The following is a 56149-nucleotide window of genomic DNA, read 5'->3' as shown; positions in this document are numbered from 1 at the left end:
TCCAGCTGTTCGCGGGTCTCAACCCGGAGCGGATCATGACGGCCGCGTTCGCGATCGGCATGGGCCGGTACGCGCTGGCGCAGGCCGTGAAGTACGCGAAGGAGCGCCAGGTCTGGAAGGCCCCGATCGGCGCCCACCAGGCGATCGCGCACCCGCTCGCCCAGGCGCACATCGAGCTGGAGCTGGCCCGGCTGATGATGGCGAAGGCCGCGCAGCTCTACGACGCGGGGGACGACATGGGGGCGGGCGAGGCCGCCAACATGGCGAAGTACGCGGCGGCCGAGGCCTGTGTGAAGGCCGTCGACCAGGCCGTCCACACGCTCGGCGGGAACGGCCTGACCAAGGAGTTCGGCCTGGCCCGGCTGGTCACGGCGGCGCGGGTGGCGCGGATCGCGCCGGTCAGCCGGGAGATGATCCTCAACTTCGTCTCGCACCAGACGCTGGGGCTGCCCAAGTCGTACTGACCGGGGCGGCCCGCCGGACGGGCGACGGGCCGCCCGCGTCGTAGCGACAGGGGCGGCCCGCCGGGCGCGCGAGGGGCTGCCCGTCGTACCGACCGGGGCAGCCCGTCGCGACCGCGTCAGCTGACGTGGTCGTACTTCCAGCCCGAGGCGATCTTGACGCGGGAGTGGAACTCGTACGAGTCGACCAGGCCGCTGGACGAGTAGCGGTACACGTCACCGCCCGGGGTGACGGCGACCAGGTCGGCACGGCCGTCGCCGTCCATGTCGCCGGGCGAGGCCAGGTACTTGTACAGGTACCAGCCGTGGCCGACGTAGTTGCGCGGAGCGAACGGAGCGGTGGCGGAGCCGGTGCCCGCGTGCACGTACAGGACCTCGCCGTCCCGGGAGACCAGGTCGGGGCGGCCGTCGCCCGTGACGTCCCCTGCGCCGATCAGCATGTTGCTCGTGCCGATCGAGCCGATCCGCACGGCCGGGCCGAGGTACGCGGGCGAGTGGCTCTTCAGGCCCGGGTGGAGGTAGAGGTCGCCCCGGTGGTCCGCACCGATGAAGTCGGCCTCGCCGTCGCCGTTGACATCGCCGGGCGAGACCTTGAACTGGTAGTTCTGATAGGCGGTGCCGCTACCGACCTGATTGCCGATCGGGGTGCCGCCCTCCTCGCGCCACATCATGAGGCCGCGGTTGTCGGCGGTCAGCAGGTTGGCCCGGTCGACCCCGTCCAGGGCGTACCCGTTGACGGTGGGCCAGTGGTAGGCGAAGTCTCCGGCCCCCGCGTACTGCCGGGGCGCGGTGAGCCTGCCGTCCGCCAGCGCCCCGTGGGTGAAGGCGGTGCCCGCGGCGTTCACGGTGAACAGGTTGTGCTTCCCGTACGCGGGGACGCCGCCCTGGCCGAGGTAGTACGAGAGGGTCTGGCCGCCGCCACCGAAGGCCGTGGGCGCCCCGAACTTCCCGCCGCCGACGGAGAGGTACCGGTAGAAGGCGCCGCTGTACGAGCGGGCCAGCAGGTCGGCCCTGCCGTCGCCGTCGAGGTCGTCGGCGCCGATGATCTGGTTGTACGTGTACCAGCCGCCGCCGATCAGGACGCGGGCCTTGAAGGGTGCGGTGGCCGAGCCGGTGCCCTGGTAGAAGTAGAGGTCGCCGCCCGGCGTCCTGGCGACCATGTCGGCGATCGCGTCGCCGTCGAGGTCGTTGGTGCCGACGAGCTGGTCGTAGACCTGCCAGCCGCCGCCGACCTTGGCGCGGGTCTTGAACGGGCCGCCGTTGTCGATCGTGCCCTTCCCCGCGTACAGGTAGAGCGTGCCGTCCGGCGTGCGGGCCAGCAGATCCTGGTGCCCGTCCGCGGTCAGGTCGCCGGGGGCGAGGACCTTGTTGTAGATCTGCCAGCCGGATCCCGACCAGTCCGCCGAGCCGACGGAGGTGGGGCTGACGCCGCGGCGCAGCACGAGGCTGCCGTCGGCCTGGAGCGTCAGCAGCTCCGGGGTCGAGGTTCCCGTGAGGTCGTCCGCCGGCAGGATCTCCATGCCGGGGAAGCTGAGCGCGAAGGGCGCGCTGGTGCCGGTCTTCGACAGGGATATCCGCAGCTCGCCGGTGGCGGCCGACCGGTAGACCCGGTCGCTCGTGCCGTCGCCGTCCCGGTCGAAGCGGGGCTTCGCGCCGGCCGTCGTGGAGGCCGCCACGGCCGTGGAGGACGCGGGAACGACGGACAGCAGGCCCAGGCCGAACGCGAGGGCCGTGCAGGCCGCGAGCCGGCGGGTGCGACGTCGGTGGAGCGCGTGAAGCAAAGTCCCTCCCGGGACGGAGGCGGAAACGGGGGCCCGAAGGCCTCCGGATCGTAAAGTCCGGGGAAAAAGAAAAGGAAGATCCTCCGCGTACAACCTTTCACCGCCCGCGCGTACGGAGTGGTGCGGGTGCGGGTGCGGGTGCGGGTGCGGGTGCCAGTGCCGGTGCAGTGCCGGTGCCGGTGCCGGTGCCGTGCCAGTGCCGGTGCGGGCCGGCGGCCTTGCGGGCGCCGGCCCGTGGTCGGTTCAGTCCTCGTGGTCGCTCGTCGGGTGGCTGCCGTCGGCGAGGCCCACCTCGTCGATCCAGTGGCGGACGGCCTCGGCGAAGTCCACCCGGCCGACCTCGTGGTGGGCGGCGACGAAGCGGCGGGCCGGCGGCTTGTCCTTCCACCAGCGCTCGCCGAGCTTCGCCTTGCGCAGGAAGATCTCGCAGCCGACCGCGTTGGTGTGGAAGTGGAGTTCGAGCTCCTCGGGGCGGTCCTGCCCGGACTGCTCGTCGACGAGCAGGAACCCCTGCGCCCGGTAGACGTGGTACTCGGTGCGGGGGATGTTCCCGTTGTGGACGCGCGAGGTCCGCAGGGCGTACCCCTCGGCGGCGAAGGCGTCCAGGACGGCCTCGTGCAGCGGCAGCGCGCCGATGTACACGGGGTCGTCGTCCGTCTGCGCCTTGACGCCCTCGGCCTCGACCTCGGTGTGGATGCCCAGGCGGACCCCGAGCTTCTGCCCCTTCACCTCGGTCAGCGGGGTCTCCCACTTGAGCCGGTGGCGGATGGGGAGCCGCTTCTCCTCGCCCTTCTCCAGGGTGAAGTGGCCGCTCACCGACGGGTAGTCGAAGGTGTCGCCGCTGGATCCGTCACCGTCGCCCTTGTGGGCCACCGGCGCGTCGGTCACCAGCCTCAGCCAGATCGACTTCACCTCGATGCGGCGGTCGGGTGCGCGAAGGACCAGTTCGCCGTGCAGGAGGCCGCCCGGGAGGACCGGTTCGGCCGGGATGACGGTGTCGATCTCGAGCGGTACGCCGCCCATGCCCAGAAGACGCTTGAAGACCATACGCGCAGGCTAACCGGCCGATGGCCGTGCGCGGAGCGGAAGTTCGGGCTCCGGAAGGGCCCGGTCCGGGCGTGCCGCGAGCCGGCCGCGGGCCGGTCCCGAGCCGGTCGCGGGCCGGTCCCGGGCCCGTTCCGAACCCGTTCCGATCCCGTCGCGAATTCCGTAGGAAGGGCTACCGGTTGTGAACAAGCTGTGTACGATCCGTGCACCTCGCACCTGCTCACAGCCCCTGGGAGCCGCACGTGTACCCGCCTCCGCCGCCGTTCCAGCACGCTCCCGCCCCGCTGCCCGCCCGGCGCTGGTGGCAGCACCCCGCCGTGGTCGTCTCCCTCCTCGTCCTCTTCCCCCCGGCCGGCATCGCCCTGACCTGGACGAGCCGCTGGAGCCGGAACAAGAAGGTCGTCGCGACGGTCCTCGGCGCTCTGTGGCTCCTGCTGCTGCTCCTCAGCGACCCGCCGGAGGAGGAGAAGGCCGACGCGAAGGGCGCGGCGAAGCCGACGGCGACGGCCACCGCGACCCCGACGCCCACGCCGACCCCGACGCCCACGCCGTCGAAGGCGCCGGAGGCCCTGGCGATGCCCTCGTTCGTCGGCGGGACGTACGCCGACTCCGAGCGGTTCCTCACCGCCAACCTGGGCCGTTCCCACGCCGCCTACAAGGACGTCGAGCTGCCGGCCGACCGCGCCGCCTGGACCGTCTGCTTCCAGCGTCCGGACGCCGGTGCGCCGCTCTCGTCGGCGGTGCCGGTGGTGTACCTGACGGCGCCGGGCGTCCCGTGCCCGAAGTCGCCCGACGAGGTGCTCCGCAAGCCCACCCCGACGCCCGAGCCGAAGCCGACCACCCCGAAGCCGACGCGTACCCAGGAGCCGGTGCCCACCCAGGAGCCGGCGCCCACCGAGGACGCCGCTGACGACACGTCCTCCGGCGGCGACAGCAGCGTCTACTACCGCAACTGCACGGCCGTCCGCGCGGCCGGCGCCGCCCCCATCCACGCGGGCGAGCCCGGCTACGGCAGCCACCTCGACCGCGACGGCGACGGCGTGGCCTGCGAGCGCTGACGCCCGACGGCCCGTCCCCGTTCCCGGGGGCGGGCCGTCGTCCTCCGAAGAATCATGCATGCATGCTTGATTGTTTCCCCGGACTGCTGACAGGGTCTCCCCAAGCCGTACCCCCACACGCGATCCTGGCGACCACCTTCCACCACTCCCACCTCTCCAGGGGGCTTGCATGGTGTTCCACAGCGAGTACGAGGCCGTTCCGACCGTCTCCCTGCCGATCCACGACGCGGTGCTCGGCCGCGCGGCCGAGCGGGGCGACACCCCCGCACTGATCGACGGCGCGGGAGAGCTCACCCTCACGTACGGACAGGTCGACGCCTTCCACCGGCGGGTCGCCGCCGGACTCGCCGAGGCCGGTGTGCGCAAGGGGGACGTGCTCGCGCTGCACAGCCCCAACACCGTGCTGTTCCCCGTCGCGTTCTACGCCGCCACGCGCGCGGGCGCGTCCGTCACCACCGTGCACCCGCTGGCCACCCCCGAGGAGTTCGCCAAGCAGCTCCGCGACTCGGCCGCCCGCTGGATCGTCACCGTCTCCCCGCTGCTGCCCGCGGCCCGCGCCGCGGCCGAACTCGCGGGCGGGGTACGGGATATCTTCGTCTGCGACCAGCCGCCGCAGGGCCCCGAGGGCGAGGGCGTGCGCTCGCTGCAGGCCTTCCTCGGATCCACCGGCCCCGTGCCCGAGACCGACGTCGACCCCGACGAGGACATCGCCGCGCTCCCGTACTCCTCCGGCACCACCGGCGTCCCCAAGGGCGTGATGCTCACCCACGCCTCGATCGCGACGAACCTCGCCCAGCTGGAACCGGTCATCCCGATGGGGCCCGGCGACCGGATCCTGGCGATCCTCCCCTTCTTCCACATCTACGGGCTCACCGCCCTCATGAACGCGCCGCTCCGCCAGGGCGCCACCGTCGTCGTGCTGCCCCGCTTCGAGCTCGACACCTTCCTCGGCGCCATCCAGAAGCACCGCATCAACGGCCTCTACGTCGCCCCGCCGATCGTCCTCGCCCTCGCCAAGCACCCGGCCGTCGCCGACTACGACCTGTCGTCCCTCGAGTACATCGTCAGCGCCGCCGCCCCGCTCGACGCGGCCCTCGCCCAGGCCTGTTCGGCGCGGCTCGGGCTGCCGCCGGTCCTCCAGGCGTACGGCATGACGGAGCTGTCCCCGGGCACCCACGTCGTCCCGCTCACCGCCCAGGACCCGCCGCCCGGCACCGTCGGCAAGCTGCTGCCCTCCACCGAGATGCGGATCCTGTCCCTCGACGACCCCTCGAAGGACGCGGCACCCGGCGAGGAGGGCGAGGTCGCCATCCGGGGGCCGCAGGTCATGAAGGGCTACCTCGGCCGGCCCGACGCCACCGCCGCGATGATCGACGCCGACGGCTGGGTGCACACCGGTGACATCGGCCGGGTCGACGACGACGGCTGGCTGTACGTCGTCGACCGCGTCAAGGAACTCATCAAGTACAAGGGCTTCCAGGTCGCCCCCGCCGAACTGGAGGCGCTGCTCCTCACCCACGAGGGCGTCGCCGACGCCGCCGTCATCGGCGTCACGGACGCGGACGGCACCGAGATCCCCAAGGCGTACGTCGTACGGCAGGCGGCCGCGCCCGGCCTCACCGCCGAGGACGTCATGGCGCACGTCGCCGCCCGGGTCTCCCCGTACAAGAAGGTCCGCGACGTCGAGTTCATCGAGGCGGTGCCCCGGGCAGCGTCCGGGAAGATCCTCCGCAGAGAGCTCCGGGACCGGGACCGGGAGGACCGCGGCCGCCGCGACCGAGAGCTCCAGGACCGAGAGTTGAGGGACCGCACATGACCCTGGTCGTCGTCACCGAGGAGCGGGGGATCACCACCCTCGCCCTCGACTCCCCGGCCACCCGCAACGCGCTCTCCGCGACGCTCGTCGCCGAGCTCGCCGACGCGCTCACCGTCTGCGGCAAGGACCCCGCGGTCCGGGCGGTGGTGCTCACCCACACCGGCAGCACGTTCAGCGCCGGCGCCGACCTCAAGGCGCCGCCGAGCCCGTACGCCTTCGTGGACCTGCTCCGGCAGGTCGTCGCCCTGCCGAAGCCGGTCGTCGCCCACGTCACCGGGGGCAGCCGCACCCGGGCCGGCGGCCTCGGCCTGCTCGGCGCCGCCGACATCGTCGTCGCGGGGGAGGGCGCCGACTTCGCGCTCACGGAGGTACGGATCGGGGTAGCCCCGGCCGTCGTCTCCCTCACCCTGCTCCCGAAGCTCGAACCCCGCGCGGCGGCCCGCCACTACCTGACGGGCGAGCGGTTCGGGGTGCCGGAGGCGATCGCCATGGGGCTCGTGACGGACCGGGAGGACGCGCTGCCCGGCATCCTCGACGCCCTCCGCTCCGCCGCCCCCCAGGGCCTGCGCGAGGCGAAGCGGCTGGTCACCGCTAGAGTCCTGGAGACCTTCGAACGTGACGCGGAGGACCTGGTGCAGAGGTCGGCCACGCTGTTCGCCTCCGCCGAGGCGCGCGAGGGGATGACGGCCTTCCTCGAACGACGGGACCCCGCATGGCGGCTGTGACCGCACCCAAGCAGGACAGGAGCCGCGCCACCCGGCAGCGGCTCCTGGAGGCGGCCGTGTCCTGCCTGGCCGAACACGGCTGGGCGGGCTCCACGGTCGCCGTCGTCGCGGAACGGGCGGGCGTCTCCCGGGGCGCCGCCCAGCACCACTTCCCGACCCGCGAGGACCTGTTCACGGCCGCCGTCGAATACGTCGCGGAGGAGCGCTCCCAGGCGCTGCGGACGCTGCCGTCCCGTGACCGCCACGAGGCCGTCGCCGCGCTCGTCGACCTCTTCACCGGTCCCCTCTTCCGCGCCGCCCTCCACCTGTGGGTCGCGGCCTCCGGCGAGGAGCAGCTCCGCGCGCGCGTGACCGAACTGGAGGCGCGCGTCGGCCGCGAGTCCCACCGCATGGCCGTCGAGGTGCTGGGGGCCGACGAGTCCCGCCCCGGCGTCCGCGAAACCGTCCAGGGCTTCCTGGACATGGCCCGCGGCCTCGGCCTCGCGACCCTCCTCACGGACGACCGCGCCCGCCGGGAACGCGTCGTCGCCCAGTGGGCCCTGCTGCTGGACGAGGCGCTGGCGTAGGAGGGATTCGGGCCCGGCCGAAACACCGGCGTAAAGATTCGGGCCCGCCCGGGGCCCTCACCTGGGTTCTTCCTCCCGAAGTCCGTCAAGGCCGCAAGTCCTCCCGTATGACGTGACCCGCGCCACAGTCCAAGCCTCCCCGCCGCAGTACTCTGGTCGCATGCCTACGCTCGTACGCCGTCGCCACGTGGACTTCCTCCGCGTCACGTCCATGAGCTGTCGCCGCTCCGCATGACCCCCAGGGGCACCACCAGCGCCCCCCACCGGGTCCCTCGTTCAGAGCCCAAGCCGACCGGCACCCGTGGCCCCCGCCCCACCCTCGGCGGCCGCCCCGGGCACCCGTAGACCCCGCGGACGCACCCATGACTCGCAGCTCGTACTCCTCGCAGCTCCCCATCGTCGACCTCTCCGCCGCAGACCGTGACCCCCAGGCCCGGCGCCTGCTCCACGCCCAGCTCCACTCGGCCGCGCACGACGTCGGCTTCTTCCAGCTGATCGGGCACGGGGTGACCGAGGCCGAGACGCGGGCCCTGACCTCCGCGATGCACGCCTTCTTCGCCCTGCCCGAGGCCGACCGGCTCGCCCTCGACAACATCAACTCGCCGCACTTCCGCGGCTACACCCGCATCGGCGACGAGCGCACCGCCGGCGCGCGCGACTGGCGCGACCAGCTCGACATCGGCGCCGAGCGCCCCGCGCGGACCCCCGCGCCCTGGGAAGCCCCGTACTGGTGGCTCGAGGGCCCCAACCAATGGCCCGAGGCGCTCCCCGAGCTGCGGACCGCGGCCCTGCACTGGATCGAGCGGCTCAGCGGGGTCGCCGAGCGGCTGCTGCACGAGCTGCTCACCTCGATCGGCGCGTCCGAGGACTTCTACGACGACATCTTCGGGCCGCGCGCCCACCCGCACCTCAAGCTGGTGCGCTACCCGGGCAGCAGCGGCGAGGGCGACGACCAGGGCGTCGGCGCGCACAAGGACTACGGCTTCCTCACGCTGCTCCTGCAGGACCACGTGGGCGGGCTCCAGGTCCAGCGGGAGGACGGGAACTTCCACGACGTGCCGCCGCTGCCGGGCGCGTTCGTCGTGAACCTCGGCGAGCTCCTCGAAGTGGCCACCGACGGCTACCTGCTCGCCACCAACCACCGGGTCGTCTCGCCGCCCGGGGCGACCGAGCGCTACTCGGTGCCGTTCTTCTACAACCCGCGGCTCGACGCCCGGATCAGCCCGCTGACCTTCCCGTACGCGGAGACCGCGCCCGGCGTCACGGCCGATCCGTCGAACCCGCTGTTCGCCGAGTACGGCCGCAACGAGCTCAAGGGCAAGCTGCGGGCCCACCCGCTGACGACGGCCCGCCACCACGCGGACCTGCTGCTGCACCCGGAGGCGCAGCCGGCCCTGTCGTCCTAGCCGGCCCCCGACCGCGCGGCTCCGCCCGCGCGGCCCCGTCCGCCGCGACGGCCCTGACTGTGCGGGTCGGGCCGTCGCCGTACGGAAGGGACTCGGGCACTCAGCCCGCGATGCCCGCGATATCTGAGTAGCCCTCGATCTCACGCGGGTTCCGCTGTCCCGGCCCCGTGTAGCGGGCCGACGGGCGGACGAGCCGGCCCGTGCGCTTCTGCTCCAGGATGTGCGCCGACCAGCCGGCCGTCCGTGCGCACGTGAACATCGACGTGAACATGTGCGCCGGGACCTCGGCGAAGTCCAGGACGATGGCCGCCCAGAACTCGACGTTCGTCGCCAGGACGCGGTCGGGACGGCGGTTGTGCAGCTCCTCCAGGGCGGCCTTCTCCAGCGCGGCGGCCACCTCGTAGCGCGGGGCGTCCAGCTCCTTGGCCGTCCGGCGCAGCACGCGCGCGCGGGGGTCCTCGGCGCGGTAGACGCGGTGGCCGAAGCCCATCAGGCGCTCGCCCTTGTCGAGGGCCTGCTTCACGTACGCGGTGGCGTCGCCGGTCCGCTCGATCTCCTCGATCATGCCGAGGACGCGGGAGGGCGCGCCGCCGTGCAGCGGGCCCGACATGGCGCCGACGGCGCCGGAGAGCGAGGCGGCCACGTCGGCGCCGGTGGAGGCGATGACGCGGGCGGTGAACGTGGAGGCGTTCATGCCGTGCTCGGCGGCGGAGGTCCAGTAGGCGTCGACGGCCTTGACGTGCTTCGGGTCGGGCTCGCCGCGCCAGCGGATCATGAAGCGCTCGACGACGGACTCGGCCTTGTCGATCTCGCTCTGCGGGACCATGGGCAGACCCTGGCCGCGGGCGGACTGGGCGACGTACGAGAGCGCCATGACGGCGGCGCGGGCGAGGTCGTCGCGGGCCTGCTCGGCGGAGATGTCGAGGAGCGGCTTGAGCCCCCACACGGGCGCGAGCATCGCGAGGGCGGACTGCACGTCGACGCGGATGTCGCCGGAGTGCACGGGGATGGGGAAGGGCTCGGCGGCCGGCAGGCCGGGGTTGAAGGCGCCGTCGACGAGCAGACCCCAGACGTTGCCGAACGAGACGTGGCCGACCAGGTCCTCGATGTCGACGCCGCGGTACCGGAGGGCGCCGCCTTCCTTGTCGGGTTCGGCGATCTCCGTCTCGAACGCGACGACTCCCTCGAGCCCGGGTACGAAGTCGGACATCAGGCGGCTCCTCTATCGATGATCGATCAACCGAATGGTGGTCGATGGTGGGGATTCAACAGTCGTCCAGCCCAAGAGTCTGTACGGTTCCGATGATGCGGGGAAGCGTGACATCCGGCACACTCCGCCGATCCGGCGAGTAAGGATTGGCGGCACGCGGTGCCGGGCAAACTGAGGCGCTGCGGCAGGATGGCCCCGTGACCGATCCTGTGAACGACGCCCTGGATCCCGCGGACATGCGCGAGCAGTACCGCACCACCGAGCTGTCGCCCGCCGACCTCGCGCCCGAACCGATCGCGCAGTTCACCCGCTGGTTCAAGGAGACCGCCGAGAACCCGGCGATCCACGAGCCGAACGCGATGGTCGTCTCCACCGCCACCCCCGACGGGCGCCCGTCCTCGCGCACGGTGCTCCTGAAGCACTACGACCAGGCCGGCTTCGTCTTCTTCACCAACTACGACTCCCGCAAGGGCGCGGAGCTGGCGGCCAACCCGTACGCCTCGCTGCTCTTCCCCTGGCACCCGCTGGCCCGCCAGGTCATCGTCACGGGCCGCGCCGAGCGCATCGGCCGCGACGAGACGGCCGCCTACTTCCGCACCCGCCCGCACGGCTCCCAGCTGGGCGCCTGGGCGAGCCCGCAGTCCTCGGTGATCGCGTCCCGCGCGGAACTCCTCGCCCGGTACGCGGAGCTCGCCGCCCGCTACCCCGCCGACACGCAGGTACCCGTCCCGCCGGAGTGGGGCGGCATCCGCGTCGTGCCGGACGCGGTCGAGTTCTGGCAGGGGCACGAGAACCGGCTCCACGACCGGCTGCGGTACGTCCGCGAGGGCGGCCCGGACGGCGCCGGCACCCCGGACGGCGCACCGGGCCCGGCCAACGCGGGCGGCCCGGCGGGCGAGACGTGGCGGGTGGAGCGCCTGGCGCCCTGACCGGCGCACATGCCGCCGGCCTACCCGCGCGGGAGGCCGCTCCCGCAGCTCCTCCCGCACCCGCGGCGCCCCCGCACCGGAACGCGTTTCCGCGATGCAACGATTTCCGTGAAGGTGATGTGCTCTGCGTCACGTTCCAGTTGAATGGCGGAAGTATGGGGGGTGCCGGGATGAGTGCTTTCACGGGGTCCGCGAGCGCGACCGCTTCCGTTCCCGGGGCAGGGGCCGATCTGCTGGCCGCGCTGCTCGACGGGATGGACGCGGCGCTCTGCGCGTTCGACGCCGACGGGACGGTCACGCACTGGAACCGCGAGGCCGAGCGGATCCTCGGCTGGACCGCCGCCGAGGCGGTCGGGCGGCGCGGGTTCGAGGGCTGGGCGGCGCGCAGCGCCGACGCGGAGGAGACCCTGCGGCGGCTGATGGGGGCCATGAAGGGCCCCGGCCGGCAGGTCCACGAGCTGGCGCTGCTCCGCAAGGACGGCGGCCGGGTGCTCGTACGGAGCCAGGCCGCCGGCGTGCGCGGGGCGGACGGCAGCCCGGCGGGGGTGTACTGCGCGTTCAGCGAGGTCCACGTCCAGCTCGACCTGGAGCGGTCGGTGGCGCTCAGCGAGGCGTTGTTCGAGGACGCGTCCTGGGGCGTCGTCCTCGTCGACGCCGACCTGCGCCCCGCCATGGTCAACGGCCACGCCGCCCGGGCCTTCGGCACCGGGCGCACCGCCCTCCTCGGCCGCCCGCTGGGCGATGTCGTCGTGCACGGCGCGGAGGAGCTGGAGGCCGCCCTCCAGCACGTCCTGGCGGAGGGCACGCCGCAGGCGCCCGCCGAGGTGTGGGTGACGCTGCGGACCTCCGCCGGGGAGCGGCGCCGGTGCTGGCGCAGCGGCTTCCTGCTGCTGTCCTCGCCGATGGCGGAGGAGCCGGTGCCGCTGGGTGTGGCCTGGCTCTTCCAGGACGTGACGGAGGAGCGGCTCGCGGCGCGCGAGGCGGACCGGCTGCGGTTCCGGTGGAGCCAGCTGCACCGGGCGGGCGCGGCGGCGGCGGAGTGCGAGGACCCGGCGGAGGCGGCGGCGGTGCTGCTCGACTTCGCGCTCGCCGGGTTCGCGGACCACGGCCTGGTCGACCGGGTCGCGGGCGAACGGCGGCTGACCAGGGCCCTGGCGACCCCGGCGGGCGCGCCCGGCCCGGCGTCGCCGGTGGTGGGCGGCGGCATCCCGCTGCGGTACGGCCCGAGGCATCCGGCGCTGCAGGCCTGGGACCGGGTGGGCACGGTCCGCGCGAGCGCGGGGCGCACGGCCGAGGTGTGGGCGGAGGCCCACCAGTGGCCCGCCGACGCGGCCCACGCGGTCTGTGTGACGCTGCGCTCCCGGGGCCGGACGCTGGGCGTGGTGACGTTCCTGCGGGCCGCGTGCCGGCAGCCGTTCGAGAGGGAGGACGTGGTCTTCGCGGAGGCGGTGGCGTCGAGGGTGGCGGCGGCCCTGGACCTGGGTGACCGGGCGGACCCGGCCTAGGACCTGGGGGACCGGGCGGGCCGGGCCTGGGGCCTGGGTGACCGGGCGGGCCGGGCCTGGGGCCTCGGGCCGGGCCCGCCCGGGCTCGGTGGCGGTGGGTCCGGCCGCCGGTGGGGTCTCAGTGCCGGTAGAAGATCCGGTCGCCGTACTCCGTCATCACGCGGCCGTTCCACTCGTGGCCGCCGTCGACGTTCCCGGAGCGCAGCAGCGGCGGCTCGATGCCGCGGCGGACCAGGTCCTCGGCGGCGGCGGCGAGCGTGGCCTGCATGAGGGCGCTGGTGACGACGGTGGAGGCGGGTGCGAAGGGGGCCTCGATGCCCTCGTGGGTGAGCTCGGCGTCGCCGATGGCGATGCGGGAGTCGAGGACGATGTCGCAGTGGTCCTTGAGGTACGTCCCCGAGACGTGCCGGGACTTGGTCTCCGTCGCGTACGCCACCGAGGTCACGCCGATGACGGTGAGGCCGAGCGCGCGGGCGTTCATGGCCATCTCGACGGGCAGGGCGTTGCGCCCGGAGAGGGAGATGATGATCAGGACGTCCCCCGCGGTGGCGGGGGAGGAGTCCAGGACCGCCCCGGCGAGGCCGTCGACGCGTTCGAGGGCGGAGCCGAGCGTGGCCGGCATGACGTCGACGCCGACGACGCCGGGGACGACGAGCAGGTTCATGAGGGCGAGTCCGCCGGCCCGGTAGACGACGTCCTGGGCGGCGAGCGAGGAGTGGCCCGCGCCGAAGGCGAAGAGCCGGTTGCCGTTGGCGACCGCCTCGGCGATCGCGGCGCCGGCCGCGGCGATCTCGGCCGAGTCGCCGTCGCGCACCTGCTGGAGCAGGCCGATCGCGGCGTCGAAGAACTGTCCGGCCAGCTTGCTCTCGCCCGCGCTGTCGCCCATTCCAGAAGCTCCTTCTCGTCGCTGTCGCGTCGTCGCGTCATGTCGTGGTCGTGCCCTGGTCCTGCCCCGGTCGCCGATCACGGTGCGGTCTGGACCATTGCTCTGTCAATACCGCCTTGGGCCGGTGAGGCCCGGTTGTCGGCGCGATGCGTCAGAATTGGTGCAGGGCCAGCGCACGACTCATCGAGGGGCACGTATGTCCGGACTGATCGACACAACGGAGATGTATCTCCGCACCATCCTCGAGCTTGAGGAGGAAGGTGTGGTCCCCATGCGTGCCCGGATCGCCGAGCGGCTCGACCAGAGCGGCCCAACGGTGAGCCAGACGGTGGCCCGGATGGAGCGCGACGGGCTGGTGGCCGTCGCCAGCGACCGGCACCTGGAGCTGACCGACGAGGGCCGCCGCCTCGCCACCCGTGTCATGCGCAAGCACCGTCTCGCGGAGTGCCTGCTCGTCGACGTGATCGGCCTGGAGTGGGAGCAGGTGCACGCCGAGGCCTGTCGCTGGGAGCACGTGATGAGCGAGGCCGTGGAGCGGCGCGTCCTGGAGCTGCTGCGGCACCCGACGGAGTCGCCGTACGGGAACCCGATCCCCGGTCTCGAGGAGCTGGGCGAGAAGGCGGAGGCGGAGGCCTTCCTCGACGACTCGATGGTGTCGCTCGCCGAACTGGACGCGAGCGAGGGCAAGACGGTGGTCGTCCGCCGGATCGGCGAGCCGATCCAGACGGACGCCCAGCTGATGTACACGCTGCGGCGCGCGGGTGTGCAGCCGGGCTCCGTGGTGTCGGTGACGGAGTCCGCGGGCGGCATCCTCGTCGGCAGCAGCGGCGAGGCGGCCGAGCTGGACGCGGACGTCGCGGCCCACGTGTTCGTGGCGAAGCGCTGACGCCGCACCCCGGCCGACAGCGCGTCTCGTAGGAAGGGTGCCCCACCGGTCGTCGCGCGCGACGACCGGTGGGGCACCCTTCGGCGTCTCCGTCCGTGTCCACGGCGTCTCCGTCCCCGTGTCCTCGGTGTCTCGGGCCCGGTGTCCGCTTCCGGGTGCGCCGGGACCGGAAGAGGACACGTTCGAGTGTCGGTTCCGGGTCGACGGCCCTTGTGCGCCCCGGTTTACGCCGGAATGGCTACGCCCGCGCCGTCCTCGTGCCACGCTGGGGCTGAGTGGTGCGCTACGAGGGGTGGAGCGGTGCGGGACGGGCGAGGGGTGGGTGCTGTGCAGCAGGCGGAAGCCGTGCGTCGGACGCCGCCCGCCCGGGCTGCCCGCGTGCCTCGGAGTGCGGCGGGATCGCGCCCGCCGCGCGCGGTGACGGGCTCCTGCCCGGTCCGGACGGCAGAGGGCCCCGGCGCCTCGCGGCGCCGGGGCCTGTCCTCCCCTGTGCTGACCTGGAGCCCCGAGCTCTCAAGGTCAATCCCCTCGGACCGTTTTCCCCGAGCGGTCCGCCTCCCGTTCAAGATCTCCCCTCGGCAGCGGCCGTCAATCCTTGAGGCCTGTCACTCGAACGAGGGGTGTTGCGCGGCAGGAGCGCATTTTCGAATGCGAGTTCGATAGTCTGGCGTGGTTCGACGGCAAGCAGAGGGGGTGCCAGGGATGGCGCGACGACTCGACGTCACCGGGGCCGACGGCGTACGGCTGGCGGCCTGGGACTTCACGCCCGGGACCGCCCCGCAGGCCGGGCCCGGCGTCTTACTCCTCCACGGCCTGATGGGCCACGCGGCCCACTGGTCCCCGGCGATCAGCCGCCTCGCGGAGGCGGCGGTCCACTCCGGCGCGAGCCCGCACCCGCACCACCGCCCCCGTGCCGTCGCCCTCGACCAGCGGGGCCACGGGCACAGCGACAAGCCGCCCGCCGCCTCCTTCACCCGCGAGGCGTACGTGGCCGACGCGGCAGCCGCCGTCGAGCAGCTCGGCCTCGGCCCGGTCACCCTCATCGGGCACTCCATGGGCGCCCTCACCGCCTGGCAGCTGGCCGCCGAGCGCCCCGACCTCGTCCACGCCCTCGTCATCTGCGACATGCGCGCCTCGGCGCTCGGCGCGGCCTCGCAGCGCGAGTGGCGGGACTGGTTCCGCCGCTGGCCGGCCCCGTTCCCCTCGCTCGACGCCGTCCGCCGCTGGTTCGGCGAGGAGGACCCGTGGGTCGAGCGCCCCAACCCCGCCCGGGGCGCCTTCTTCGCCGAGGTGATGACCGAGCACCCGGACGGCTGGCGTCCGGTCTTCGACCCGGAGCAGATGCTGACCTCCCGGGAGACCTGGGTGCACGACGCCCACTGGGAGTCCCTGGCCCAGGTCCGCTGCCCCACGCTGGTGGTCCGCGGCCTGGACGGCGAGCTGGGCAGGGCCGAGGCCCAGGAGATGGTCCGCGTCCTGCCGCACGGCGCGTACGCGGAGATCCCCGACGCCGGACACCTCCTCCACTACGAGCACCCGGACGCCTGGCGCGAGGCGGTCGGCCCCTTCCTGAACGGCGTCCTGACCTCGTAGAAGAGGCCCCCGCCGGTCGCCGGCGGTAAGAGGCCACCCTCCTGAAGGGCGCGCGCGCCGGGCAGGGTACCTTCCCTGTCGCGGCGCGTTCGAGGTCTTCTCCGCGCCGCTTCAGGGAGGAAATGCATGCGCACTTCAATGCTGCGGCGCCTGGCCACGGTGGCCACGGCGCTGGGGCTCAGCTCGGCCGGGCTCCTCGGCGCGGGCGCGGCACCCGCTCAGGCCGCGCTCGGCGACTGCCCGTCGGGCTACTTCTGCGCCTGGAAGACCGACAACGGCTCCGGGACGATGTACAAGACCAACGCGAGCGTGGCGACGCTCGGGGCCTGGGACAACACGTTCCGGTCGGTGATGAACCGCACGAACAAGTTCGCCTGCCTCTACGACGACGCCGGCCACGGCCTCGACGGCGGCATCGGCGTCATGGACCCGAACCCCACGGGCACCGAATGGGGCGGCCCCGGCAGCACCTCCGTCAGCTCGGTGAAGCTCGTCCCCACCGAGCGCGAGTGCGCCATGGACGCCTACCCCGAGTGGTACGCGACCCAGGCTCCCAAGGCGGGCGGCTTCGGCGACCTGAACGGCGACCGGACCTCGGACGTCCTCGCCCGGGACAAGGCCGGCCGTCTCTGGTTCATGGCCGGTGACGGCTCCGGCAAGCTGGTCGGCGCCGGCGGCTGGAACGTCATGAACGCCCTCACCCGGCACGGCGACCTCACCGGCGACGGCCGCGAGGACGTCATCGCCCGCGAGACGGCCAGCGGCAAGCTGTGGCTCTACCCCGGCACCGGCACCGGCGCTCTCGGCGCCCGCAAGCTGATCGGCGCGGGCGGCTGGAACGCCATGAACAGCATCACCGCGTTCGGCGACCTGTCCGGCGACGGCCGCTCGGACGTCCTCGCGGTCGAGAAGTCCACGGGCAAGCTGTGGCTGTACCCGGGCACGACCACGGGCACGCTCGGCGCGCGCAAGCTGATCGGCGCGGGCGGCTGGAACGTCATGAACACCCTGGCGGCGCCGGGCGACCTGACCGGCGACGGCAAGGCCGACCTGCTCGCCCGCGAGGCGTCCACGGGCAAGCTGTGGGCCTACCCGGGCAAGCCGGGCGCCCTCGGCACCCGCACGCTCGTGGGCGGCGGCTGGAACGTCATGGGTTCGTTCCTGGCCGTCGGCGACCACAACGGTGACGGCCGCAACGACCTGTCCGCGATCACCAACAGCAGCTTCGTCTCCGCTGAGCACCGCGGCGACGGCGCGCTGGTCCAGTACGCGGGCACGGGCACGGGCAAGTTCGGAGCCGGCTCCCTGGAGACCGACACCTGGTGGAACCTGACCACGTTCTGATCCACCGCTCCTGACGGTCGAAGGCCCCCGCCCCCGGATCACCCGGGGGCGGGGGCCTTCGCCGTACGCGCCGGCGGGCTCAGGGAACGGTCAGTCCCACTGCTCGTCCGCGAGGGAGGCGACCGGCTGCGGCTTGCCGATGACCGCCAGGGCGATGAAGAAGTTGATCTGGCCGATCGCGATGGTCAGGGTGGCCAGGGCCTTCTCGTCGTAGTGCTTCGCGACCTCGTTGTACAGCTCGTCGGAGACGCGCTCCCGGCCGTGCGGGGCGGGCTGGAGGGTGGCCTCCACCAGGGCGAGGGCGGCGCGCTCGGCGTCGGTGAAGTAAGGGGCGTCCTGCCAGGAGGAGACGGCGGTGATGCGCTCCTCGGACTGGCCGGCCTTGCGGAGGAAACCGGTGTTCAGGATCGTCAGGTAGGTGTTGCCGACGATCTGCCCGGCCCGCAGGTGGACGAGGCTCATCGTGGCGCGCGGCACCGAGCGGTTGCCGGTGGCCCGGAAGAGGGCGGCGCTGATGTCGCTCAGCTCGGGGACGAACTCACCGGGGTTGGGCATCCGGGAGAGGGAGGCCCGGGGGGTGGTGGTCGCGGTGCCGGTGGTGGAGTTCGTGTGCGTCATCGCTGTGCTCCTTCGTCGTGGCCTCGTCGGCGTCTTCACAGCACTGACGGAGCGCCCCGCGAAGGTGTGACAGGACTCGGGAAACTTTTTTCGCCCAGGGGGTGCCCGGCCTGATCGGCAAGGCACCTCCTAGCGCGCGGCCAGCCGTTCCATCAGGGCGGCGCTGCGCGCCAGCACCTCGCGTTCCTCGCCGGTGAGTTCCCGCTCGATCGCCTGGGCCAGCCAGCCCACCCTGCGCCCGCGTTCCGCGTCGAGGGCGTCCCGTCCCGCGGGGGAGAGCTCCACCAGGGACTTGCGGCCGTCCGTGGGGTGCGCCCGGCGGACGACGAGTCCCTGTTCCATGAGCAGCCCGACCGAGCGGGCCATGGACTGGGGCCGTACGCGCTGGTCGGCCGCCAGATCGCTGGTCGTCATGGCGCCGTCGCGGTCCAGGGTGCCGAGCACGGAGACGTGGCCGAGCGGGATCCGGTCCTCGTGCTTCACGCGTCGCGTGAGCTTGCCCATCGCGGTACGCAGTTCGGTGGCGACGGCGGCGGGTTCCGGGGTGGGCATAGGCCACTTTAACCGGTGGTACGGCTCCGCGGCCGACCGCGGAGCCGTACCGGACGCCCGGCCGCGCGAGGCGAAGGGCCGTCAACTCAACAGCCAAACTCGACAGCCAAACTGCACAGCCAAACTGCACAGCATGGCTGTAGAGTCAGTGCTGCCGCGGCACGCGCCAGCGTGGTCGCAGCAGGGCCGCGGCATGCATCCAGACGAAGGACCACCATGGCTTCCACGGCACCCGAGACCACCGTCATCACGTCCGTCACCGCCCGCAGGGTCATCGACAGCCGGGGCAACCCCACCGTCGAGGCCGATGTCCTCCTCGCCGACGGATCCCTCGGCCGCGCCGCCGTCCCCTCCGGCGCCTCCACCGGCGCACGCGAAGCCGTCGAACTGCGCGACGGGGACTCCGCCCGCTGGCACGGCAAGGGCGTCGACCGCGCCGTCGCCCACGTCAACGGCGACATCGCGGCGGCGGTCGTCGGACGCGACGCCGACGACCAGGCCGGCCTCGACGCCGCGCTCGTCGCGCTCGACGGCACCGCCGACAAGTCCCGGCTCGGCGCCAACGCCCTCCTCGGCGTCTCCCTCGCCGTCGCGAAGGCCGCGGCGGCGGCCCACCGCCAGCCGCTCTACCGCTACCTCGGCGGCCCCGACGCCCGACTCCTCCCGCTGCCGATGATGAACATCGTCAACGGCGGCGCACACGCCGACAACCCGCTGGACTTCCAGGAGTTCATGATCGCCCCGATCGGCGCCGAGACCTTCGCGGAAGCCGTCCGCATGGGCTCCGAGGTCTTCCACACCCTCCGCCGCGACCTGCTGGCCGCCGGACACGCCACCGGCGTCGGCGACGAGGGCGGCTTCGCCCCCGCGCTCCGCACCGCGGAGGAGGCCCTCGACTTCGTCATGGCCGCCGTCGAGCGCACCGGTTACCGGCCCGGCACGGACATCGGCCTGGTCATGGACCCGGCCTCCTCGGAGTTCTTCCGGGACGGCGCGTACGTGTACGAGGGCGAAGGCGTCCGCCGTACGCCCACCGAGCACGCCGACTACCTGGCGAAGCTGATCGACGCGTACCCGATCGTCTCCATCGAGGACCCGATGGCCGAGAACGACCTGGACGGCTGGCGGGAGCTCACCGCCCGCGTCGGCGACCGCTGCCAGCTCACCGGCGACGACGTGTTCTGCACCGACGAGAACCTGCTGCGCGAGGGCATCCGCACCGGAGTCGGCAACTCGGTCCTGGTCAAGGTCAACCAGATCGGCACCCTGACCGAGGCCCTCGCCACGGTCGCCACCGCGCACCGCGCCGGCTGGACCGCCGTCATGTCGCACCGCTCCGGCGAGACGGAGGACACCACCATCGCGGACCTGGCGGTGGCGACCGGCTGCGGGCAGATCAAGACCGGCTCGCTGTCCCGGTCCGACCGCACCGCGAAGTACAACCAGCTCATCAGGATCGAGGAGGAGCTCGGCGCCTCCGCGCGGTACGCGGGCGGGGCGGTCCTCGTCCGCTCCTGACCCGGCGACGATCGGCGCGGCGGAACTGGCGTCCCGTCGGAGCGCGTCTCGTCAGGCGCCAACGTCACACGCCGAGCACCAGGAGCCGTACCGTGTCGGACGACATCACACTGCGCCCCGTCACCGCCGAGGATCTCGACCTGTTCGAGGAGGAGTTGAGCGGACCGGAGGGCGCCGGACCCCACGCGTGGGCCGGCTTCCAGCCGACCGCCGACCTCCGCCGCCGCTTCGCGGAGAACGGCCTCCTCGGCCACGACGGCGGAACCCTCGCGGTCGCCGAGGGCGGGGTGACGGTGGGCCGGGTCAAGTGGTACCCCGGCAGCTGGGGCCCCGACATGGCCAACTGGAGCCTGGCGATCCAGCTGGTGCCCGGCGCGCGCGGCCGAGGGACGGGCACCCAGGCCCAGCGCCTCGTGGCGGAGTACCTGTTCGACCACACGCGGGCCGAACGCGTCCAGGCCTGGACCGACGTCGACAACATCGCCGAGCAGCGCGCGCTGGAGAAGGCGGGCTTCGCCAGGGAGGGCGTGCTGCGGTCCGCGGTGTGGCTCGCCGGACGGTGGCGCGACGCGGTGCTCTACTCCCTGATCCGCGCGGAGCGGCCGGGCGCGGGCCCCGTCCCCGCGCCGTAGCCGCCCGCCGGGGGCACGGCGCCCGGTCGGTGCGTCGTGCCGTCGGCGGGCCGTCCCGGGTCAGTCCTTCGCGGGCCGCCACACGTAACGGATGTCCGGCTCGCGCTCCTCGTTGCGCTGCCCGTCCGTCCGTTCCGCCTCGACGAAGCCGTGCCGCTCGTAGAACCTCCGCGCCGGTGCGTTGACCTGGAAGGTCCACAGGTCCAAGCCCTCCGGCCGCTGCCGCTTGGCCAGTTCGACGAAGCGGTCGCCCAGGCCGCGGCCGCGCCACGACGGGTCGAGGTACAGCTGCTCCAGGTCCCCGCCGTCGAGGACGAGGACCCCCACCACGCCGGTCTCGCCGGCGACCGCGACCCAGGTCTCGGACTGCGGTACGACGACATGGGCGAACCAGCCCCGTACCGCGTCGTCGTCGTGCGCGCGGCGTACGGTCGGCAGCGCGGCGTCGAAGGAGCGCAGCCACACATCGGCTGCCGCGGCCGCGTCGGAGTCGCCGGCGCGTCGAATCTCAAGGTCGTCAAGGGTCACAAGGCGCGAGGGTCGCAGACGGCGGGGCTCCGCGCATCCGAATTGCGCGCAGCCCCGCCGCCCCGCCGCCCCGCGGCCCCCCGCTGCCCCCGCCCCGGCGTCAGGGCCGTCGGCCGAACACCTCGAACAGCCGGGTCAGGCTGTCGTCCTGGTAGCCCGCGGACGCCGCCCGCCGGAACGCCTCCAGGACGGCGGCCGGCAGTGCCGGGTCCACGCCCGAGTCCCGGGTCGTGTGGACGACGTGGTCGAGGCTGGCCACGGCCATCGAGATCCGGTCGACGTCGCCCCCGTGGTCGCCGGCCTCGATCCGCGGCGTGTAGAAGTCGAGGAACTGGTCCATCCCGGTCAGCGTCCGGCTCGCGTACGGCTTGATCTCGGAGAGCGCGATGCCGTTCGCGTCCGCCACCGCCGCCATGTGCAGCCAGGCGGTCAGGGCGGTCCAGAAGAGGTCCATCTGGAGCTGGTAGTAGAGCGCGGCCAGCCCCGGGTCCTCGCCCCGGTAATCGGTGTCCGTCAGCACCTTCAGGAGGCCCTCGTACTCCTCGAAGAGGTCGCGGGGGCCGCTGTAGTACGTGCTGGACTCCGGCGCACCGATGCCGGACGGCGGTGTCTGGACCCCGCCGGTGAGGTGCCGCGCCCCGTGCTTCGCCGCCCAGGCGGCGCCCTTGCGGGCCTCTTCCGGGGTGTCCGAGCTGAGGTTGACCAGGACGCGCCCCTCCAGCGCGGCGGCGGCGGGTTCGAGGATCGCGTACATGGCGGCGTAGTCGGTGAGGCTCAGCACCACCGCTTCGTTGGCCCGCAGGGCCTCCTCGACGGTGGCGGCGAGGACGGCGCCCCGGGCGACCAGGTCGTCGGCGCGGCTCGCGGTGCGGTTCCAGACGGTGACGCGGTAGCCGGCGTCGAGGTAGGCGCCGGCCATGGCGCGGCCCATGGGGCCGAGGCCGACGACGGTCACGGACGCGGACGGGTGGTGCGTGGCGGACGTGTTCACAGAGTTCTCCCCGAGTCACTAGAACGAACGCTCTATCTAGAGAGGAACGTAGCACAGGGCTAGAACGATCGCTCTAGTTCGGTACCCTGGTGACGTGAAGACCAAGGCCCCGCACGATCCCGAGACCGCCGGAACCCGCGAGCGGATCGTCCGCACGACCTCACGCCTGATGCAGCGCCAGGGCTACGAGGGCACCGGCATCAAGCAGATCTCCGTCGAGGCCGGGGCGACCCTCGGCTCCGTGTACCACTTCTTCCCCGGCGGCAAGCAGGAGCTCGGCACCGCGGCGGTCAGGCTCGGCGACGAGGAGTTCGCCGAACTCCTCACCGAGGCGCTGGACGCGGAACCGGAGCCCGAGAAGGCGCTCGTCGCGCTCACCGCCTCCCTCGTCGAGGGGCTGCGCGACTCGGACTGGCTCGACGGCTGCCCGGTCACGTCCACCGTCGTCGGTACGGCGCACAGCGCGCCCGGCGTCCAGGAGGCGGCGGCCGAGGCCTTCGCCCGCTGGCGGGCGGTGGTCGCCCGGAAGCTGGCCGCGTCGGGCTTCCCGGAGACGGACGCGGAGGAGCTGGCGCACACGGTGATCGCCACGCTGGAGGGCGCGGAACTGGCGGCCCAGGTCGCCCGCAGCGCGACCCCCCTGGAACTGGCGGGCCGCCACCTGGCCCGCCTGGTCGCCTCGTACCGCCCGTGAGCCGCCGCGAGACCTACGTCACCTTCCGGGATGTCACATCCCGGCGGGCCCGTTCCGTCCAGGGGGTGTAGTCACCCACCAGCACGGAGGAGCTCGTCATGAGTGCGCGTCTGAACATGTTCGGCAGCCCGGTCGCCGTCAAGGCCTGGAAGCACGTCATCGCGGCGAACCAGGCGATCGCCGAGGGCTCGTCGCTGCCCGCCGCCACCCAGGAGCTCGTCAAGATCCGCGCCAGCCAGATCAACGGCTGCGGAGCCTGTCTCGACATGCACACCAAGGACGCCGCCGCTGCCGGGGAGACCTCGGTACGGCTCCACATGGTCGCCGCCTGGCGCGAGGCCACCGTCTTCACCGACGCGGAGCGCGCCGCCCTGGAGCTGACGGAGCAGGGCACCCGCCTCGCCGACGGGGCCGGGGTCACGGACGAGGCCTGGGCCGAGGCCGTCAAGCACTTCGACGACGAGCAGCTCGCCGTCCTGGTGACCCAGATCGCCCTCATCAACGCCTTCAACCGCGGCAACGCCATCACCCGTCAGCCCGCCGGCGACTACCGGCCCGGCCGGCACGCGTGACGGACGAGCACCGACGAACGCCGACGGCCCGCCCGGATGGTCCGGGCGGGCCGTCGCCGTACGCGTCGGGAGGGACGCGGTGGCTATCCCTTGCTGACCGCCGCCAGGATCTCCGGCAGCCGCCGCACCGTCCGCGGTGCCGCCACCTTCAGGCCCACCCACACCAGGAGCGCGCCGTAGAGGGTGCCGGCCGGGAACAGCAGCCACAGCAGGGACTCCTGGTCGGAGACGTGGAGGTAGATCGTCGCGCCGATCAGCGGCGCGCACAGCACCGGGGCCGTCAGCATGCCGCCGAGGATCGAGATCCAGGCCAGGGCGCCCTGCCCCGGAGCCACGTTCTTGTAACCGCTGTCCTGCGGGATCGAGTACGGGAAGACGGCCGAGACCACCGAGCCCGTCGCCAGCATCGCGCCGAGCAGGCCGAGCGCCAGGCCGACGGCGTCCGGGAGCCGCTCCCAGTCGCCGAGGACGGCGACCGTGAGGACCGTGACGAAGACCGCGTACGGCAGGGTGACCATGAGCAGGGCCAGGGCCCGCGCCTTGAGTTCGGCGTACGCGTCGGCCGTCGTCGAGATGGTCTGGGCGACCATCCAGAACGCCGAGGTGTCCTGTCCGAACTGGTTGTACATCAGCATGCCGAGCATGCCGGAGGCGAAGCACGCCCAGTAGATCGAGCCCGTGCCCTGCAGGGCGTTGACGAGCGGGACGATCAGGCCGAGCGCGAGCGAGGTCACGGCCCCGGCCTTCGTCTTCGGGTCGCGCCACAGATAGCGCAGGCTGCGCTCCATGACCGCGCCCGTGCGCCCGTCCGGCAGGATCCGGGCGAGCAGCCCCGTGCCGTCGGCCTTGTCACGGCCGCCCGTGTCGGAGGCGGCGCCGATCGTGGAGCCGTCGGGCTCGACCATCAGCCGTACGAGGCTCCGCTGCCACCAGTACAGGAGCGCCGCGAGCGCGACCGCCGTGAGCAGCAGCCGGACCGCCGCCACGGCGTAGTCGCCCTGGCTCGCGGAGTCGACCGCGGCGATCGCGGCGGCGGGCGGCAGCCAGCCGACGACGGCCGTCGCGGGTTCGAGCGACTCCAGACCGCCGGCCTCGCCGAGGCGCTGGGCGCCGAAGTTCACGACCTGCATGCCGACGGCGATGAGCAGGCCGCTGAGCAGGGCCAGGTCCCGGCCCTTGCGGGAGGTGAGGAGCCGGATGTTGGCGGCGGCCACGGCCCGGGACAGCGCCACGCACGTCACGGCCGTCAGCGGTACGGCGAGGACGGCGAGCACGGTGCCGCCCGCGCCGTGGGCGACGGACAGCGCGGCGCCCAGGGCCAGGACGAGGGTGAGGACGGGGCCGACACCCACGAGGGAGGCCACGAGCAGCGCGCGGATCAGCGGCCGCGGCAGCAGCGGCAGCATGACGAGCCGCGACGGGTCGAGGGTCTCGTCACCGCTGGGGATGAACAGCGGCATCACCGCCCAGGAGAGCGCGAGCGCCCCCGAGAGCAGGATCGCGACGCTGGCGGCGTCGGCGTTGCCCCGCAGCAGGACGAAGGCCAGCAGGAGGGCCGCGGCGAGGATCGCGCCGAAGACGATGGACAGGATGTACGCGGCCGTCCGCCCGCCCGACTGCCGCAGCCCGTTGCGCAGCAGGCTCAGCTTGAGCCGGACGAACACGGAGGTGAGGGAGGGGACGGAGCCGGCGGCCGGGGCTGCGGTCTCATCGGCGGCCGTGGTCGGGAAGGCACTCATCGCTGTGCCTCACCCGTAACACCGGAGCCACCCGAAGCCTCCGAGGCATCCGAGGCACCGGAACCACCCGGAGCGCCGGTGCCGCCAGACCCGCCGGCGCCGCCAGACCCGCCGGCAGCCCCCGCCCCGCCGCCCAGCCAGTCCAGGGAGTCGCCCGCCGCCTCGCGCCCGTTCGCGCCGACGAGCTCCAGGAACGCCGCCTGCAGCGACGGTGCGTCGCCCCGCACCTCCGCGAGCGTGCCCTGGGCGCGGATCCGGCCGGCCGCCATCACGGCGACCCAGTCGCAGAGCGACTCGACGAGCTCCATCACGTGGCTGGAGAAGACGACGGTGGCGCCGGAGGAGGTGTACCGCTCCAGGACGCCGCGGATGGTCTGCGCCGAGACCGGGTCGACGCCCTCGAAGGGCTCGTCGAGGAAGAGCACCTCGGGGTTGTGGAGGAGCGCCGCCGCGAGCCCGATCTTCTTCCGCATGCCGGTCGAGTAGTCGACGACCAGCTTGTTCTGCGAGCCGGTGAGGTCGAGGACGTCGAGGAGCTGCGCGGCCCGCTTGTCGACCTCGGCGCCGGGCAGCCCGCGCAGCCGGCCGCTGTACGCGAGGAGTTCGCGGCCGGACAGCCGCTCGAAGAGCCGCAGGCCCTCGGGCAGGATGCCGATCCGCGCCTTGACCTGGGCGACCGACTCGGGGTCGGCCCATACGTCGTGCCCGGCGACCTGGATGCGTCCCTGGTCCGGGCGGAGCAGGCCGGTGATCATCGAGAGGGTGGTGGTCTTGCCGGCGCCGTTGGGGCCCACGAGCCCGATGAACTTGCCCGCGGGCAGCACCAGGTCGATGCCGTTCACCGCGATCTGCTGGCCGAATCGCTTCCAGAGGCCCTCGATGCGCACGGCGGGCACCGCACCGTCCCCCGGTGCGGCGCCCGCCGTGTCGAACGCTCCGTCAAATGCCTGGTCAGGCATGGTCTGTCTGCCCCTCGTCGTCCCCGTGTGTCTTACGGGCCCACCCTAAGGGCGGGGCCCGCGGGGACCCAGGGGTTAAGACGTGCGGCTCCTCGCCTCCGCCGCCTCCCGGCCGCACGCGTACGCGAGGGCGCTGATCAGTTCCTCGGCGTCGGGGAGCCAGCGGTTCGCCGGGGTGGGGCGCCGGGCCCACTGGACCGCGCCGCTGCCGCCGACGCGGGTGGGCGGGGCCGCCACGTAGTGGCCCTCGCCGCGGGTGGTGAGGTCGATGGAGGCCGGGACCCAGCCGAGCTTGCGGACGAGGTCGGGCACCTTGGCCGCGGCGCCGGGCAGGACGAAGAAGAACATCCGGCGGTCCGGGGTGCAGGTGACCGGGCCGAGCGTCAGCTCCATCCGCTCCATCCGGGCGAGCGCCAGGAACCCGGCGGACTCGGGCACCTCGATCGCGTCGAAGGTGCGGCCGGTCGGCAGCAGGATCGACGACTTCGGCTGTTTCGACCACATGCGCCGGGCTCCGACCCCGCTGCCGGTCGCCTGTGTCGACCAGTCGGGCCTGACCGCGTGGGCGCCGGGCAGGGCGCACGCTTCCGCCCCGCAGGAGCAGCGCTCCCGGCCCTCGACGGCCTCCAGCCAGGTCCCGGGAAACACGTCCCAGTGCCGCTCTTCCGCGTACCGCACGGCACTGTCCAGCAGCAGCTCGCCGCGCTGCTGGGGGATCTGTGCGGCTTCCGTGACTCCGATGGTCTCTTCCACGTGGAACACAACTTCCCCCGCCACCTGGGGTTACGGCCAGGGTGTCGAGCGGGGTGAGGCATCGATCCTGCATGCGGGGCGCATCGGTGCACGGGCGGGGGCGCGCGGGGGCCCGGAGAGCTGGGGTGGGTACGGACGGGTGGGGGCGCCGGCGGCGGCATCGCAACCGACGTGTCCGGTTTCGCGTGTTCACATCGGCATTGACCGGATATCCGCCGGGCAGTGATCTCACCTCCGATGATCACCGCACGGCCTCAGGGGGTACTCATGGCAGCCAGGCCACTCGTTCCGCGTCAGCTCAACGAACGGCTCCAGGCGCTCATCCAGGAGGCGGGCTGCTCCAACGCCGGCCTCGCCCGCAGGGTCAACATGGTCGGCGCGGAGCGCGGCCTCGACCTGCGGTACGACAAGACGTCGGTGGCGCGCTGGCTGCGCGGGCAGCAGCCGCGCGGGCGGGCACCGGGAATCATCGCCGAGGCCCTCGGCCGCAAGCTGGGCCGTACGGTCACGATCGACGAGGTCGGCATGGCCAACGGCCGGAACCTGGCGGCCGGGGTGGGCCTCCAGTTCGCGCCGACCGTGCCCGGCGCGATCGAGCAGGTCTGCGAGCTGTGGCGCAGCGACGTGGGCCGCCGCGACTTCCTCTCCGGCTCGGCGGTCGCGGCCTCCGCGCTGGTCGAGCCCAGCCGGGACTGGCTGATCACGGGCCCCGACACGCACGTGGCCCGGATGGCGGGGGCGCGCGTGGGGGTCGCGGACGTGGCGGCCGTACGGGAGATGACGGCGGCGCTCGTGGACCTCGACCGGCGGTTCGGCAGCGGGCACGTGCGCCCGGTGGTCGTCCACTACCTCAACAGCGTGGTGTCGGGGATGCTGTCCGGCTCGTACCGGGAGGCCGTCGGCCGGCAGTTGTTCGCGGCGGTCGCCCGACTGACCGAACTCGCCGGGTACATGGCGGTGGACACCGGCGAACCGGGCCTCGCGCAGCGGTACTACATCCAGGCGCTGCGGCTCGCGCAGGCCGCCGGCGACCGGGGCTACGGGGGCTACGTCCTCGCCGCCTCCATGAGCCATCTCGCCGCGCAGCTCGGAAACCCCCGGGAGATCGCCCAGTTGGCGCGGGCCGCGCAGGAGGGGGCGCGCGGGAAGGTGCCGCCGCGCGCGGAGTCGATGTTCCTCGCGGCCGAGGCCCGCGGGCACGCGCTGCTCGGCGACCTCAGCGCCTTCGAGACGGCGGCGGGGCGTGCCGTGCGGGCCCTGGAGCAGGCCGATCCCGAGTCGGGCGACGACCCGGTGTGGATCGCCCACTTCGACCACGCGTACCTGGCGGACGAACTGGCCCACTGCTACCGCGACCTGGGGCGGGCGGAGGCCGCGGCGCGGGCGGCGGAGGAGTCGATCGCCGGACACCCGGAGACGCGCGCGCGGCGCCGGGCGATCGGCCTCGCCCTGCTCGCCTCGGCGCAGGTCCAGCAGCGCGAGGTCGAGCAGGCCTGCCGCACGGGCACGCGCGCGCTCGAACTGCTGGGCACGCTGCGGTCGTCGAGGGGCGCGGAGTACCTGGAGGACCTGCGGGAGCGTCTGGAGCCGTACGCGGGAGAGGCGGTGGTACGGGAGTTCGGGGCGCGCATGGAGCTCCACGCCGCCTAGGGTCCGCCGGGCGCGCCGGTCCCGGCGGGGAGCGCCGCCGTTCGCGAAGGTTGTGTAACCGGGCTCACACGTGTGTGCGGAGCCCCGGGCGCACCCGGTAGCGTGAGCCGACGATTCCGTAGGTCCATCAGTAGGAGTCCCGGTGACGCAGAACGGACAGGGTCCGGAGCCGCAGTACCCGGCGGTGCCCCCGGCGCAGAACGCTTCAGGGGGAGCACAGCCGTACGGTGGCGCCTGGGGTCCCGCCGGCGCGGCGCAGGGCGGGCAGCCGCTGCCGCCCGCGCAGCCCCTGCCTCCGGAGGCGGCGCCGGGCGGTGCCGACATGCAGTCCACCCAGTACCTGCCGCCGGTCCCGCAGGGCGGGCCGCAGGCCGGCTACGGCTACCCGGGGCCGGGTGCCCCGGGCGGCGCCGACATGCAGGCGACCCAGCACATACCCCCGGTGCCTGGCGGGATGCCGCCGGTGTCCCCGGTCCAGGGCGGGATGCCGCAGGCGCCGGGGCAGCAGCAGGGCTACGGGTACCCGCACCAGGCGCACGGCGGGATGCCGCAGCCCGGTCAGCAGCCCGGGTACGGCTATCCGCCGCCGGCCGGGGACATGCAGGCCACCCAGCACATCGCCCCCGTGCCGCCGCAGCAGGGCGGGGGCGCGCAGACCCAGTTCCTGGGCACCGGGCCGCTCCAGGCGCAGGGCCCGGGGCCCGCGGGCGCCTCCGACGCGACCCAGTACATCGCCCCCGTACCGGCGCAGGAGCCCGGGGAGCGGCAGCCGCCCGCCGAGTTCGACAACCTCTTCCGTACGGAGGCGCCGCGGGCGCCGCAGCAGCCGCACGCGCAGGCGTACCAGCAGCCCGCCCCGGCCCCGTACCAGCAGCACCAGCCGCCGCAGCACCAGCAGCACCACCAGCCGCCGGCGCCCCCGCAGCAGTACGGGTACGAGGGTGCCTACTACGACGACGGTGCCGACCCCGAGCCCCCGCGCCGCAAGTCCCCGGTCGCGCTGATCGCCGCCGTCGTCGTCGGCTGCGCGGTCGTCGGCCTCGGGGCCGGCGCGCTGCTCAGCGGCGGTGACGAGGACAAGAGCCCCGAGAAGGGCCCCCAGACCGTGGCGCAGAGCTCCGCCGCGCCGTCGGGCGAGGCGACGACCGAGCCCGCCGAGAAGCCGGCCGACCCGGCGGAGCCGCAGGCGAAGGAGCTGAGCAAGCTCCTCGCGACCAGCAGCGACAGCCGTGACACGGTCATCAGCTCGGTCGAGTCCATCAAGCAGTGCAAGAACCTGGACAAGGCCGCGAGCGACCTGCGGGGCGCCGCCGAGCAGCGCCGGAGCCTGGTCACCAAGCTCCAGTCGTTGTCGGTCGACAAGATCCCGGACAACCCGGCCCTGACGGCCGCGCTCACCAAGGCCTGGGAGGCCTCGGCGGCGGCGGACGACCATTACGCGGCCTGGGGCGACCAGATGAAGGACAAGAAGGCCTGCAAGGGCGGCAAGGCCCGCTCCACCCCGCGGCTGGCCGCGGCGAACAACAAGAGCGGCGAGGCCACCGCCGCCAAGAAGCAGGCGGCCTCGCTGTGGAACCCGACGGCCTCGAAGTACGGCCTGGAGAAGCGGGCGTACACCCAGCTGTAGTCCCGGCCGCGACGAGAGCCGCGACGAGGACCGTGGCGCCCGCCGCGGCGAGCGCCACGGCGGGCGCGGCTCAGGGGGCGCTCAGGACGGTCTCGCCGACGTCGACGAAACCGGGCTGCTGCGCCACCAGCCGGCCCTCGCGGACCACCTGGAACGTCACCTCGTGGTTGACGATCCGGGGGAAGCCCGGCGCGCCGAGCAGGTCCTCGTACTTCCAGCGCAGGGTCGGAGTCAGGCCGCCGGTGTCGATCCGCGCGCCCCGGTCGAGGGCGTACGCGATCCGGGTGGCGGTGACCGTGTCGGTGTCGAGGGACTCGACGACCTCCTTGAGGACCGTGTAGGCGATCCAGGTGGTCTGGACGCCCGCGTCGGCGGGGTCGACCCGGTTGTCGGCGAAGGCGTGCTCCTGGATGACCTTCCGCATCGGCGCCCAGCTCTTGTCGGACGCCTCCGGGTACCAGCCGGTGACGAACGCGCCCTCGAAGGGGCTGTGGGCGCCGCCGGTGCGGTCGATCACGGGCTGGCCGACGCTGCCGAGGACGGACGAGATCCGCACGCCGTCCTCCTCCTTCTTGCCGGACGCGTCGCCCGAGCCGTCCCCGTTCCCGCCGTTCCCGTTCCCCTTCCCGTCCCCGCCGTCCCCGTTCCCGCCGTCCCCGTCCTGCTGCGGGAGGCGGCGGAAGGAGTCGAAGAACGTCTGGGTGCGCTCGCCGAGCACGGCGGTGACGCAGCCGTCCTCGTCGCCGGCCTTCTCGCGGGCCTCGGTGGCGGGCTCGGTGTACTCGGCGGCGTCCTCGACGGCGGGGATGTCGACGGCGCTGCGGTGGCTCGCCTTGCGCAGGCCCGAGTTGAGGAGCTCGGGGAACTTGTCGCCGGCGAGGGTGTCGGGCCGGACGAGCGAGACCCGGCGGCAGGACGCGGCGAGCTGCATGCCGTGACCCGCGATGAGCGAGGCCTGGCCGCCGTTGACGGGGTAGGAGAGCGGGCTGGTGAACTCGTCCTCCGAGATGCCGTAGCCGCCGATGTACGGGATGCCCGCGGCCTCCAGGGGGGCCATGAAGGCGCGTCCGTTCTGGCTGTACGAGCCGACGACGGCGACCGCCTTCTCCCGGACGGCGCGGCGGGCGCAGGCCGCGGCGCCGGTGGTGGTGTTGTGCTCGTTGCAGGTGAGGATGCGCAGCTCGTGGCCGTCGATGCCGCCCTGGGAGTTGACCCAGCGGGCGAAGGTCTGCGCCATGGCGGGCATTCCGGGCATATTGGTGGCGCGGGTCTGGTCGGGAGCCCACGTCATCACGGTGACGGGCTCCCTGGAACCCCCCGTGGTTCCAGGGAGCACGCCACAACCGGTGAGCAACGAGGCTCCGGCCGTCGCGGTCGTGACGTACGCGAGGAGTGAGGTCAGTCGCCGTCCGGTCATGGACACGCACATTTCCGCCCCATGGGTAACGCGGGAGTGAGCACGGTTCAACAGCGGGTGACGTCGAGGTGAATTACGGGGGCTACGAGGGGGCGGCTCCGGTGATCGGACAGGGGAACGTACGATCGAAACGTGTCCAGTCCAGTCTCCGGTTCGGTGAACTCTTCCCGTCGCGGCCGTCGCTCCTCCACCATGGGCGGCATGCCGCTCAACGACATGCCGTGGTGGCGCTGGCGCAGCAACGTGCGCTCGGCGCTGCACATGCTCTCCGACCCCGGGTTCCACGAGACCACCTGGCTGGCCGGCCTCGACGGGTACGGCGACGTCACCGACGCCGTCTACCGCCTGGTCGAGGACACCTGGCTCGACAACTGGTCCGCCGAGAAGTACGTCGGCTCGATCTTCCGCGACACCGGCGAGGCAGCCCTCGTCGACGTCGCCGTCCTGCGGGTGCTGCGCATCATGCACCAGGTGGGTCCCGACGCCCCCGTCTCCGCCTACCTCCAGCACCCCGGATGGCCCGAGGCCGTCCGGGCCGCCCGCGAGGCCCACGTACGCCTCGCCCAGGCGGACGGGGAGGACCCGGACACGCCACCGCGCTCCCTCGACGTGCTGCACATCATGACGGGGTCCGCCTGACGGACGGTGGGTCACCACGCGGCTCCGGATATGGCAGGCTGACGGGATGACCGACCAGTACGTCCTCACCCTCTCGTGCCCCGACAAGCAGGGCATCGTGCACGCCGTGTCGAGCTACCTCTTCATCACCGGCTGCAACATCGAGGACAGTCAGCAGTTCGGAGACCGCGACACCGGGCTGTTCTTCATGCGGGTCCACTTCTCGGCCGAGGCACCGGTGAACGTCGACAAGCTGCGCGCCAGCTTCGTCGCCGTCGGCGACTCCTTCGAGATGGACTGGCAGATCCACCGCGCCGACCAGCGCATGCGGGTCGTCCTCATGGTGTCCAAGTTCGGCCACTGCCTGAACGACCTGCTGTTCCGCTCGCGGATCGGCGCGCTGCCGGTGGAGATCGTGGCGGTCGTCTCCAACCACACCGACTTCGAGGAACTCGTCGGCTCGTACGCGCTGCCCTTCCGGCACATCCCCGTCACCAAGGACAACAAGGCGGAGGCCGAGGCCGAGCTCCTGGACCTGGTCCGCGAGGAGAACGTCGAACTGGTCGTCCTCGCCCGCTACATGCAGGTCCTCTCCGACGACCTCTGCAAGCAGCTCTCCGGGCGGATCATCAACATCCACCACTCGTTCCTCCCGAGCTTCAAGGGCGCCAAGCCCTACCACCAGGCGTACACGCGCGGTGTGAAGCTGATCGGCGCGACCGCCCACTACGTGACGGCCGACCTCGACGAGGGCCCGATCATCGAGCAGGAGGTCGAGCGCGTCGCCCACGACGTGACCCCGGACCAGCTGGTCGCGATCGGCCGCGACGTCGAGTGCCAGGCGCTGGCCCGCGCGGTGAAGTGGCACGCGGAACACCGCATCCTGCTGAACGGCCGCCGCACGGTGGTCTTCGCGTAATCCCGTAGCACGCGCCACGGCGCTCCGGGCGCCCCGGCGGAGCGCCTTACAGCCGGCTCAGCGACGCCCCGGCGGAGCGCCCTACAGCCGGCTCAGCGACGCCCCGGCCGAGCGCCTACAGCCGGCTCAGCGACGCCACCGCCGACAGCACGTCCCCGATCGCCTCGCGGTCGCCGTCCTGGCCCGCCGCCGCCTCGGCCGGGGAGATGTGCCCCGCCACCAGCTGGCAGAACTCCACCCCGTCCATCGCCACCTGCGCCACCACCCGCTCCGGCGAGCCGAGTGCCGCCGGGGAGTCCAGCGCGATGTACCAGTGGCCGCCGCCCGAGCCCTCCACCTCCAGGTGCAGCGAGCGGCCCGGCGTGCCCGCCTCGACCAGATGGCGGGCCGGGGACGCGAGGCCGGTGCGGCGGCGGTTCGCCAGGGCGCCCGGGAGCAGCCGCGCGGCCAGGTCGATCATGCTGTGCAGATGCGCCCCGCTCGGCGCCGCGTACGGGTACGCCACCGCGTTCGCGATGTCGTCCGCGTGCACCCAGCACTCGAAGGCCCGCTCGAGGAGGGAGTCCCGCAGCGGCAGCGCGAAGTCCTTGTACGTGACCGTCAGGTCCGCCACGCCGCGCCCCGCGAACGACACCGTCCGGATCAGCGTGTGGCTCTGGTCCCGCCAGGGGCCGCGGATCGACCGGTTCGGCGGCCGGTCGAGGCCCGACCAGAGCGCCTCCGTCCGCTCGGACGGCGACAGCTCCGGGGTTCCCGCGCCCAGCGGGTCCTCCAGGCCGAGCGCCGCCGACACGAGCCCGTCCACCGCGAGGAGGTGCCCCATGACCGCGGCGACCGTCGCCTTCCGGCGCACGATGCGGCCCTCCTCGTACCACTTCAGCCGGACCGGCGCGTGCCACTCCGACTCGCCGATGTCCCGGAGCAGGGCGTCGAGCCGCGCGGTCTCCGCGTCGTACGGCGTGACCCACTCCGGCACCGGGATGCGGGCCGGCCGCCGGCCCAGGCAGTTCTCGAGCACCCGGGACCGCAGCAGCGGGTCGAGGTCCAGATCGCGGTCCTCGTGCAGCAGCGCCACCGCGTCCCGGAGCCGCAGCGCCTCGTCCGCGCACGGCGCGCAGGCCGTCAGATGGTCCTCGACGGCCTGCGTCTCCCCGGGCGAGCACGCCGAAAGCGCCCAGGCCCCGAGAAGGGACTTGAGCACCCCGTGCGTCAGGACGGGTACGTCGGGCTCGGGCTCCGCCCCGGGCTTCTCCTCCTCCGGGGCTCCACCGGGGTCGGCCGTCAGGTCGGCGTGGTCGTCCGCCGCCCGGCGCGGCCCGGGTATCCACGGGGCGCGTGCGACGTCGTCCCCGTCGTCGCCGTTCGCCCGGGTCACCGCGCCCGCCCGTAACCGGGCGGTCCGCCGCCCTCGGCGAAGGGCCGGTTCGCCGAGGAGAGCAGCTGGAGTCCGAGGCGCAGGCGCCGCCGAGCCTCGTCCTCGGTGACGCCGAGGTCGGCGGCGGTCTGCCGGTAGTCCCGCCGCTGGAAGTACGCCAGTTCGAGCGCGGCCCGCAGCGGCGTCGGCATGGACGTCACGATGTAGTCGGCGCGGGCCGCGACCGACGCCCGCCGGACCTTCTGCTCCAGCTCCTCGGCCGAACCCCGGCCGGTCTCCGCGTACGCCGTCGTCTCGGCCTGCCGCAGCCGGTGGACGGCCTGCCGCTGCGTCAGCCTGGCGACCCAGGAGCGCAGGTTGCCCTGCTTGGGGTCGTACGCGTCCGGGTTCTCCCAGATGTAGCCGAAGACCTCGCGGGTGATCTGGTCGGCCGCGTCGTCGTCGTCGAGGACCCGGTGGGCGAGGCTGTGCACCAGGGCGGCGAACCGGTCGTACAGCTCGCCGAGCGCGGCCGCCTCGCCGCGCGCCAGCCGCTGCTGCATCCTGCGGTCCCAGCGCGGTGGTGTGTCCGTCGCCATGCGACCCTCGCCCCTCCCGGCTCCGGCGGCTCTCCGTCTCTACTCCAAAGTAGTGCGCCGTCCCGGGAACGCACGCATGTTTGCCGCAACTGCGCCCTTGACGCGATCCCGGATGGTAAGGAAAGCGTCATCCTCGCGCCCGGGGGTTTCGGGCCGCGCCCTCGGGGCAGGCGGCGAGCGTGACGACGATCGAGGTCGACGAGAACGAGTACGGCTGCTGGACGGTGCTCCGCGTGCGGGGCGAAATGGACCTGGTCACCTCGCCCCGGATACGCCGACGCGTGCACGACGCCGTGGCGGGCGGCCGCCACGACCTGGTGGTCGACCTGTCCGCGGTGCGGTTCTGCGACTCCAGCGGGGTGGGCGTGCTGATCGCGTCCCGCCGGCTGCTCCGCTCCTGCGGCGGCCGGCTGCGCCTGATCCTCCCCGAGGACCGCGACGGCCACGTCGGCCACGTCGGCCGGGTCCTCGCCGCGCTCGGCGTCCGGCGCCTCTTCGAGGTGTACGACGACGTGCCGGGGGCGCTCACGGGCGCGGCGGAGCGGGCCGAGGCGGAGGAGCGGGCCGAAGCGGAGGCGACGGCGGAGGCCGAGCGGGCGGAGCAGGCGGCGACGGAGCGGCCGGCGACGGCGGCGGAGCTCGCCGACGCGGCCCTCCCCGGGCAGCGGGTCAGCGACCGAATCGCTCCCTGAGCTTGTACTTCAGCACCTTCCGCAGCGTCTCGTTGCGAGGGAGCGCGTCCACCACCTCCAGCTGCTCCGGCAGCTTGTGCACCGACAGACCGGCCTCCCGGAGGAAGGCCGTCACCACCGGGAGCGTCAGCGGGGCCGCCCCCGGGGGCTGTTCGACGACGGCGCAGACGCGCTCGCCGCGTTCGGCGTCCGGGAGGCCTATGACGGCGGCGTCGCCGACGCCCGGGTGCCGGTGGAGGAGGTCCTCGATCTCCTTGGCCGAGATGTTCTCTCCCTTTCGGATGATGATGTCCTTGATGCGGCCGGTCAGGACCAGATGCCCGCTCGGGGTGAGGTGCCCGACGTCGCCGGTGATGAGGAAGCCGTCCTCGTCGAAGGCGGCGGCCGTCTGCGCCGGGTCCAGATAGCCGCGGCAGACGGCCTCCCCGCGGAGCCGCACCTCGCCGGAGCCGGTGATCCGGATCTCCATGCCGGCCGGCGGGCGGCCCTCCGTGGTGGCGAGGTTCTCGGCGGTGTCGTCGGGCGCGCCCATGGTGATCATGGGGACCTCGGTCATGCCGTACCCGTGGGTGAGCTGGCAGCCCAGCTCCTTCCGTACGGCGTGGTAGATCTCCGGCGGCTTCGGCGCCCCGCCGCCCGCGAGCAGCCGCAGGGTGGGGATGACCGGCTCGCCGGGCTGTTTGCGCTGCTCGGCGAGGAACATCGAGTAGAAGGCGGTGGAGCCGCCGGCGACCGTCACCCCGTGCCGCCGGTACTCGGCGAGGGCCTCGGGCAGCGCGAACTGTTCGAACATGACGGCCGGGAAGCCGTACAGCAGCAGCATCACCGTGTAGTCGGGCCCGGCGATGTGCGCGTACGGGAAGGCCATCGAGCCGACGTCGGACGAGGTGAGCCGGAGCGCGTGGGCGAGGCAGGAGCCGCCCGCGAGGAGCGACCGGTCGGTGTGCAGGACGCCCTTGGGGTCGGAGGTCGTGCCCGAGGTCCAGTAGATCCAGCGGACGTCGGTCCCCGAGGAGGGCGGCGGGGGGAGCGTCGCCGGGTCGCCGTCGGGCAGGGAGTCGGGGTCGTACGCCTCGAAGATCCCGTGCGCGCCGAGCCGCCGGGCCATCTCGGCATGGTCGAATCCACGCCATTTTCCGGGGACGGCGAAGAACTCGGCCTTGGACTCGCGCAGCGCGAAGCCGACCTCCCTGTCCCGGTAGAAGGGGATCACGGGCGTCTGTACGGCTCCGATGCGGGCGAGCGCGAAGGAGAGCACCGCGGTCTCGATGCGGGTGGGCAGCTGCCAGGCGACGACCGTGCCCGGGCGCACCCCCATGGCGTGGAGTCCCGCGGCGCAGCGCTCGGCGCGCTCGCGCAGCCCGCCGAAGGTGAGGACCCGGTCGCCCTGGAGGAGGACGGGCAGGTCGGGGGTGAGGGCGGCGCGGCGCTCGACGAGCTCCCAGAGCGTGCGGGCCGCGCCCAGGGCGTGTGCGGTCTGTTCCATGACCGGACTCCTCTTGGCTGACGTTCCGTCAGATCGTCCGGCGAGCGTAGAGGCCGGGCGCTTGTCGGTCCAGGGGTGCGGGGCTAGCCTGATTCCGTCAGATCTGACGGTCCATCAGAAACATGGAGGGGTCATGACGGAACTGCCCCGCATCATCAGCGTCGACGACCACGTGATCGAGCCCGCCCACCTCTTCGAGACCTGGCTCCCGAAGAAGTACCGCGACCGCGGGCCCCAGCCCCTCACGGCCGGCATCGGGGAGCTCGCCTACGTCGCCGGCAAGTACCAGATCACGATGGACCCGGACGGCCCGCCGACCGACTGGTGGATCTACGAGGACCTCAAGTTCCCGTACAAGCGCAACATCGCCGCCGTCGGCTTCGACCGCGACGACATGACCCTGGAGGGCATCACCCGCGCCGAGATGCGGCGCGGCTGCTGGGACCCCGCGGCACGCCTCGCCGACATGGACCTCAACCACGTCGAGGCCTCCCTCTGCTTCCCCACCTTCCCCCGCTTCTGCGGCCAGACCTTCGCCGAGGCCCACGACAAGGAGGTCGCCCTCGCCTGCGTGCGCGCCTACAACGACTGGATGGTCGAGGAGTGGTGCGGCGACAGCGGCGGCCGGCTCATCCCGCTCTGCATCATCCCGCTCTGGGACATCGACCTCGCCGTCGCCGAGATCCGGCGCAACGCCGCCCGCGGCGTCCGGGCCGTCACCTTCTCCGAGATCCCCACCCACCTCGGCCTGCCCTCCATCCACTCCGGCCACTGGGACCCCTTCTTCGCCGTCTGCCAGGAGACCGGCACGGTGGTCAACATGCACATCGGCTCCAGCAGCCAGATGCCCGCCGCCTCGCCCGACGCCCCGCCCGCCGTCCAGGCCTCGCTCAGCTTCAACAACGCGATGGCCTCGATGATGGACTTCCTCTTCAGCGGCGTCCTCGTGAAGTTCCCCCGCCTCAAGCTCGCCTACAGCGAGGGCCAGATGGGGTGGATCCCGTACGCCCTGGAGCGCGCCGACGACGTCTGGGAGGAGCACCGCGCCTGGGGCGGCGTCCGCGACCTCGTCCCCGAGCCGCCGTCCACGTACTACTACCGGCAGATCTTCTGCTGCTTCTTCCGCGACAAGCACGGCATCGCGTCCCTGGACGTGGTCGGGCGCGACAACGCCACCTTCGAGACCGACTACCCGCACGTCGACTCGACCTTCCCGCACACCAAGGAGGTCGCCCTCGACCACGTCCGGGGCCTCGACGACGAGACGGTCTACAAGCTCATGCGCGGCAACGCCATCCGCATGCTCGGCCTCGACCTCGACCGGGGCGTCCGCTTCGGACCGGTCGCCGGCTCCGGTCGGGACAGCGCCTGATGGACCTCTCCTGCACCGGCGAGGAGGAGGAGTTCCGCGCCCGGCTCCGGGAATGGCTCACCGCGACCCTGCCCGGACTCCCGCCGAGACCCGACCCGCTGGACTGGCCGGGCCGCCGGGCGTACGACTGCGGCTGGCAGCGGCGGCTGTACGACGCCGGGTACGCCGACGTGTACTGGGACGCCTCCCCGACCCAGCGGCTGATCTTCCTCGAGGAGACCGAACTCGCCGGGGCGCCCTACGTCGGCGCCAACTTCGTCGGCCTCCTCCACGCGGGCCCGACCATCGCCGCCGAGGGCACGGCCGAACAGCGCGCCCGCTGGCTGCCACCGGTCCTGCGCGGCGACGAGGTCTGGTGCCAGGGCTTCAGCGAGCCCGGCGCCGGCTCCGACCTCGCCTCGCTGCGGACCAGGGCGGTCCGGGACGGGGACGCGTACGTCGTCACCGGCCAGAAGATCTGGACCTCGCACGCGGAGGTCGCCGACTGGTGCGAACTCCTCGTCCGGACGGGACCCGAGCCGGGGCGGCCGGGCGCGCCCTCCAAGCATGGGGGCATCACCTGGCTCGCGATGCCCATGGACGCCCCCGGCGTCACCGTGCGGCCGCTGCGGACGCTCGCCGGCTCCACGGAGTTCGCCGAGGTCTTCCTCGACGAGGTGCGGGTGCCCGTCGGGAACCGGGTCGGCGAGGAGAACGACGGCTGGCGGGTCACCATGGTCACCCTCTCCTTCGAACGCGGCACCGCTTTCGTCGGCGAGGTCGTCGCCTGCCGCCGCCTCCTCGGCGAACTCGCCCGCACCGCCCGGAAGAACGGCACCTGGGACGACGCCGTCCTGCGCCGCCGCCTCGGCAGGCTCTCCGCCGAGTTCCGGGCCCTGTGGCGGATCGTCCAGGCCAACGTCAGCGAGGCCCAGGCCACCGGCGGGGTGCCCGGCGCGGGCGGCTCCGTCTTCAAACTCCACTACTCGCACGCCCGCCAGGAGCTGTACGAGGCCGCCGCCGCCGTCCTCGGCCCCGACGCGCTCGACCTCGGCCGCGACTGGACCCTCGACCGGCTGTCCTCGCTCTCGTACGCGATCGCGGCCGGCACCTCCCAGATCCAGCGCAACATCGTCGCCGAGCGCATCCTCGGCCTGCCGAAGGGCCGGTGACCCCCGCCATGGACTTCCGACTCACCGAGGACCAGAAGGCCCTGCGGCGCGGTGTACGGGACCTCCTCCGGGGCCGCTTCGACCGCGAGGCGCTGCGGGCGGCGGTCGACGCCGGCGGGACGCTGGACCGCGGCCTGTGGCGGGAGCTCGGCACGGCCGGGTTCTTCGCGCTGCGCCTCCCGGAGGAGGAGGGGGGCGTGGGCCTCGGCCTTCCGGAGGCGGTCCTCGTGTTCGAGGAGGCGGGGCGGGTGCTGCTGCCGGGGCCGCTGGTCGCCACGCACCTGGCGGCGGGCACGGTCCCGGGGGCGGCGGAGGGGGCCGTCGTGGTCACCGAGGCGGCCGAGGGACTCGTCCCCTGGCTGGACGAGGCGGATGTGGTGCTGGGGGACGCGGACGGAGCCGTACCGATCCGGTCGGTGGATCCGCTGACGCCGCTGCACCGGGTCCCCGTCCCCGCCCGAGACGGCGGCGGGGGAGCGGCGTCGCTCGAAGCCGTCCTGCTCACCGCCGCCGAGCAGGTGGGCAGTGCGGAGGCCACCACCGGGGCGGCCGTCTCCTACGCCCGTGAGCGCGAGCAGTTCGGGCAGGCCATCGGGGGATTCCAGGCCGTCAAGCACCTCTGCGCGGGGATGCTCGTCCGGAACGAGCTCGCCCGCGCCGCCGTCCGCGCGGCCTCCGTCACCGCCGACCCCGTCGAGATCGCCGGCGCCAAGCTCCTCGCCGACGAGGCCGCGACCGCCAACGCCCGCGACTGCCTCCAGGTCCACGGCGGCATGGGCTTCACCTGGGAGGCCGACGTCCATCTGCATCTCAAGCGCGCCTGGGTCCGTGCCGAGCTGCGGCTGCCCGCCGCCCGGGCCGAGGAGGCGGTGGCCGCCGCACTGTGACTCCCGGCATCGCTGTCCGCGCCCGCCGGGTCACGGAATGTTGATATCTGGTTGTTTCCTTCGGCGGGGCCGTCACGGCCCGGAGTCGGCCTCCGGCTCCGGTACGCTCCGTGGGATGCGAGTGCTCGTTGGCCCGGATCGTCCCGGTGTCGCCCCTGAGGTGACTCCGGAGCCGGGAATGCGCGCCGCTCGCGCCCCGAGGAGGCGCTCCGCGCGCTCCTGTTCGACTCCCCGCAGCGTGCGTCGCACAGTATGGACTACGCGTACTCCTTCGCGCTGGAATATGCCCGAAGCGCTTGTTGCGGTGACTGTACGTCAACCATGCTGTCTCGTAAGGGAATCACGTTCCGTAAGGGCGTCGATGGCTGTGAGGCGCGAGGCGATGTGTCCGCCGGTTCGGATGGTGTGAGCGGTGCAGGTGCTTCAGGTTCAGTTGGAGGTCGGGCCGGACCCGGCGGAGGTGGGGCGAGCCCGGAGGTGGGCCCGGTCGCGGCTCGTCGGCTCGGGCATAGGCGATGACGAGCCGCTGGCCGAGACGCTGGTGCTGCTCATCTCCGAGCTCGTGACCAACGCCGTGGTGCACACCGGTTGTCCGGCCGTGCTGCGGATGCTGTTCGCGGCGGGGGGCGGGGTGCGCGTCGAGGTCGCGGACGCGAGCGACCGCCCGCCGCGGCCCCGGCACGCCGAGGGCGACGACACCAATGGGCGCGGCCTGGAGCTGGTCGACGGCCTCGCGGACCGGTGGGGCTGGCAGCCCGAGGGCGCCGGCAAGAGCATCTGGTGCGAGGTGGATCCGGCTCCGGCCGCGCCTTCGCCCGTTCCGGGGGCCTCGGTGGCGCCCGGCCGGGTGCCCTGCTGACCGATCACGGCCGGGTGGCGGGCGGCTGTCGAGCCCTGTGCGCCGCCACCCGTCGACGTACCGCCGTTCAGAGGACGGCGACCGGTGCCACCGGTGTGCCCGTACCGCCCACGAAGGGCTCGGGCATCGCGGAGAGCAGGAAGGCGTAGCGCCGCTCTTGTGCACAGGCTGTGGACAGGGCTTCCAGATTCCAGTTCTGCCCCTGGAGCATGCCCATCTCGACCAGGTCGAGGGCGTGCACGGGCAGCCACAGGTCCTCGATCTCCGGGGGGAAGATCTCGAAGGTGAGGGTGTCGTTCGCGACGGCCGCGACGTCCCGGGCGTGGAACCACTCCGGTGTACGGATCGAGAGCCCGGGTGACGGGAAGGCGTATCCGTGCCGGTCGCCGGCCAGGTACGACTGGATCTGCCCCGTGCGGACGAGCACGATGTCGCCCGGCCGTACGGTCACCCCGCCGAAGTCGGCGGCCTCGTCCAGGTCCTCGGGCGTGACGGCGTGGTCGCCCGGCAGCCGCTCCAGGCCCTTGGCGGCGGCCACGTCGAGCAGGACCCCGCGGCTCACGAGGTGGCGGGCGGTGTGGATGCCGCTGAACTCGGAGCGGCCGTGCGGGGTGATGGTGGCGGCGGGGCGGCCGTTGTAGAGGTGGCCCGAGTGGGAGACATGGGTCAGGGCGTCCCAGTGGGTGCCGGCCTGGAGTCCGAGGGTCACGGCGTCGTCGCTGGTGGCGACCGTGCCGGGGCCGAAGAGCTCCTGGTTGATCTGGACCATGACATGGAGAGGGTTGACCCGGCCGGGGATCATGCCGGTCTGGACGCCGTCCTGCTTCAGGTCGACGGCGAGGGGCACGCGGTGGCCGGTGCGGACGGTGGCGACGGCCTCCCGTACGACCTCGTCGGTGACGAGGTTGAGGGTGCCGATCTCGTCGTCCTGTCCCCAGCGTCCCCAGTTGTTGACGCGCTTGGCGATCTCGTGGAATGCGGCGGGCAGAGACATCGGGGCCTCCGGGGTCTTGTTTTCCGGTATCTGACGGACCGTAGAATCCTGACGACGAATGAATCTAACGGACCGTCAGAAACTGCGGGAGGGGCCGGGCGTGGGGAACTTCTTGGCTGGCAAGGTCGTCGCCGTGACGGGCGCGGGACGGGGCATCGGCCGCGCCGTGGCCCTCGCGTGCGCGGCGGAGGGCGCGAAGGTCGTCGTCAACGACTACGGGGTGTCCATCGAGGGCGGTGAACCGACCTCGGAGATCGCGCTGTCGGTGGTGAAGGAGATCGAGGCGGCGGGCGGAACGGCGGTCGCGGTCGCCGACGACATCTCGACGATGGCGGGCGGCCAGCGGGTCGCCGACGTCGCCCTCGCCGAGTACGGCCGCCTGGACGGGGTCGTGTGCGTGGCGGGCATCCTGCGCGAGCGGATGCTCTTCAACATGTCCGAGGAGGAGTGGGACCCGGTCGTCGCGACGCACCTGAAGGGCACCTTCACGGTCTTCCGGGCGGCCTCGGCGATCATGCGGCGCCAGGGGACCGGCACGCTGATCGGCTTCACGAGCGGCAACCACCAGGGCTCGGTGGCGCAGGCCAACTACGCGTCCGCGAAGGGCGGGATCATCTCCCTCGTACGGTCGGCGGCGCTCGGCCTCCACAAGTACGGGGTGACGGCGAACGCGGTCGCGCCGGTGGCACGGACCCGGATGTCGGCGAACGTCCCGATGGAACTGAAGGAGATCGGGGAACCGGAGGACGTGGCCGCGCTCGTCGTCTACCTGCTCTCCGAACGGGCCCGCGAGGAGAGGATCACCGGCCAGGTCTACACGATCGCCGGCCCGAAGATCGCGGTCTGGGCGCAGCCCAGGGAGCTGCGGGCGGGATACGCGGAGGGCGGTGCCTGGACCCCGGAGCGGATCGCGGACTTCCTGCCCGGAACGGTGGGGGTGGACCCGATGCCGATGCTGGCGCGCCTGGAGGAGATGGCCCGCGCCGCGGCGGCGGGCGACCGGCCCAACGCGGGCGGCGCGGGTCCCGGCGCGGGTGCGGGCGCGGTCGGCCAGGCGGGTACGGGTTCCGGCGCGGGCGCGGGCGGCCAAGCGGGCGCGGGTTCCGGAGCGGGCGGCCAAGCGGGCTCGGCCACCGGCGCCCCTGCGGGCGCGGCCGGTGGCGGCACGGCCGGTGCCGGGACGGAGGACGGCTCATGAGGGGCGTGGTCTTCGACGGGAAGCAGGTCCAGGTCGTCGACGACCTGGAGGTGCGGGACCCCGGACCGGGCGAGGTGCTGGTGGGGATCGCGGCGGCCGGACTGTGCCACAGCGACCTGTCGGTCGTCGACGGGACCATCCCCTTCCCCCCTCCCGTGGTCCTCGGGCACGAGGGCGCCGGGGTCGTCGAGGCGGTCGGCCCCGGTGTCGCGCACGTCGTCCCGGGCGACCACGTGGCCCTGTCGACCCTCGCCAACTGCGGGGCCTGCGCGGACTGCGACCGCGGGCGGCCCACCATGTGCCGGAAGGCCATCGGGATGCCGGGGCAGCCCTTCTCCCGGGGCGGCCGGCCGCTCTACCAGTTCGCGTCGAACTCGTCGTTCGCCGAGCGGACCGTCGTGAAGGCGGTCCAGGCGGTGAAGATCCCGCAGGACATCCCGCTCGCCTCGGCGGCCCTGATGGGCTGCGGCGTCCTCACCGGCGTCGGGGCCGTCCTGAACCGGGCCCGGGTGGGGCGGGGCGAGACGGTCGTCGTCATCGGCACCGGCGGGATCGGGCTCAACGTCCTCCAGGGCGCGCGGATCGCGGGCGCGCTGACGATCGTGGCCGTGGACACGAACCCGGCGAAGGAGGAGGTGGCCCGGCGGTTCGGGGCGAGCCACTTCCTGACCTCCACCGACGGAGTGCGGGAGGTCCTCCCCACCGGCGCCGACCACGTCTTCGAGTGCGTCGGGCACACCGGGCTCGTCCGGACCGCGATCGACCTCCTCGACCGGCACGGGCAGGCGATCCTCCTCGGCATGACGGCGCCGAAGGCGGAGGCGGGCTTCCTGCCCGCCGCGATGTTCCTGGACAAGTCGATCCTGGGCTGCCGGTACGGCTCCTCCCGCCCGCAGCGCGACATCCCGCTCTACGCCGAGCTGTACCGCTCGGGCCGCCTCCTCCTCGACGAACTCGTCACCGCCACCTACCCGGTGGAGGAGTTCGCGAGGGCGGTCGAGGACGCGGAGGCGGGCAAGGTGGCCCGCGGGGTCCTCACTTTCTGAGGGCCCGGTACGCCGCCACGGTCCGCTCCACGGCCTCCTCGACCGGGGTGGCGACGGCGCCGAGCCGCTCCCCGACGAGCGCGGAGTCGACCACGAACGGCTCCGCGAACTCGTAGCGCATCTCGATCAGTTCGCGCACCGTCGGATGGAACGCGCCCAGTACGTACAGGGCCGCCGTCGGCATCCGGCGCAGGCGGGCGGAGCCGGGGCGGCCGGTGGCCCGGTGGGCCAGGTCGACGAGTGCGCGGGTGGTGCGGGTGTGCGGGTCGTTGGGGAGGTGCCAGACCCGGCCCGGGGCGTCCGGATGCCGGCCGAGGAGGGCGAGCGCCTCCCCGATGTCGGGGATGTAGGTGTAGGTGTGCGGCTGGTCCGGATCGCCCAGGACGGTGGCGGTGCGCCCGGCGAGCAGGGCGGGGACGACCAGGTCGCCGAGGTTCGACTGGGCGCCGCCGCGCGGCCCGAAGTAGTCGGAGGCGCGCCCGATCGCCACCTCCACGCGACCGGCGCGGTGGGCGGCGAGCAGGTCCCGGGCCATCCGGCCCCGGAGCCTGCCCTTGCGGGTGGTCGCGGCCTCGGGCGTCTCCTCGGTGAACGGGCGGCCCCCGGGCGGGCCGTAGCTGTACACGTTGTCCATCGAGACCATGCGGGCGCCACTCGCCTCCGCCGCGGCGAGCACCCCGGCCTGGAGGGCGGGGAACTCCTGCAGCCAGCGGTGGTACGGCGGGTTGAGCGCCTGGTAGACGACGGCCGCTCCGGCCGCCACGGCGGTGGTGAACGCGGGATCGGCCGCGTCGCCTGCCACCACCTCGACACCGTCGGGGACGTCCGCCCGCCCGGACCGGTTGACGATCCGTACGGACTCCCCCTGGCGGACCAGCGCCTCGGCGACGGCCGTGCCGACGGCCCCGGAGCCGAAGACCACGTGACGGGGGTGGGTGGTGTGCTTCATGGGTCGACCTCGCGTTGGAAGCCCGGTCCGGTGGTCCGGCCGGGGTGGTGGCGGTCAGGGGTCCGAGGAACAGGACGCCGGGGAGCGCGGAGAGGATGCGCGCCCCGCCCGACGCGACGGGGACGCCGGGGCGGGAGAACAGGGCAGAAGACGGCGGCGGAACAGGGCGGGGGAAACGGGGTGGGCCTCACGGGCGTACGTCGCTACGGTCCTGATCATGTCCTATCGCGAGCTCGCCACCCGTCCCGTTCTCGCCTGGTCCGCCGTCACTGTCGCCGGTCGGCTCCCCATCGCCATGGCCCCCCTCGCCCTCGTGTTCCTCGTCCGGGAGCGCCCCGGCGGGTACTCGCTCGGAGCCGTGCTCGCCGCCGCGTACGTCATCGGGGAGATCGTCGCCGCGCCCGTCCTCGGCCTGCGGCTGAACGCCGAGCACGCCCGGCCGCAGCTCGCCGCCGGACTCGCCGTCGGGGCCGCCGGGTTCACCGGCCTCGGGCTCGTGCCCGGCGCGCATCCCGTCGTGCTCGCCGCCCTCGCCCTGCTCGGCGGCGCCGGACCCGCCGCCGTGCCCGGCGCGCTCCGCGCCATCCTCACCAGCCTCGTCCCCGAGCGGGCCGCGACCCAGGCGATGAGCATGGAGTCGATGCTGGTCTTCGGCATCTGGGCCGCCGCCCCCACCCTCGTCACCGGCCTGGCGCTCGGCGTCGACCCCGCCGTACCCCTGCTGCTCATGGGGGTTCTGGGGGGTCTGGCCGTCGCCGGGCTGTGGACGCTCCCGTCCGGCTGGCAGCAGGCGGCCAAGGGGGACGGCGCGTCGACCCGGCGGGCGCTGCTGCGGGCCTGGCCGGTGTACGTCCTGGGGGCGGCCGGTCTGACGCTGCTCGCGCTCGCCGAGCTGATCCTGCCCGCGCTGCTCGAACAGCGCGGGATCGGCATCGGCTGGGCGGGTCTGCTGCTCGCCGGGTTCTCGATCGGCTCGGCGGTCGGCGCGTTCGCGTACGGCCTGCGGGCCGGCTGGCCGGGCACGCTGCCCGTCCAGTCCCTCGTCCTGGTCGTCGCGGTCGCCTCGGGCGTCGCCCTGGTCGCCGTACTGCCCTCGGCGGCGTGGATCGCGGTGGCCCTGGTGGCGGCCGGGCTCCTCCAGGCCCCGGCGAGCCTGGCCCGGAACCTGGCCCTGAGAGAGCTGCTGCCGCCGTCGGCGCTCGCCGCCGGCTACTCGGTCATGTACGCGGCGGTGGGCGCCGGTTACGCGGTCAGCGGCACCCTGGCGGGCGGTCTGCTCAAGGTCGTCGCGCCGTCCACGGCCATCCTCTGCGGGGTCGGTCTGACCGGCCTGCTCGTCCTGATCGGCGCCGTGGGGGAGCGACGGCTCCTCCGGGAGCGGGTGCGGGAGCGGGAGGACGGCGACCGGGGTCGGCCCCGGTCTCAGGAAGCGGCCTCCGATGGCGCGACCCCCGGGGAAGCGGCCTCCGGGGAGGCTGCCGGCACCTCCGATGACGCGGCCGTGCGGAACGTCCGCCGGTAGGACGTCGGCGTCACCCCGATCGCGCTCATCAGGTGCACCCGCAACGACTGCGCCGTCCCGAACCCCGCGTCCTGAGCGACCCGGTCGACGGGCAGCCCGGTGGACTCCAGGAGGTGCCGGGCGCGCTCGACCCGCTGCTGGGTGAGCCACTGACCGGGGCTGACGCCCACCTCGTCGCGGAAGCGGCGGGTGAACGTCCGGACGCTCATCGCCTCCTTCCCGGCCAGGTCCCGCAGCTGGATCGGCTCGTGGAGGTGGGCCAGGGCCCACGCCCGCGCCGTGGTCGTGGTGTGGGTCCCGGCCTCCGGCAGGGGCCGCTCGATGTACTGGGCCTGACCGCCGTCCCGGTGCGGCGGTACGACGGTCCTGCGGGCGACGTCGTTGGCGACGGCCGTGCCGTGGTCGCGGCGCACGATGTGCAGGCACAGGTCGATCCCGGCGGCCACGCCCGCCGAGGTGAGGACGTCGCCGTCGTCGACGAACAGCACGTCCGCGTCCACCCGCACGCGGGGGAACAGCCGCTGGAAGTGCTCGGCCGAGGACCAGTGGGTGGTGGCCGGGCGTCCGTCCAGATACCCGGCCGCCGCGAGCACGTACCCGCCGGTGCAGATGGAGACGAGCCGGGTGCCGGGCCGTATGTGGGCGAGCGCGGCGGCGAGTTCGCCGGTGAGCCGGCCCTCGTCGTAGACCGGACCGAGCTCGTACGAGGCGGGCACGACGATCGTGTCGGCGGTGGCGAGGGCCTCGGGGCCGTGCTCGACGTGGATCGAGAAGTCGGCGTCCGTGGGGACGGGGCCCGCGACCGGGGCGCAGGTCAGGATCTCGTACAGCGGGCGCCCGTCGGCGTCCTTCGCGCGGCCGAAGATGCGGTGCGGGATGCCCAGCTCGAAGGGGAGCAGACCGGGCAGCGCGAGCACGGCGACACGGTGCGGGGGCGGTTCGGGCGACGGCGGCACGGGCGGTGCTCCCTCCGGGTCCCTCCGGGGACGGTCGAAATTCAGTGGTGGTGTAGACCACGTGGTGATAGGTCTACCTCTCCGTGACGGACAACACGTACAAGTCTGAGGCCGCCGAGCGGATTCCCGCCCCGGCCGAGCCGCCCGCGCTGTGGAACCGTAACTTCCGGCTCTTCTTCGTCGCCCGGGGAGTCGCCGTCTTCGGCGAGGGCATGGTCCCGGTCGCCTTCGCCGCCGGACTCCTCGGCGCCGGCCACTCCGGCGCCACCGTCGGCTACGCCCTCGGCGGCTGGACCGCCGCCTTCGCGCTCTTCGTCCTCTTCGGCGGCGTCCTCGCCGACCGCTTCACCGCCCGCCGCATGATGATCCTCGCGGATCTCCTGCGACTGCCCGGAGCGGCCGTCCTCGCCGTCTCCTTCACGCTCGGCGGCCCGCCCCTCTGGGCGGTCTACACGCTCTCCGTCCTCAGCGGCGTCGGCGCCGCCCTCTTCCAGCCGGGCGTCGCCTCGACCATCCCGCGCATCGCCCCCGACGTGCAGCGCGCCAACGCCGTCCTCCGCGTCGTCGAGGCCCTCATGATCATGGCGGGCCCTGCGGCGGCGGGCGTGCTCGTCGCCGTGTGGAGCGCGGGCGCCGCCTTCGCCGTCAACGGCGCGACGTTCGCGGTCAGCGCCCTCTGCCTCACCCTGATGCGGATCGCCCCGATCCCCTCCGACTCCCTGAGACGCGACTCCCTGGGCGCCGAACTAGCCGGGGGATGGCGGGAGTTCAGGGCGCGCAACTGGCTCTGGGGCGTCATCGCGATCTGGACCGTGTACGGGCTCACCGTGGCCGGCCCCATGGTGCCGCTCACCGCGAGCCTGGTCACCGGGGACCACGGCTCGGCCGCGTACGGCGTGCTCATGGCCGTCAACGGCGCGGGCAGCGCCGCCGGCGGCCTGCTCGCCCTCCGGCTGCGCCCGCGCGCCCCGCTCGCGGCCGGCGCGGTCGCCCTCCTCGGCCTCCCCGTGAACCTCACGCTGCTCGGCCTGGGCGCACCCGTGGCGCTGCTCGGCGCGGGCCAGTTCATCGGCGGCGCGGCCTTCGCCTTCTGGCTGGTCATGTGGTCGACGGCCGTCCAGACCCACGTACCGCAGGAGGCCCTGAACCGGATGCACGCGTACGACGTGGCCGGCTCGCTCCTGATGATGGGCGTCGGCCGGACCCTGTCGGGTCCGGTGGCGGCGGCGGTCGGCACCGAGGCGGTGCTGCTGACGGGGGCGGGGATCGCGGTACTCGTGGTGGGCGCGCTCCTCGCGGTACGCCCGATCAGGACGCTGCCGAGGGTGTGAGCGACGGGGCACCGAGGTCCGTGGCCGAACGGGCGACGCGGGAGCCGTGTCCCGGCGCGGTGCCCCGATCCGTGTCCCGGCGGGGTGTCCTGATCCGTGTGTCCCGATCCGTGTCCCGATCCGTTCGAAAGCTGTCGTCCGGGCCAATGGTCGGACGCGGGGGCGGAACGGGATGCTCGGTGGCATGGCCCAGACAACCGAGACCCCGCCCGCCGACACGCCCGACGGGCGGGCCCCCCGCAGCCCCCGCGCCCCGGGCACGCCGCGCACTCCGAGTACCCCGCGCACCCCCCGGATCCATCGCGCCTGGTTCGTCGCGGCGGTCACCTTCGTCACGATCATCGGCGCCGCGGCGTTCGCGTCGCTCCCGGGCCTCCTGATCGAGCCGCTGCACCGGGAGTTCGACTGGTCGCGGGGCACGATCGGCTTCGCCGTCTCGGTGAACCTCGCCCTCTACGGCCTCACGGCCCCCTTCGCCGCCGCCCTCATGGACCGCTTCGGCATCCGCCGGATCGTGGCGGTGGCGCTGTCGGTCATCGCCCTGGGATCGGTGCTGACCGTCTGGATGACGGCGGCCTGGCAGCTCGTCCTCTTCTGGGGCGTGCTCGTCGGGCTCGGCAGCGGCTCGATGGCCCTCGCGTTCGCGGCGACGGTCACCAACCGCTGGTTCGTGGCCCGCCGAGGCCTGGTGACGGGCATCCTCACGGCGGCCGGCGCGTCCGGGCAGCTGGTGTTCCTGCCGCTGCTGTCCTGGCTGGTCGAGCACCACGGCTGGCGCCCGGCGGCCGTGACCGTGGCGCTCGCCGCGCTCGCGGTGGTCCCGTTCGTCTGGCTGCTGCTCCGGGACCACCCGGCGGACGTCGGGCTCGCCCCGTACGGAGGGGAGTACGCCGAGAAGCCGGCGCCCGTCACGGGCGCCGCCCGGCGCGCGGTCACGGTCCTGTTCAAGGCGGCCAGGACCGGCCCGTTCTGGCTCCTGGCGGGCACGTTCGCGATCTGCGGGGCGTCGACGAACGGCCTGGTGAAGACCCACTTCGTACCGGCGGCCCACGACCACGGGATGCCGGTGACGGCGGCGGCGGGTCTGCTCGCGGTCATCGGGGTCTTCGACGTGGTCGGCACGATCGCCTCCGGCTGGTTTACCGACCGCTTCGAGGCCCGCAGGCTCCTTGCGGTCTACTACGCGCTCCGCGGCGTCTCCCTCCTCTTCCTGCCGATGCTGCTCGCCCCGTCCGTGCACCCGCCGATGCTGTTCTTCATCGTGTTCTACGGCCTGGACTGGGTGGCCACGGTCCCGCCGACCATCGCCCTGTGCCGCGAGCACTACGGCGAGGACTCGGCGATCGTCTTCGGCTGGGTCCTCGCCTCCCACCAGGTGGGCGCGGCGGTCATCGCGTTCGCGGGCGGAGTGGCCCGCGACGTCTTCGGCTCGTACGACCTCGTCTGGTACGCCTCGGGCGCGTTGTGCGCGGCGGCCGCGCTGATGGCCCTGGTCATCCGCCGCCCCCGGACGGAGACGGTGTCCCTGGCGGGAGCATGATGGCCGCGAGGGGGTGATCGCGCATGAGTGAGCGTGGCGAGGGGCGTACACACGGTCGGATGCTGTGGGTCTCGGTGCTCGTGCTGTTCCTCGAAGCGGCGCTGGCCCTGGTCCTGGGAGTGGTGTTCGGCGAGACCCGGCAGCCGGAGCCGGGGGAGGAGCGCGTCAGCGCGGTGACGCTGTTCGCGCTCCCGTTCCTCGCACCGTTCGCGCTGCTGCCGGCCGCGGCGGTCTCCGCCGTGCTGGTGTTGCCGGTGGTGCTCCTCGGGGAGGACCTGACCCGCTGGTTGGGCGGACGCCCGACCGGCTGGCAGCTCCTCCTGGCGACCGCCGCCGGGGCCCTGTTGTGGCCGCTCGCGGGCGGCCCGGGCTGGCTGGTGGCCACGGTGTGCCTGGCCGTGGCCGCGCTCGTCACGCGCCACGCGCGGCGGGGTTACTTCGTGGCGCTGCTGGTGTGGGGGACGGTCGCAGTGCTGACCGTGTTCCTCCTCGGCAGCCTGGGCCTGTACACGGGCGTGATCGAGGCGGCCTGACGGCGCTTTCGCGCCTATGCCCCCAGCCGCCCGAACCTCCCCCGGTGGAACAGCAGCGGGTCTCCGTCCTCCTCCGCCCCCAGCGACTCCACCCGCCCCACCACGATCAGGTGGTCGCCCCCGGTGTGCACGGCGGTGATCGCGCAGTCGATCCAGGCGGGCGCGCCGGCCAGCCGGGGGGAGCCCGTGACCGGGGCCGGGGTCCAGTCGACGCCCGCGAACTTGTCCGCCCCGCTGACCGCGAACGACCGGCACAGCGGCCCCTGGTCGGCCCCGAGGATGTTGACGCAGAAGGTGCCCGCGTCCGCGATCCGGGGCCAGGTCGTCGACGTACGGGCCACCATGAAGGCGACCAGGGGCGGGTCGAGGGAGAGGGAGGCGAAGGACTGGCAGGCGAATCCGGCCGGTCCCGCCGTGTCGAGGGCGGTCACGATCGTGACCCCACTCGCGAAGTGGCCGAGGACGCGGCGGAACTCGGCCGGGTCGACGGGCGGTCGCTCGTCCTCCCCTACCGCGCGCAGTACCGGCCGGGGCAGTGGTTCCACGGCCGTCGGCGAACCGGCCGCTCTCAGGTGTCGGACGACGGTGGCCGCCATCCCCGCGTGTCCCATCACACCGCCCATTGAACCTGACGGTTCGTCAGATGAGAAGGGTGGGGACGGTGAAGACCCGGTGGGAAGCCGGGCACGCGAAAGCCCCCGGGGCGACGGCGGGACCGCCGCCCCGAGGGCTCCTCACGCGGACGACCGCGGGATCAGCCGGCGACGGCGCCCGTCGCCCGGGTCCAGGCGACACCCGAGACGTGCCCGGTGCGGTGGGCGGTCACCCTGACGGTGATCTTCGTCCCGCGCTGGGCCTGGGTGAGTGTGAACGCGGCACGGGTGGCCCCGCTGATCGCCCGCCCGTTCGCGTACCACTGATACGCGTACGAGGTCGGCGCCGGAGTCCACGTCCCCCGGTTCAACGTGAGCGTCCGCCCGACCTTGACCGTGCCGGTGAGGGCGGGGGCCCCGGTCGCCTTCGGCGCGAGCCCGCTCGCGACGGTGTACCCCGCCGTGGTGTGGCTCCCGCTGAGGTGACCGGTCCGGTGCGCCGTGACGGTCACGGTCAGCTTCTTGTTCCGGAGGGCGGCGACGGGCGTGTACGTGGCCCCGGTCGCCCCGGAGATCGCGACCCCGTCGGCCCGCCACTGGTACGCGTACGAGGTCGGCGCCGGCGACCAGGTCCCGACGACGGCGGTGAGCTTGCTGCCGACTCGGGTGACGCCGCTGACGTACGGGACCCTGGTGGGCTTGGGGGCGACGCCCTCCTTGACCAGCGCGGCCGTGCTGACCGAGGTCAGCGTCGGATGCCCCGCCTTCCGGGCGATCACCGCCACGGACAGCTGCTTGCCCCGGACGGCGGAGGAGATCGTGTACGTGGAGGCCGTGGCCCCCGCGATCGCGACCCCGTTCGCCCGCCACTGGTAGGAGAGCGAGTCCACCGGAAGCGACCACGAGCCGGGCTTCGCCGTCACCGTCGAGCCGACGGCCGAGGAGCCGGAGAAGGTGGGGGCGGCGGTGTTGCGGAGGGCCGCGACGACGGAGACGGCGTTGGTGTCCCGGGAGCGCGAGTAGCGCGTGTACACCCTGGTCAGGAGCTCGCCGGGCGGTGCGTTCGTCAGGTCGACCGAGACCGTCATGCTCCGCCGGTCGGGAGCGACCGTGGTCGCGGTCGACAGGGCCCGGTAGTCCGAGCCCGACTTCATCAGGAACAGCTGGTCACCTTCGTGCAGAGCGGTGCCGGTGACCTTCATCGTGATCTTGCCGTTGGCGACCGCGGCGGGGCCGACGCTGCCGACGGTCCACTCCTCGGGCCCGCACAGGTCGGAGGCGCACCTGCCCTCGACCCGCACCGCCGTCGTGGCCTGTGCCGGGGTCTCCGGCAGCCCGACCACCAGGGTGCTCGTCCGCGCCACCCGCTCGAAGTCCTCGGTCGGCAGACCGCACGTGTACGCGTAGCCGTCGGGGCCGAAGGTCTGGTTGCAGCCGTCCTTCACAGGGGACGAGTGGTACAGCTTCGGCGTCGGCAGCTGCGCGGGCGTCCCCGTCGGCGAGAGCTTCAGGTCGAAGCTGTCGCGCGTCGCCGTCGGCAGCACCGCGCACAGCGCCGTCTTCTGCTCCGACAGCGTGCCGGCCAGCGGCCCGAAGCCGTAGCTGACGTTCGGCACCTTGACGCACTCGGGCGCGGGGCCGGTGGCCGTGCCGATCCGCAGGGCGTCGAGGCGGTAGGCGGGCGCGGCGGTCTCGCCCTCCCGGACGACGACGAGAACCTGGTAGCGCTTGGAGCCCGTGACCGCGCAGCCGTTGGTGAAGTAGCCGCACAGGGCCACGCCGTTCGCGTCGTAGACGGCGAACCGCGCGGAGCTCCGCGCGTCCCGCGCGTTCAGGTGCAGGGTGTCCCGCTCGTCCGCCGTCGTCACCTGGTGGCAGAGGAAGGTCCCCGGCTTCGCCGGGACACCGCCGGTGGACGGTCCGCCGACGGCGACGGCCGGGGTGGTGACGCAGCCGCGTGCCGTGGTGGTGACGTCCCTGCGGGTGAGGGCGAACTCGGCGGGCTGGTCCTGGCCCTGGATCAGGACGGTGTGCGCGAGACCGGGCGTCAGCTCGCACGTGGTCCAGGTGCTGTAGTAGGTGCTGATCGAGCAGACCTTCCGGCCGCTCGTGTCGAGGACCCTGACCTCGGCGCCCGGGGTGCCCGAGATCTTCTGGATCTGCGTGAGCTCGCGCGCCGAATGACCCGTGGCCGGGATGGCCAGACAGTCGGCGAAGGCGCCGCTGCCGGTCCGCACGGCCATCCGCTTCGGGTTCGTGGTGAAGTCGCCCGCCTCGAAGGTCCGGCAGGCGCTCGGGGTGTCCGTGCGGTGGATGACGAGACGGTACGCGTCGGACGGGGCGTCCTCGTAGGCCTTGGATGCCAGCAGGCGGTACGGGGCGGTGCCGCCCAGCTCGCACGGGCCCATGATGAGGCTGTCGGAGCAGAGGGCCGTGCCGGTCGCGTCGAGGACGGTGAACTCGGCGGCGCGGTCCGTCAGGACGGCGATGTGCGCGCCCTGAGGGACCGGCAGGCGGAGGCAGTCCACGGCACCGCGTGCGTCGAACGTGCCCCGGTAGGTGGCCGCGAGCGCGACATCGCCGGCGCAGCCCTCCGCGGAGGCGCGGTCGAGGATGCGTACGGCCTTGTCGGTGACGAGGGTGTACGGGACGCCCGCGGTGAGCGCGCAGTTCTGACCGTCGCGGCAGGCGGTGGTGCCGTTCGCGGCGAACACGGTGAGGGGTCCGGCATTGGTGTCCGGGCCGAGTCCGGCCACGTCGTAGCGGCCGGTCGTGGTCGGGGTGAACGTCCTGCACCCGGTCCCCGGGGCGGCCGCGGCGGGGGCGGCGCCGTAGGCGGTCACGGCCACGGGGGCGCAGCCCGCCGGGTCCGACAGACGGCGGACCTTGATCGTGTACGGCGAGGCGGCGCCGCCGTCCGCGTCCGGCACGATGGCGAGGACGCGGTAGCCGTCGGTGCCTTCCGGCAGGACGCAGCCGTCGCTGCCGTCCTCGTTGTGGACGGGGCAGATGCGCTTACCGGTGCCGTCGGTGATCCAGGAGGCCGGTTCGTAACCGCCGAGGTCGGCGTCGAGGGTGATCCGGTCACCGGCGGAGGCCGTGAAGGAGCGGCAGACGACGCCCGTCCGGCCGTGCCCCTCCCCGGTCACCGGGGCCGAGTCGTAGGCCGTGCCGGGGATCACCGGGCAGCCGGGAGCGGCCGTCAGCGGGACCATGGAGACGAGGTCCTGCCTGGCCGACCAGTCGCTGTTGAAGAGCTGGAGCGTGTACGTTCCGGCGGCGAGCCCGCACCAGGTGTAGCGGTAGTACTGATCCTCGCAGTCGACCCGGTCCTCACCCGAGTACAGCGCCGGGTTCACGGACTGGCCGGCGGTGAGCATCTGGTACAGGCCCGGGTTCTCCACGGTGAACGTGAAGCAGGCGGTGGCGCGTCCCTCGACCGTGAAGGCGCCGCTCGCGTCGGCACGGGCGCCGAGAGGAGTGGGCGTCAGGTCGGGACAGGGCGGTCCGGTGGGCGTGGGCTCCTCGGACGGCGTGGGCTCACCGGACGGCGTGGGGTCCTCGGACGGCGTGGGTACGGGCTCGTCCGTGGGCGTCGGGTCCTCGGACGGCGTGGGCACCGGATCGGTTGCGGCGACGGCCGGCGGTGCGGGTGTCGCGGCCAGGGCCGTACCCGCGGGGATCGCGGATCCCAGCAGGGCCGTCAGCAGAGCAGGTACAAGCAGGAGCGCTTTCGTGGATCGTACGGATCCTGTGGATCGTCTGGATCTCACGCGCGAGCGCGCGAAGTTCGGCATTTCCGTTCCCCCCGGAGCGGCAGAGTGTGCACAGGAGCGACACACTACGGCCCAGGTCCGTCACCGTCGCGCGACTATCTCCCCAGGTACCGCGCCTCCCGCCGCTCCACGAAGCTCGCCACCCCCTCCTTCGCGTCCCGCGTCGTCATGTTGATCTCCTGCGCCGCCGCCTCCGCCGCGAACGCGGCCCCGCGGTCCGTGTCGAGGGACGCGTTCACCAGCTGCTTCGTCAGCGCGAGCGCCCGCGTCGGGCCCTGGGCCAGGCGCTCGGCCCACTCCCGGGCCGTCTT

General features: G+C 73.4%; 50 protein-coding genes and 1 pseudogene (2 of these 51 cut by a window edge). 30 read left to right on the top strand and 21 right to left on the bottom strand.

The window, feature by feature from the left end:
- Nucleotides 1-464 carry the 3' portion of an acyl-CoA dehydrogenase family protein gene (locus AMK27_RS22535; protein WP_073911244.1) on the top strand. The gene continues 670 nt to the left of window position 1, outside the view, so the window shows 464 of its 1134 coding nt (coding positions 671-1134); the start codon falls outside the window, past its left edge; its stop codon occupies nt 462-464.
- Between the two features lie 116 nt (nt 465-580).
- On the opposite strand, the gene AMK27_RS22530 is transcribed toward AMK27_RS22535, so the two are convergent.
- Together AMK27_RS22530 and AMK27_RS22525 are read right to left on the bottom strand one after the other, a co-directional pair.
- Nucleotides 581-2242: an FG-GAP repeat domain-containing protein gene (locus tag AMK27_RS22530; RefSeq protein WP_073911240.1), complete on the bottom strand. Its 1662-nt coding sequence runs from the start codon at nt 2240-2242 to the stop codon at nt 581-583.
- A 243-nt stretch (nt 2243-2485) separates the two neighbouring features.
- Nucleotides 2486-3289, bottom strand: coding sequence for a sporulation protein (locus AMK27_RS22525; RefSeq protein ID WP_073911237.1), 804 nt, complete (start codon nt 3287-3289; stop codon nt 2486-2488).
- A gap of 242 nt (nt 3290-3531) precedes the next feature.
- Between AMK27_RS22525 and AMK27_RS44580 the strand changes: the two genes are divergently transcribed.
- The 5 genes from AMK27_RS44580 (at nt 3532) to AMK27_RS22500 (ending at nt 8860) form a co-directional block, all read left to right on the top strand.
- Entirely contained in the window at nt 3532-4347 is an 816-nt protein-coding gene (locus AMK27_RS44580; RefSeq protein ID WP_382509343.1) for an excalibur calcium-binding domain-containing protein, read from the top strand.
- Between the two features lie 169 nt (nt 4348-4516).
- On the top strand, nt 4517-6163 hold the full coding sequence (locus tag AMK27_RS22515) for an AMP-binding protein (protein WP_073911234.1): 1647 nt from the start codon (nt 4517-4519) through the stop codon (nt 6161-6163).
- Complete coding sequence (locus tag AMK27_RS22510; RefSeq protein ID WP_073911230.1) at nt 6160-6888, top strand: enoyl-CoA hydratase family protein; 729 nt, start codon at nt 6160-6162, stop codon at nt 6886-6888. The genes AMK27_RS22515 and AMK27_RS22510 overlap by 4 nt, the downstream gene beginning before the upstream one ends.
- Complete coding sequence (locus AMK27_RS22505) at nt 6876-7454, top strand: TetR/AcrR family transcriptional regulator (protein ID WP_073911226.1); 579 nt, start codon at nt 6876-6878, stop codon at nt 7452-7454. The genes AMK27_RS22510 and AMK27_RS22505 overlap by 13 nt, the downstream gene beginning before the upstream one ends.
- Before the next feature lie 362 nt (nt 7455-7816).
- Nucleotides 7817-8860 (top strand): isopenicillin N synthase family dioxygenase, encoded by a 1044-nt coding sequence (locus AMK27_RS22500; RefSeq protein ID WP_073911222.1) that lies wholly within the window; start codon nt 7817-7819, stop codon nt 8858-8860.
- A gap of 100 nt (nt 8861-8960) precedes the next feature.
- Here the strand turns inward: AMK27_RS22500 and AMK27_RS22495 are convergent, their stop codons facing one another.
- Nucleotides 8961-10070 carry a citrate synthase 2 gene (locus tag AMK27_RS22495; RefSeq protein ID WP_073911219.1) on the bottom strand — a complete coding sequence of 370 codons (1110 nt, stop codon included), beginning with the start codon at nt 10068-10070 and terminating at the stop codon, nt 8961-8963.
- Between the two features lie 236 nt (nt 10071-10306).
- Between AMK27_RS22495 and pdxH the strand changes: the two genes are divergently transcribed.
- Complete coding sequence (gene pdxH, locus AMK27_RS22490; RefSeq protein ID WP_241847588.1) at nt 10307-10999, top strand: pyridoxamine 5'-phosphate oxidase; 693 nt, start codon at nt 10307-10309, stop codon at nt 10997-10999.
- Between the two features lie 170 nt (nt 11000-11169).
- On the top strand, nt 11170-12504 hold the full coding sequence (locus tag AMK27_RS22485) for a PAS domain-containing protein (RefSeq protein ID WP_073911216.1): 1335 nt from the start codon (nt 11170-11172) through the stop codon (nt 12502-12504).
- 118 nt (nt 12505-12622) lie between these two features.
- On the opposite strand, the gene AMK27_RS22480 is transcribed toward AMK27_RS22485, so the two are convergent.
- The gene (locus AMK27_RS22480) at nt 12623-13390 is read right to left on the bottom strand and encodes an SIS domain-containing protein (RefSeq protein WP_073911212.1); all 768 of its coding nucleotides are present in this window, start codon (nt 13388-13390) and stop codon (nt 12623-12625) included.
- A gap of 196 nt (nt 13391-13586) precedes the next feature.
- On the opposite strand from AMK27_RS22480, the gene AMK27_RS22475 reads away from it, so the two are divergent.
- The 3 genes from AMK27_RS22475 (at nt 13587) to AMK27_RS22465 (ending at nt 17213) form a co-directional block, all read left to right on the top strand.
- The gene (locus AMK27_RS22475; RefSeq protein ID WP_030322213.1) at nt 13587-14276 is read left to right on the top strand and encodes a metal-dependent transcriptional regulator; all 690 of its coding nucleotides are present in this window, start codon (nt 13587-13589) and stop codon (nt 14274-14276) included.
- Nucleotides 14277-14978: 702 nt separating this feature from the next.
- A complete protein-coding gene (locus AMK27_RS22470; RefSeq protein WP_073911208.1) occupies nt 14979-15869 on the top strand; it encodes an alpha/beta fold hydrolase in 891 nt (296 codons plus the stop codon).
- Nucleotides 15870-15995: 126 nt separating this feature from the next.
- Nucleotides 15996-17213, top strand: coding sequence for an FG-GAP-like repeat-containing protein (locus AMK27_RS22465; RefSeq protein ID WP_073911204.1), 1218 nt, complete (start codon nt 15996-15998; stop codon nt 17211-17213).
- Between the two features lie 90 nt (nt 17214-17303).
- Here AMK27_RS22465 and AMK27_RS22460 read toward each other — a convergent pair whose 3' ends face one another.
- Both AMK27_RS22460 and AMK27_RS22455 read right to left on the bottom strand, forming a co-directional pair.
- Entirely contained in the window at nt 17304-17831 is a 528-nt protein-coding gene (locus tag AMK27_RS22460; RefSeq protein WP_107425637.1) for a carboxymuconolactone decarboxylase family protein, read from the bottom strand.
- A gap of 129 nt (nt 17832-17960) precedes the next feature.
- Complete coding sequence (locus AMK27_RS22455) at nt 17961-18383, bottom strand: MarR family winged helix-turn-helix transcriptional regulator (protein WP_073911201.1); 423 nt, start codon at nt 18381-18383, stop codon at nt 17961-17963.
- Nucleotides 18384-18599: 216 nt separating this feature from the next.
- Here AMK27_RS22455 and eno point away from each other — a divergent pair, with 216 nt between their 5' ends.
- Nucleotides 18600-19901 carry a phosphopyruvate hydratase gene (eno, locus tag AMK27_RS22450; protein WP_073911197.1) on the top strand — a complete coding sequence of 434 codons (1302 nt, stop codon included), beginning with the start codon at nt 18600-18602 and terminating at the stop codon, nt 19899-19901.
- Between the two features lie 92 nt (nt 19902-19993).
- Nucleotides 19994-20533 carry a GNAT family N-acetyltransferase gene (locus AMK27_RS22445; RefSeq protein WP_073911193.1) on the top strand — a complete coding sequence of 180 codons (540 nt, stop codon included), beginning with the start codon at nt 19994-19996 and terminating at the stop codon, nt 20531-20533.
- A 60-nt stretch (nt 20534-20593) separates the two neighbouring features.
- Here AMK27_RS22445 and AMK27_RS22440 read toward each other — a convergent pair whose 3' ends face one another.
- Both AMK27_RS22440 and AMK27_RS22435 read right to left on the bottom strand, forming a co-directional pair.
- Complete coding sequence (locus tag AMK27_RS22440; RefSeq protein WP_073911190.1) at nt 20594-21061, bottom strand: GNAT family N-acetyltransferase; 468 nt, start codon at nt 21059-21061, stop codon at nt 20594-20596.
- A gap of 100 nt (nt 21062-21161) precedes the next feature.
- Complete coding sequence (locus tag AMK27_RS22435) at nt 21162-22052, bottom strand: NAD(P)-dependent oxidoreductase (protein ID WP_073911186.1); 891 nt, start codon at nt 22050-22052, stop codon at nt 21162-21164.
- A gap of 94 nt (nt 22053-22146) precedes the next feature.
- On the opposite strand from AMK27_RS22435, the gene AMK27_RS22430 reads away from it, so the two are divergent.
- Both AMK27_RS22430 and AMK27_RS22425 read left to right on the top strand, forming a co-directional pair.
- A complete protein-coding gene (locus AMK27_RS22430) occupies nt 22147-22746 on the top strand; it encodes a TetR/AcrR family transcriptional regulator (protein ID WP_073911182.1) in 600 nt (199 codons plus the stop codon).
- A 98-nt stretch (nt 22747-22844) separates the two neighbouring features.
- A complete protein-coding gene (locus AMK27_RS22425; RefSeq protein ID WP_073911179.1) occupies nt 22845-23318 on the top strand; it encodes a carboxymuconolactone decarboxylase family protein in 474 nt (157 codons plus the stop codon).
- Nucleotides 23319-23401: 83 nt separating this feature from the next.
- Here AMK27_RS22425 and AMK27_RS22420 read toward each other — a convergent pair whose 3' ends face one another.
- The 3 genes from AMK27_RS22420 to AMK27_RS22410 form a co-directional block, all read right to left on the bottom strand.
- Nucleotides 23402-25057: a transporter gene (locus AMK27_RS22420; RefSeq protein ID WP_073911175.1), complete on the bottom strand. Its 1656-nt coding sequence runs from the start codon at nt 25055-25057 to the stop codon at nt 23402-23404.
- Entirely contained in the window at nt 25054-26016 is a 963-nt protein-coding gene (locus AMK27_RS22415; protein ID WP_241847577.1) for an ABC transporter ATP-binding protein, read from the bottom strand. The genes AMK27_RS22420 and AMK27_RS22415 overlap by 4 nt, the downstream gene beginning before the upstream one ends.
- A gap of 75 nt (nt 26017-26091) precedes the next feature.
- On the bottom strand, nt 26092-26778 hold the full coding sequence (locus AMK27_RS22410) for a bifunctional DNA primase/polymerase (protein WP_107425636.1): 687 nt from the start codon (nt 26776-26778) through the stop codon (nt 26092-26094).
- Nucleotides 26779-27036: 258 nt separating this feature from the next.
- On the opposite strand from AMK27_RS22410, the gene AMK27_RS22405 reads away from it, so the two are divergent.
- Together AMK27_RS22405 and AMK27_RS22400 are read left to right on the top strand one after the other, a co-directional pair.
- Complete coding sequence (locus AMK27_RS22405; protein ID WP_073911172.1) at nt 27037-28419, top strand: transcriptional regulator; 1383 nt, start codon at nt 27037-27039, stop codon at nt 28417-28419.
- 142 nt (nt 28420-28561) lie between these two features.
- Nucleotides 28562-30046 carry a hypothetical protein gene (locus tag AMK27_RS22400; RefSeq protein WP_073911168.1) on the top strand — a complete coding sequence of 495 codons (1485 nt, stop codon included), beginning with the start codon at nt 28562-28564 and terminating at the stop codon, nt 30044-30046.
- Nucleotides 30047-30116: 70 nt separating this feature from the next.
- Here the strand turns inward: AMK27_RS22400 and AMK27_RS22395 are convergent, their stop codons facing one another.
- Nucleotides 30117-31463, bottom strand: a complete 1347-nt coding sequence (locus tag AMK27_RS22395; RefSeq protein WP_073911164.1) for an ABC transporter substrate-binding protein — start codon at nt 31461-31463, stop codon at nt 30117-30119.
- 192 nt (nt 31464-31655) lie between these two features.
- Between AMK27_RS22395 and AMK27_RS22390 the strand changes: the two genes are divergently transcribed.
- Nucleotides 31656-32102 carry an SCO4402 family protein gene (locus AMK27_RS22390; protein ID WP_055601323.1) on the top strand — a complete coding sequence of 149 codons (447 nt, stop codon included), beginning with the start codon at nt 31656-31658 and terminating at the stop codon, nt 32100-32102.
- Between the two features lie 46 nt (nt 32103-32148).
- Nucleotides 32149-33000 carry a formyltetrahydrofolate deformylase gene (purU, locus tag AMK27_RS22385; protein WP_073911161.1) on the top strand — a complete coding sequence of 284 codons (852 nt, stop codon included), beginning with the start codon at nt 32149-32151 and terminating at the stop codon, nt 32998-33000.
- 115 nt (nt 33001-33115) lie between these two features.
- On the opposite strand, the gene AMK27_RS22380 is transcribed toward purU, so the two are convergent.
- Together AMK27_RS22380 and AMK27_RS22375 are read right to left on the bottom strand one after the other, a co-directional pair.
- Nucleotides 33116-34375 carry a zf-HC2 domain-containing protein gene (locus tag AMK27_RS22380; protein ID WP_073911157.1) on the bottom strand — a complete coding sequence of 420 codons (1260 nt, stop codon included), beginning with the start codon at nt 34373-34375 and terminating at the stop codon, nt 33116-33118.
- On the bottom strand, nt 34372-34953 hold the full coding sequence (locus AMK27_RS22375; protein WP_073911153.1) for a sigma-70 family RNA polymerase sigma factor: 582 nt from the start codon (nt 34951-34953) through the stop codon (nt 34372-34374). Before AMK27_RS22375 ends, AMK27_RS22380 begins: the two co-directional genes overlap by 4 nt.
- A 179-nt stretch (nt 34954-35132) precedes the next feature.
- Between AMK27_RS22375 and AMK27_RS44575 the strand changes: the two genes are divergently transcribed.
- On the top strand, nt 35133-35645 hold the full coding sequence (locus tag AMK27_RS44575) for an STAS domain-containing protein (RefSeq protein WP_376458981.1): 513 nt from the start codon (nt 35133-35135) through the stop codon (nt 35643-35645).
- Here AMK27_RS44575 and AMK27_RS22365 read toward each other — a convergent pair.
- Nucleotides 35623-37131, bottom strand: a complete 1509-nt coding sequence (locus AMK27_RS22365) for a class I adenylate-forming enzyme family protein (RefSeq protein WP_073911150.1) — start codon at nt 37129-37131, stop codon at nt 35623-35625. The two genes, AMK27_RS44575 and AMK27_RS22365, sit on opposite strands and share 23 nt — an antisense overlap.
- 133 nt (nt 37132-37264) lie before the next feature.
- On the opposite strand from AMK27_RS22365, the gene AMK27_RS22360 reads away from it, so the two are divergent.
- From AMK27_RS22360 to AMK27_RS22340, 4 genes are all read left to right on the top strand, one after another.
- A complete protein-coding gene (locus AMK27_RS22360; protein WP_073911147.1) occupies nt 37265-38503 on the top strand; it encodes an amidohydrolase family protein in 1239 nt (412 codons plus the stop codon).
- Nucleotides 38503-39654 carry an acyl-CoA dehydrogenase family protein gene (locus AMK27_RS22355; RefSeq protein ID WP_073911143.1) on the top strand — a complete coding sequence of 384 codons (1152 nt, stop codon included), beginning with the start codon at nt 38503-38505 and terminating at the stop codon, nt 39652-39654. Before AMK27_RS22360 ends, AMK27_RS22355 begins: the two co-directional genes overlap by 1 nt.
- An 8-nt stretch (nt 39655-39662) precedes the next feature.
- Nucleotides 39663-40541, top strand: coding sequence for an acyl-CoA dehydrogenase family protein (locus AMK27_RS22350; protein WP_073911139.1), 879 nt, complete (start codon nt 39663-39665; stop codon nt 40539-40541).
- A 412-nt stretch (nt 40542-40953) separates the two neighbouring features.
- Nucleotides 40954-41400, top strand: coding sequence for an ATP-binding protein (locus AMK27_RS22340; protein ID WP_073911132.1), 447 nt, complete (start codon nt 40954-40956; stop codon nt 41398-41400).
- Nucleotides 41401-41467: 67 nt separating this feature from the next.
- On the opposite strand, the gene AMK27_RS22335 is transcribed toward AMK27_RS22340, so the two are convergent.
- Entirely contained in the window at nt 41468-42394 is a 927-nt protein-coding gene (locus AMK27_RS22335) for a cyclase family protein (protein ID WP_073911129.1), read from the bottom strand.
- 100 nt (nt 42395-42494) lie between these two features.
- Here AMK27_RS22335 and AMK27_RS22330 point away from each other — a divergent pair.
- Both AMK27_RS22330 and AMK27_RS22325 read left to right on the top strand, forming a co-directional pair.
- Nucleotides 42495-43406: pseudogene (locus tag AMK27_RS22330) on the top strand (SDR family oxidoreductase); the annotation flags it as partial.
- Between the two features lie 182 nt (nt 43407-43588).
- Nucleotides 43589-44638 carry a Zn-dependent alcohol dehydrogenase gene (locus tag AMK27_RS22325; protein WP_073911127.1) on the top strand — a complete coding sequence of 350 codons (1050 nt, stop codon included), beginning with the start codon at nt 43589-43591 and terminating at the stop codon, nt 44636-44638.
- Here the strand turns inward: AMK27_RS22325 and AMK27_RS22320 are convergent.
- Nucleotides 44628-45587 carry an NAD-dependent epimerase/dehydratase family protein gene (locus AMK27_RS22320; RefSeq protein WP_073911124.1) on the bottom strand — a complete coding sequence of 320 codons (960 nt, stop codon included), beginning with the start codon at nt 45585-45587 and terminating at the stop codon, nt 44628-44630. The genes AMK27_RS22325 and AMK27_RS22320 overlap by 11 nt on opposite strands.
- A gap of 217 nt (nt 45588-45804) precedes the next feature.
- Here AMK27_RS22320 and AMK27_RS22315 point away from each other — a divergent pair, with 217 nt between their 5' ends.
- Nucleotides 45805-47109 (top strand): MFS transporter, encoded by a 1305-nt coding sequence (locus AMK27_RS22315; protein WP_241847576.1) that lies wholly within the window; start codon nt 45805-45807, stop codon nt 47107-47109.
- Here AMK27_RS22315 and AMK27_RS22310 read toward each other — a convergent pair.
- Nucleotides 47010-48065: a GlxA family transcriptional regulator gene (locus AMK27_RS22310; protein ID WP_073911121.1), complete on the bottom strand. Its 1056-nt coding sequence runs from the start codon at nt 48063-48065 to the stop codon at nt 47010-47012. The two genes, AMK27_RS22315 and AMK27_RS22310, sit on opposite strands and share 100 nt — an antisense overlap.
- A gap of 83 nt (nt 48066-48148) precedes the next feature.
- On the opposite strand from AMK27_RS22310, the gene AMK27_RS22305 reads away from it, so the two are divergent.
- The 3 genes from AMK27_RS22305 (at nt 48149) to AMK27_RS22295 (ending at nt 51469) form a co-directional block, all read left to right on the top strand.
- Nucleotides 48149-49396 (top strand): MFS transporter, encoded by a 1248-nt coding sequence (locus tag AMK27_RS22305; protein WP_375881491.1) that lies wholly within the window; start codon nt 48149-48151, stop codon nt 49394-49396.
- Nucleotides 49397-49568: 172 nt separating this feature from the next.
- A complete protein-coding gene (locus AMK27_RS22300) occupies nt 49569-50936 on the top strand; it encodes an MFS transporter (RefSeq protein ID WP_073911118.1) in 1368 nt (455 codons plus the stop codon).
- A 59-nt stretch (nt 50937-50995) separates the two neighbouring features.
- Nucleotides 50996-51469, top strand: coding sequence for a hypothetical protein (locus AMK27_RS22295; protein ID WP_073911115.1), 474 nt, complete (start codon nt 50996-50998; stop codon nt 51467-51469).
- 14 nt (nt 51470-51483) lie between these two features.
- Here the strand turns inward: AMK27_RS22295 and AMK27_RS22290 are convergent, their stop codons facing one another.
- The 3 genes from AMK27_RS22290 to AMK27_RS22280 all read right to left on the bottom strand — a co-directional run.
- Complete coding sequence (locus tag AMK27_RS22290; RefSeq protein ID WP_073911112.1) at nt 51484-52092, bottom strand: flavin reductase family protein; 609 nt, start codon at nt 52090-52092, stop codon at nt 51484-51486.
- 131 nt (nt 52093-52223) lie between these two features.
- Nucleotides 52224-55682, bottom strand: coding sequence for a hypothetical protein (locus AMK27_RS42725; protein ID WP_073911109.1), 3459 nt, complete (start codon nt 55680-55682; stop codon nt 52224-52226).
- Between the two features lie 251 nt (nt 55683-55933).
- Nucleotides 55934-56149: the 3' end of an enoyl-CoA hydratase/isomerase family protein gene (locus tag AMK27_RS22280; RefSeq protein ID WP_073911106.1), read on the bottom strand. It continues 570 nt past the right edge of the window; the window shows 216 of its 786 coding nt (coding positions 571-786); its start codon lies beyond the right edge, outside the window; its stop codon occupies nt 55934-55936.

Source organism: Streptomyces sp. CB02009 (assembly GCF_001905825.1).
GTDB lineage: Bacteria > Actinomycetota > Actinomycetes > Streptomycetales > Streptomycetaceae > Streptomyces.
The sequence above is the reverse complement of the archived record's forward strand: the minus strand, read 5'-3'. Positions and strand labels throughout refer to the sequence as shown.

Excerpts from the sequence above, each read along its gene's own strand:
- AMK27_RS22525 (WP_073911237.1), bottom strand. The coding sequence starts at position 3,289 with ATGGTCTTCAAGCGTCTTCTGGGCATGGGCGGCGTACCGCTCGAGATC.
- AMK27_RS22515 (WP_073911234.1), top strand. The coding sequence starts at position 4,517 with ATGGTGTTCCACAGCGAGTACGAGGCCGTTCCGACCGTCTCCCTGCCG.
- AMK27_RS22510 (WP_073911230.1), top strand. The coding sequence starts at position 6,160 with ATGACCCTGGTCGTCGTCACCGAGGAGCGGGGGATCACCACCCTCGCC.
- AMK27_RS22505 (WP_073911226.1), top strand. The coding sequence starts at position 6,876 with ATGGCGGCTGTGACCGCACCCAAGCAGGACAGGAGCCGCGCCACCCGG.
- AMK27_RS22500 (WP_073911222.1), top strand. The coding sequence starts at position 7,817 with ATGACTCGCAGCTCGTACTCCTCGCAGCTCCCCATCGTCGACCTCTCC.
- AMK27_RS22495 (WP_073911219.1), bottom strand. The coding sequence starts at position 10,070 with ATGTCCGACTTCGTACCCGGGCTCGAGGGAGTCGTCGCGTTCGAGACG.
- pdxH (WP_241847588.1), top strand. The coding sequence starts at position 10,307 with ATGCGCGAGCAGTACCGCACCACCGAGCTGTCGCCCGCCGACCTCGCG.
- AMK27_RS22485 (WP_073911216.1), top strand. The coding sequence starts at position 11,170 with ATGAGTGCTTTCACGGGGTCCGCGAGCGCGACCGCTTCCGTTCCCGGG.
- AMK27_RS22480 (WP_073911212.1), bottom strand. The coding sequence starts at position 13,390 with ATGGGCGACAGCGCGGGCGAGAGCAAGCTGGCCGGACAGTTCTTCGAC.
- AMK27_RS22475 (WP_030322213.1), top strand. The coding sequence starts at position 13,587 with ATGTCCGGACTGATCGACACAACGGAGATGTATCTCCGCACCATCCTC.
- AMK27_RS22470 (WP_073911208.1), top strand. The coding sequence starts at position 14,979 with ATGGCGCGACGACTCGACGTCACCGGGGCCGACGGCGTACGGCTGGCG.
- AMK27_RS22465 (WP_073911204.1), top strand. The coding sequence starts at position 15,996 with ATGCGCACTTCAATGCTGCGGCGCCTGGCCACGGTGGCCACGGCGCTG.
- AMK27_RS22460 (WP_107425637.1), bottom strand. The coding sequence starts at position 17,831 with ATGACGCACACGAACTCCACCACCGGCACCGCGACCACCACCCCCCGG.
- AMK27_RS22455 (WP_073911201.1), bottom strand. The coding sequence starts at position 18,383 with ATGCCCACCCCGGAACCCGCCGCCGTCGCCACCGAACTGCGTACCGCG.
- eno (WP_073911197.1), top strand. The coding sequence starts at position 18,600 with ATGGCTTCCACGGCACCCGAGACCACCGTCATCACGTCCGTCACCGCC.
- AMK27_RS22425 (WP_073911179.1), top strand. The coding sequence starts at position 22,845 with ATGAGTGCGCGTCTGAACATGTTCGGCAGCCCGGTCGCCGTCAAGGCC.
- AMK27_RS22420 (WP_073911175.1), bottom strand. The coding sequence starts at position 25,057 with ATGAGTGCCTTCCCGACCACGGCCGCCGATGAGACCGCAGCCCCGGCC.
- AMK27_RS22415 (WP_241847577.1), bottom strand. The coding sequence starts at position 26,016 with ATGCCTGACCAGGCATTTGACGGAGCGTTCGACACGGCGGGCGCCGCA.
- AMK27_RS22405 (WP_073911172.1), top strand. The coding sequence starts at position 27,037 with ATGGCAGCCAGGCCACTCGTTCCGCGTCAGCTCAACGAACGGCTCCAG.
- AMK27_RS22395 (WP_073911164.1), bottom strand. The coding sequence starts at position 31,463 with ATGACCGGACGGCGACTGACCTCACTCCTCGCGTACGTCACGACCGCG.
- AMK27_RS22390 (WP_055601323.1), top strand. The coding sequence starts at position 31,656 with ATGGGCGGCATGCCGCTCAACGACATGCCGTGGTGGCGCTGGCGCAGC.
- purU (WP_073911161.1), top strand. The coding sequence starts at position 32,149 with ATGACCGACCAGTACGTCCTCACCCTCTCGTGCCCCGACAAGCAGGGC.
- AMK27_RS22375 (WP_073911153.1), bottom strand. The coding sequence starts at position 34,953 with ATGGCGACGGACACACCACCGCGCTGGGACCGCAGGATGCAGCAGCGG.
- AMK27_RS22365 (WP_073911150.1), bottom strand. The coding sequence starts at position 37,131 with ATGGAACAGACCGCACACGCCCTGGGCGCGGCCCGCACGCTCTGGGAG.
- AMK27_RS22360 (WP_073911147.1), top strand. The coding sequence starts at position 37,265 with ATGACGGAACTGCCCCGCATCATCAGCGTCGACGACCACGTGATCGAG.
- AMK27_RS22355 (WP_073911143.1), top strand. The coding sequence starts at position 38,503 with ATGGACCTCTCCTGCACCGGCGAGGAGGAGGAGTTCCGCGCCCGGCTC.
- AMK27_RS22350 (WP_073911139.1), top strand. The coding sequence starts at position 39,663 with ATGGACTTCCGACTCACCGAGGACCAGAAGGCCCTGCGGCGCGGTGTA.
- AMK27_RS22335 (WP_073911129.1), bottom strand. The coding sequence starts at position 42,394 with ATGTCTCTGCCCGCCGCATTCCACGAGATCGCCAAGCGCGTCAACAAC.
- AMK27_RS22325 (WP_073911127.1), top strand. The coding sequence starts at position 43,589 with ATGAGGGGCGTGGTCTTCGACGGGAAGCAGGTCCAGGTCGTCGACGAC.
- AMK27_RS22320 (WP_073911124.1), bottom strand. The coding sequence starts at position 45,587 with ATGAAGCACACCACCCACCCCCGTCACGTGGTCTTCGGCTCCGGGGCC.
- AMK27_RS22315 (WP_241847576.1), top strand. The coding sequence starts at position 45,805 with ATGTCCTATCGCGAGCTCGCCACCCGTCCCGTTCTCGCCTGGTCCGCC.
- AMK27_RS22300 (WP_073911118.1), top strand. The coding sequence starts at position 49,569 with ATGCTCGGTGGCATGGCCCAGACAACCGAGACCCCGCCCGCCGACACG.
- AMK27_RS22295 (WP_073911115.1), top strand. The coding sequence starts at position 50,996 with ATGCTGTGGGTCTCGGTGCTCGTGCTGTTCCTCGAAGCGGCGCTGGCC.
- AMK27_RS22290 (WP_073911112.1), bottom strand. The coding sequence starts at position 52,092 with ATGGGCGGTGTGATGGGACACGCGGGGATGGCGGCCACCGTCGTCCGA.